Annotated in this window: 44 protein-coding genes and 1 pseudogene (1 of these 45 running past the window's edge); 24 read left to right on the top strand and 21 right to left on the bottom strand. The window is 26.8% G+C overall.

Annotation, left to right across the window (positions count from 1 at the left end; all coding sequences use genetic code 11):
- The 14 genes from KE631_RS00825 to asnS form a co-directional block, all read right to left on the bottom strand.
- On the bottom strand, positions 1-248 hold the 5' portion of the coding sequence (locus tag KE631_RS00825) for a M42 family metallopeptidase (protein ID WP_249291068.1). 811 nt of this gene lie to the left of the window's left edge; 248 of the gene's 1,059 nt are visible here — the first part of the coding sequence; the start codon lies at positions 246-248; its stop codon lies off the left edge, out of view.
- Positions 241-870: a hypothetical protein gene (locus KE631_RS00820; RefSeq protein WP_212508990.1), complete on the bottom strand. Its 630-nt coding sequence runs from the start codon at positions 868-870 to the stop codon at positions 241-243. Before KE631_RS00820 ends, KE631_RS00825 begins: the two co-directional genes overlap by 8 nt.
- Positions 871-1,009: 139 nt before the next feature.
- Positions 1,010-1,939, bottom strand: coding sequence for a 50S ribosomal protein L20 (gene rplT / locus KE631_RS02660; RefSeq protein WP_212508989.1), 930 nt, complete (start codon positions 1,937-1,939; stop codon positions 1,010-1,012).
- A gap of 14 nt (positions 1,940-1,953) precedes the next feature.
- The gene (gene rpmI, locus KE631_RS00810; RefSeq protein ID WP_011412939.1) at positions 1,954-2,160 is read right to left on the bottom strand and encodes a 50S ribosomal protein L35; all 207 of its coding nucleotides are present in this window, start codon (positions 2,158-2,160) and stop codon (positions 1,954-1,956) included.
- 132 nt (positions 2,161-2,292) lie between these two features.
- Complete coding sequence (gene infC / locus KE631_RS00805; RefSeq protein WP_249291066.1) at positions 2,293-2,940, bottom strand: translation initiation factor IF-3; 648 nt, start codon at positions 2,938-2,940, stop codon at positions 2,293-2,295.
- Positions 2,941-3,224: 284 nt separating this feature from the next.
- Entirely contained in the window at positions 3,225-5,150 is a 1,926-nt protein-coding gene (gene thrS / locus KE631_RS00800) for a threonine--tRNA ligase (RefSeq protein WP_212508987.1), read from the bottom strand.
- A gap of 248 nt (positions 5,151-5,398) precedes the next feature.
- On the bottom strand, positions 5,399-6,337 hold the full coding sequence (locus tag KE631_RS00795) for a DHH family phosphoesterase (protein ID WP_212508986.1): 939 nt from the start codon (positions 6,335-6,337) through the stop codon (positions 5,399-5,401).
- 99 nt (positions 6,338-6,436) lie between these two features.
- Entirely contained in the window at positions 6,437-7,819 is a 1,383-nt protein-coding gene (mnmE, locus tag KE631_RS00790) for a tRNA uridine-5-carboxymethylaminomethyl(34) synthesis GTPase MnmE (RefSeq protein WP_212508985.1), read from the bottom strand.
- Between the two features lie 219 nt (positions 7,820-8,038).
- The gene (locus KE631_RS00785; protein ID WP_212508984.1) at positions 8,039-9,007 is read right to left on the bottom strand and encodes a DHH family phosphoesterase; all 969 of its coding nucleotides are present in this window, start codon (positions 9,005-9,007) and stop codon (positions 8,039-8,041) included.
- Positions 9,008-9,041: 34 nt separating this feature from the next.
- A complete protein-coding gene (locus tag KE631_RS00780) occupies positions 9,042-10,664 on the bottom strand; it encodes an extracellular solute-binding protein (protein WP_212508983.1) in 1,623 nt (540 codons plus the stop codon).
- Positions 10,648-11,535, bottom strand: a complete 888-nt coding sequence (locus KE631_RS00775) for a carbohydrate ABC transporter permease (RefSeq protein ID WP_249291064.1) — start codon at positions 11,533-11,535, stop codon at positions 10,648-10,650. The genes KE631_RS00780 and KE631_RS00775 overlap by 17 nt, the downstream gene beginning before the upstream one ends.
- Positions 11,536-11,570: 35 nt before the next feature.
- Positions 11,571-12,512: a carbohydrate ABC transporter permease gene (locus KE631_RS00770; protein WP_212508982.1), complete on the bottom strand. Its 942-nt coding sequence runs from the start codon at positions 12,510-12,512 to the stop codon at positions 11,571-11,573.
- On the bottom strand, positions 12,513-13,619 hold the full coding sequence (locus KE631_RS00765) for an ABC transporter ATP-binding protein (RefSeq protein ID WP_212508981.1): 1,107 nt from the start codon (positions 13,617-13,619) through the stop codon (positions 12,513-12,515).
- A 442-nt stretch (positions 13,620-14,061) separates the two neighbouring features.
- Entirely contained in the window at positions 14,062-15,582 is a 1,521-nt protein-coding gene (asnS, locus tag KE631_RS00760) for an asparagine--tRNA ligase (protein ID WP_212508980.1), read from the bottom strand.
- Positions 15,583-16,645: 1,063 nt separating this feature from the next.
- On the opposite strand from asnS, the gene dnaA reads away from it, so the two are divergent.
- Positions 16,646-18,169, top strand: coding sequence for a chromosomal replication initiator protein DnaA (dnaA, locus tag KE631_RS00755; protein ID WP_212508979.1), 1,524 nt, complete (start codon positions 16,646-16,648; stop codon positions 18,167-18,169).
- A gap of 335 nt (positions 18,170-18,504) precedes the next feature.
- Entirely contained in the window at positions 18,505-19,641 is a 1,137-nt protein-coding gene (gene dnaN / locus KE631_RS00750) for a DNA polymerase III subunit beta (protein ID WP_212508978.1), read from the top strand.
- Between the two features lie 94 nt (positions 19,642-19,735).
- Here dnaN and KE631_RS00745 read toward each other — a convergent pair whose 3' ends face one another.
- A complete protein-coding gene (locus KE631_RS00745; RefSeq protein WP_212508977.1) occupies positions 19,736-19,966 on the bottom strand; it encodes a hypothetical protein in 231 nt (76 codons plus the stop codon).
- 656 nt (positions 19,967-20,622) lie between these two features.
- Here KE631_RS00745 and KE631_RS00740 point away from each other — a divergent pair.
- Together KE631_RS00740 and KE631_RS00735 are read left to right on the top strand one after the other, a co-directional pair.
- Positions 20,623-20,826: a hypothetical protein gene (locus KE631_RS00740; protein ID WP_212508976.1), complete on the top strand. Its 204-nt coding sequence runs from the start codon at positions 20,623-20,625 to the stop codon at positions 20,824-20,826.
- Positions 20,827-21,420: 594 nt separating this feature from the next.
- Complete coding sequence (locus KE631_RS00735; protein WP_212508975.1) at positions 21,421-21,627, top strand: hypothetical protein; 207 nt, start codon at positions 21,421-21,423, stop codon at positions 21,625-21,627.
- A gap of 475 nt (positions 21,628-22,102) precedes the next feature.
- On the opposite strand, the gene KE631_RS00730 is transcribed toward KE631_RS00735, so the two are convergent.
- Complete coding sequence (locus KE631_RS00730; RefSeq protein ID WP_212508974.1) at positions 22,103-22,891, bottom strand: phosphatase PAP2 family protein; 789 nt, start codon at positions 22,889-22,891, stop codon at positions 22,103-22,105.
- A gap of 1,418 nt (positions 22,892-24,309) precedes the next feature.
- On the opposite strand from KE631_RS00730, the gene KE631_RS00725 reads away from it, so the two are divergent.
- The 10 genes from KE631_RS00725 to KE631_RS00680 all read left to right on the top strand — a co-directional run bounded on the left by KE631_RS00725 (position 24,310) and on the right by KE631_RS00680 (position 35,682).
- Entirely contained in the window at positions 24,310-25,626 is a 1,317-nt protein-coding gene (locus KE631_RS00725) for a bifunctional folylpolyglutamate synthase/dihydrofolate synthase (protein ID WP_212508973.1), read from the top strand.
- Between the two features lie 70 nt (positions 25,627-25,696).
- The gene (locus KE631_RS00720) at positions 25,697-26,917 is read left to right on the top strand and encodes a glycosyltransferase (RefSeq protein ID WP_212508972.1); all 1,221 of its coding nucleotides are present in this window, start codon (positions 25,697-25,699) and stop codon (positions 26,915-26,917) included.
- A gap of 170 nt (positions 26,918-27,087) precedes the next feature.
- Positions 27,088-28,335, top strand: a complete 1,248-nt coding sequence (locus KE631_RS00715; RefSeq protein WP_212508971.1) for a glycosyltransferase — start codon at positions 27,088-27,090, stop codon at positions 28,333-28,335.
- A 546-nt stretch (positions 28,336-28,881) separates the two neighbouring features.
- Positions 28,882-29,169 (top strand): 30S ribosomal protein S6, encoded by a 288-nt coding sequence (rpsF, locus tag KE631_RS00710; RefSeq protein ID WP_034172155.1) that lies wholly within the window; start codon positions 28,882-28,884, stop codon positions 29,167-29,169.
- Between the two features lie 14 nt (positions 29,170-29,183).
- Positions 29,184-29,528: a single-stranded DNA-binding protein gene (locus KE631_RS00705; RefSeq protein WP_011160385.1), complete on the top strand. Its 345-nt coding sequence runs from the start codon at positions 29,184-29,186 to the stop codon at positions 29,526-29,528.
- A gap of 136 nt (positions 29,529-29,664) precedes the next feature.
- Positions 29,665-29,904 carry a 30S ribosomal protein S18 gene (gene rpsR / locus KE631_RS00700; protein ID WP_212508970.1) on the top strand — a complete coding sequence of 80 codons (240 nt, stop codon included), beginning with the start codon at positions 29,665-29,667 and terminating at the stop codon, positions 29,902-29,904.
- A 93-nt stretch (positions 29,905-29,997) separates the two neighbouring features.
- Entirely contained in the window at positions 29,998-32,547 is a 2,550-nt protein-coding gene (gene rplI, locus KE631_RS00695; protein WP_212508969.1) for a 50S ribosomal protein L9, read from the top strand.
- Positions 32,544-33,887: a replicative DNA helicase gene (dnaB, locus tag KE631_RS00690; RefSeq protein ID WP_212508968.1), complete on the top strand. Its 1,344-nt coding sequence runs from the start codon at positions 32,544-32,546 to the stop codon at positions 33,885-33,887. Before rplI ends, dnaB begins: the two co-directional genes overlap by 4 nt.
- A 69-nt stretch (positions 33,888-33,956) precedes the next feature.
- The gene (prfA, locus tag KE631_RS00685; RefSeq protein WP_212508967.1) at positions 33,957-35,012 is read left to right on the top strand and encodes a peptide chain release factor 1; all 1,056 of its coding nucleotides are present in this window, start codon (positions 33,957-33,959) and stop codon (positions 35,010-35,012) included.
- Positions 35,013-35,124: 112 nt separating this feature from the next.
- Positions 35,125-35,682, top strand: coding sequence for an L-threonylcarbamoyladenylate synthase (locus KE631_RS00680; protein ID WP_212508966.1), 558 nt, complete (start codon positions 35,125-35,127; stop codon positions 35,680-35,682).
- Positions 35,683-35,720: 38 nt separating this feature from the next.
- On the opposite strand, the gene holA is transcribed toward KE631_RS00680, so the two are convergent.
- A complete protein-coding gene (holA, locus tag KE631_RS00675) occupies positions 35,721-36,692 on the bottom strand; it encodes a DNA polymerase III subunit delta (RefSeq protein WP_212508965.1) in 972 nt (323 codons plus the stop codon).
- A gap of 260 nt (positions 36,693-36,952) precedes the next feature.
- Here holA and yihA point away from each other — a divergent pair, with 260 nt between their 5' ends.
- The 6 genes from yihA to KE631_RS00645 all read left to right on the top strand — a co-directional run bounded on the left by yihA (position 36,953) and on the right by KE631_RS00645 (position 44,517).
- Positions 36,953-37,543 carry a ribosome biogenesis GTP-binding protein YihA/YsxC gene (gene yihA, locus KE631_RS00670; RefSeq protein WP_011160392.1) on the top strand — a complete coding sequence of 197 codons (591 nt, stop codon included), beginning with the start codon at positions 36,953-36,955 and terminating at the stop codon, positions 37,541-37,543.
- 196 nt (positions 37,544-37,739) lie between these two features.
- On the top strand, positions 37,740-40,400 hold the full coding sequence (locus KE631_RS00665) for a valine--tRNA ligase (protein WP_212508964.1): 2,661 nt from the start codon (positions 37,740-37,742) through the stop codon (positions 40,398-40,400).
- 119 nt (positions 40,401-40,519) lie between these two features.
- On the top strand, positions 40,520-41,077 hold the full coding sequence (locus tag KE631_RS00660; RefSeq protein WP_212508963.1) for an ECF-type riboflavin transporter substrate-binding protein: 558 nt from the start codon (positions 40,520-40,522) through the stop codon (positions 41,075-41,077).
- Positions 41,078-41,134: 57 nt separating this feature from the next.
- A complete protein-coding gene (locus KE631_RS00655) occupies positions 41,135-42,907 on the top strand; it encodes an ABC transporter ATP-binding protein (RefSeq protein WP_212508962.1) in 1,773 nt (590 codons plus the stop codon).
- Entirely contained in the window at positions 42,894-43,748 is an 855-nt protein-coding gene (locus KE631_RS00650) for an energy-coupling factor transporter transmembrane component T family protein (protein WP_212508961.1), read from the top strand. The genes KE631_RS00655 and KE631_RS00650 overlap by 14 nt, the downstream gene beginning before the upstream one ends.
- 277 nt (positions 43,749-44,025) lie before the next feature.
- Complete coding sequence (locus tag KE631_RS00645) at positions 44,026-44,517, top strand: CNNM domain-containing protein (protein ID WP_249291062.1); 492 nt, start codon at positions 44,026-44,028, stop codon at positions 44,515-44,517.
- Between the two features lie 516 nt (positions 44,518-45,033).
- Here KE631_RS00645 and KE631_RS02620 read toward each other — a convergent pair.
- Positions 45,034-45,129 (bottom strand): DUF2963 domain-containing protein, encoded by a 96-nt coding sequence (locus KE631_RS02620; protein WP_212509002.1) that lies wholly within the window; start codon positions 45,127-45,129, stop codon positions 45,034-45,036.
- Between the two features lie 106 nt (positions 45,130-45,235).
- On the bottom strand, positions 45,236-45,952 hold the full coding sequence (locus tag KE631_RS00635) for a hypothetical protein (protein WP_212508960.1): 717 nt from the start codon (positions 45,950-45,952) through the stop codon (positions 45,236-45,238).
- Positions 45,953-47,063: 1,111 nt separating this feature from the next.
- Here KE631_RS00635 and KE631_RS00630 point away from each other — a divergent pair.
- From KE631_RS00630 to ftsH, 3 genes are all read left to right on the top strand, one after another.
- Positions 47,064-49,826: a cation-translocating P-type ATPase gene (locus tag KE631_RS00630; protein ID WP_212508959.1), complete on the top strand. Its 2,763-nt coding sequence runs from the start codon at positions 47,064-47,066 to the stop codon at positions 49,824-49,826.
- Between the two features lie 319 nt (positions 49,827-50,145).
- The gene (locus tag KE631_RS00625; protein ID WP_212508958.1) at positions 50,146-51,357 is read left to right on the top strand and encodes a hypothetical protein; all 1,212 of its coding nucleotides are present in this window, start codon (positions 50,146-50,148) and stop codon (positions 51,355-51,357) included.
- Between the two features lie 114 nt (positions 51,358-51,471).
- Entirely contained in the window at positions 51,472-53,064 is a 1,593-nt protein-coding gene (gene ftsH, locus KE631_RS00620) for an ATP-dependent zinc metalloprotease FtsH (RefSeq protein WP_249291060.1), read from the top strand.
- Positions 53,065-53,394: 330 nt separating this feature from the next.
- Here ftsH and KE631_RS00615 read toward each other — a convergent pair whose 3' ends face one another.
- Positions 53,395-53,808: an Hsp20/alpha crystallin family protein gene (locus tag KE631_RS00615; protein WP_212509000.1), complete on the bottom strand. Its 414-nt coding sequence runs from the start codon at positions 53,806-53,808 to the stop codon at positions 53,395-53,397.
- A 477-nt stretch (positions 53,809-54,285) separates the two neighbouring features.
- Here KE631_RS00615 and KE631_RS00610 point away from each other — a divergent pair, with 477 nt between their 5' ends.
- Complete coding sequence (locus tag KE631_RS00610; protein ID WP_249291058.1) at positions 54,286-57,276, top strand: S1 family peptidase; 2,991 nt, start codon at positions 54,286-54,288, stop codon at positions 57,274-57,276.
- A gap of 112 nt (positions 57,277-57,388) precedes the next feature.
- Here the strand turns inward: KE631_RS00610 and KE631_RS02680 are convergent.
- Positions 57,389-57,615: pseudogene (locus tag KE631_RS02680) on the bottom strand (ATP-binding cassette domain-containing protein); the annotation flags it as partial.
- Between the last annotated feature and the right edge of the window lie 56 nt (positions 57,616-57,671).

The following is a 57,671-nucleotide window of genomic DNA, read 5'->3' as shown; positions in this document are numbered from 1 at the left end:
TGGAATTTGATAAAACCTTCTGGAGTAATTTGCTTAACTATTAAGCCTATTTCATCCAAATGTCCTGCAAACATAATGCGAGGTCCTGTTTTTCCTTTACAAGCAATCACAGAGCCTAAATTATCATATTCGATGGAGTCTACTTGGTTTTTGATTTTGTCAACTACATAATTAGCAACTGCTTTTTCTTGACCTGGAATACCATTTAACATTGTTAAATCTTTTAATAAAGAAACTAAATCACTCATTTTCATTCTCCTTTTTGGGTGCGTGTAAACTAGCGGTTTGGAATTGTTTAATTCCTGTAAATGTAAGATAAATACTGTGCATTAAAGATAAAACAGCAAATGATTTTAAAATGATATCTTTTAAGTTTTCAAATAAATTGCTACTTAATCCGAAACAACCAAATCCAAACATTAAAAGATATAAAATGAAAAATGAAAAGTTTTGTTTCTTGAAATAATTAATATTTAAATTGATGAAGCTGTGAAGAACAAACATCAATGATAAACAATAGTTAAAAGTTAAAAGTTTGCCAACTAAAGGGTTTTTGGTTTTGAAATCATCAATATTTAAAAAGCCTAATCCTGGTAACAAAAAAACAGTAACAATGAAAAAAACAAAGACAAAAGCTTCTAGGGCAAAGAAAAAACGAAGCTTGGATAAAGTTTTTTTGTATTTTTTAAAAACTACTAAATAAGTAAATAGCGATAAAAGGACACCTAAGAAAAATAATCCTAGTTGGAATTTCAGACTTCCAAGTTGGAAAGTTTGGTCAAAAAAACAACATCCAGCTACCAAAAGGAAAAAAGTTGCCAATAATAAAGAGTAAAATCCTTGTAAACATTTTTGTTTAATTTGATTCATTATATTATATAACTCCTATTTTATTTTTTCTAATTATTGTAAAATGAAAAATTAAAAAATAATTATTCATGAAAAAACATACAAATCAAGTTTAAAATTAAAAAATGAAAAAATCATGAAAATACGTATTTTGAAATTTTTAAATTGTTTTTTTAGCAAGAGCTTTTTTTAAAGCTGTAACAATTTCGGCTTTTTTAAGTTTATGAAAATTAGGAACTTTGTGTTCTTTAGCTAATTTTTTTAACTCAGGAAGCAACATTTTAGATAAATCTAAAAAGGGTTTTTTTGCTTTAACTTGGGTAGTTTGTGGTTTTGTTTCCAAAGCATCATCGGATTTTTCCTCAGAAAGTTCAGTAGATAAAACTTTTTCAGGTTGTAGAGAAGTTTTTTCTTCGGGTTGTGGTTGTGTTTCTTGTTGCAAAACTTCAACAGCTTTTACAGGTTCAACTGTTTTTTCTTGTTGTAATTCTTGTGTTTGTTCTTGCTCTTTTGTTTGAGTGGGTTCTTTTTGTTCTAATTTAGGAGTATTTTCTTTTAATTCTTTTTTTTCTAATTTTGGCGAATTTGCTTCTTCTAATTTTTCTTGAGTGGTTTGTGTTTTTGGGGTTTTTTCAAGTTGAGATGGTTTTTCTTCTTTTTGTGCAAGTTGGTTTAATTGTTCTTCTTGTAATTTAGTTACTTGCGCTTCTTTTTGTTTTAATGTTTGTTGAAATTGCACTAAGGCTTCTTTTGCTAATTGAACATATTGTGCGAAAGTTTCTGGTTGTAAGTGTGCTAAATCTGCTAATACTTTACGATTAACATCTACTTTTGACAAAGCAAGTCCGTGCATTAAACGAGAATACTGCATGCCGCATAACATAGCACCAGCGTTAATACGGGAGATCCATAATTTACGAAAATCTCTTTTTCTTTGTTTGCGGTCTCTATAAGCGTATTGCAAAGAGCGCATTACTTGCTCGTGAGCTGTTTTGTAAAGAGTGCTTTTGGAACCAAAATATCCTTTTGCCATTTTTAAAACTTTTTTGCGACGACGGTGTCTTGCAGGAGTAAAACTAATTTTTGCCATATTCTTTTTCCTTTCTATAATCCTCTAATAAGAGTTTTGATTCTGTTGTAATCACAAAGTTTAACACAAGTAACTCCTCTTAGTTGGCGGTTTTGTTTAGTAGTTTTGGAAGCTGCAAGGTGATTTTTGTAGGCGTGGCCTCTTAATAATTTTTTCTTTTTAGTAATTTTAATTCGTTTTTTAAGCCCGCTGTGGGATTTTTTCTTAATCACTTTAATCATCCTTTCTTATTTTATTTATTTTTAATTTTTAATTGGGTGCAAAAAAATATTTTTGGTTTGTAAATTGGTTGAGTCGCGTTTTGCTTTGGGTAATTTTTCAGCCATTCAAATACCATTCATAACCTTTAAGGGTTATTTTAAAGGGGACAGAACTGCTGTTAGTTGATTGCCTTGTAATTTTAAAGGAGTCTCAATTTGAGATAGGTTTTTCAAATCTTGCATAACTTGTTTAAAAACTGTTTCTCCTAATTGAAAATTATTAATCATACGACCACGAAAACGCATACTAACTTTTACTTTATCGCCTTGTTTTAAAAATTTTTGAGCTTGTTTAATTTTAGTATTTAGATCATTTTTATCAATGGTAGGATTGAGGCGAATTTCTTTTAAAACAATAATTTGGGTTTTCTTTTTGGCTTCACGAAGTTTTTTTTGTTGGTTATAACGATGTTTTTGATAATTCATTAGTCGCGCTACCATCGGTGAGGCATCTGCGTTTACCACTACAATATCAATTTCTTTTTGTTCTGATAATTTTAAAGCTTCTTTTTGGTCAAAAACACCTAATTGTTCGCCTTTTTCATCAATAATGAGGTATTTTCCTTGTGGGATATTTTCATTATATAAATCGGAATTGGAACTTTTTTTAAATTTGTTGATTTTAATATTTAAAACCTCCTTTAGGTTTGGGGTTATTTTGTAAAAATGAAATGAAATGACATAACATGAAAATGAAACAAGGCAAAAAGAGAAAATAAAATAAAAAAGAGAAACGCCCAATGAACATTTCTCTTCTCTAAAATAACTAACACTAAATGTTTTTTGCATTTTTTTTACAAAAAAATTAAATGTTTATGTGCCATTTGCCTAAAAACTAATTGTTAATCAGGCGAGAGAAAACTCTTCTTTTCACGTTAATATCATAAGATTATTACAAAATCTTTGATAATTTTTATAATTGTATTTTGAATATTATAAAATAAAACAATAACAATACCGTCCTAATTATATAATAAAAAGTGCGGTTTGTCAATAGTTTTTGGGGGATTTTGGCAATTAAGAGGTTATTTTTTTTGCAAAACTTGGTCTTTTAATAAAGAAACGAACTCATCAACTTTAATTGTGGTTTGTTGGTGAGAGCCATATTTTCTAAAAGTAATTAAATTGTTAGTCATTTCGTTGTCGCCAATTACAACTTGATAAGGAATTTTTAATTTTTGTGCTTCTCTAATTTTATAACCCAAAGTAGTATCTTTGGAATTAATTTCTACTCTGAAATTTTGTAATTGTAACATTTCTTTAATTTTTTGGCTAAATTCCAAATGTAGAGGAGCAGACACAGGAATTAAAAGCACTTGTACAGGAGCAAACCATAAAGGAAAAACACCCTTTGTTTCTTCTACTAAATGCGCTAAAAATCTTTCCATAGTAGAAACAACTGCGCGGTGAATGACAACAGGACGATGGTGTTTGTTGTCTTCTCCAATAAAAGTAAGATCAAATTTTTGAGGGAGCAAAAAATCAAGTTGTACTGTTGATAATGTTTCTTCGTTGCCTAGGGCAGTAAACACTTGCACATCTAATTTAGGACCATAAAAGGCAGCTTCTCCGATGGCTTCTTTAAAGGGTAGGCTCAATTCTTGAATAGTTTCTTTGAGGATTTTTTCAGCGTGATGCCACATTTGATCGTCATTAAAATATTTTTCTGTGTCATTAGGGTCACGATAACTTAGGCGCAACTCATAATTTTTAATATTAAAATCACGATAAACTTCTAAAATTAAATTAATAATTTTTTTCATTTCTTCTTTGATTTGGTCAGGACAGGCAAAAATATGAGCGTCATTAAGAGTCATTTCTCTTACTCTTTGTAAACCAGAAACAGCTCCTGATTTTTCAAACCGATGCATCATTCCTAATTCAGCAATACGCAAAGGCAATTCCTTATAACTATGAGGAGTTTTTTTATAAATCATCATGTGATGGGGGCAATTCATTGGTCTTAAAACTAGTTTTTCACCATTTTCCAAAGTCATGATGGGAAACATATTAGAAGCATAATGGTCCAAATGTCCAGAAATACGGTAAAGTTCAGTATTTGCCATAATGGGCGTATAGACATGATGATAATCATAACTTAATTCTTTGTCAACAATATATCTTTCAACGATGCGCCTTACAGTAGCTCCTTTAGGAAGCCAAAAGGGAAGTCCCAAACCAACTTCTTTATTAAACATGAATAAATCTAGTTCTTTGTTAAGTTTTTTGTGGTCGCGCTCTTTTCTTTCTTCCAAAAGTTGCAAGTGGTCCGCAAGCGCTTGTTTTTTGAAAAAAGAAGTACCATAGATGCGAGTCAAAGTTTTGTTTTTGGTATCTCCTTGAAAATAAGCTCCTGATATTTTTAAAAGTTTAAAATGTTTAATAAGGCTTGTTTTGGTTACATGACCGCCACGGCAAAGATCAAAAAATTCTCCTTGACGATAAATACTGATAGTCTGGTCGCGAAATTTTTCCAGCAAAACTTGTTTATAAGGGTTGCAAGCAAATAATTTTTGCACTTGTTCGAAAGAAACTTCTTCTCTTGTAATGGGGTGGTTTTCCAAAGAAATTTGATGCATTACTTTTTCAATGGCAAGAAAACCTTTTTCCGAAATGGTGTGATTTTGAAAATCAATATCATAATAAAATCCTTCTTTAATGGCAGGTCCTACTGTAAAAAGGGCACCTGGATAAAGTCTTGCAACGGCTTGCGCCATAAGGTGAGCGGTGCTGTGATTAAGAACTTCCAAAGATTTAGGATCAGATTCGGTTAAAATTTCTAAATTGCCGTTTTCTTTCAAAGGAAAATCAAGTTCGATTGGTTGGTCGTTGAAAAGGGCTGCAACTGGTTTTTTGAAATGTGTAGATAAGTGTTTTTTCCAAATTGCCAAAGGAGTTATACCTGAAATAAATTCTTGTATTTGGTTGTCAAAAAAGCTGATTTTAATCATAAAAACCCTTTCTTTTGTAGTTTTTAGTTTTTTGATCTTTTAAAAAATTGGGGAAAAACAAAGATAATGGAGGAGAAAAAATAATAAAGGGCAAAAAATTTTATCTAAATAATAATGTGTGATATAATGTGTGTTTTATACTAAAAAATTAAATAACATATATCATCACTATAACACAAATCACAAGAAAAAAGGAGTCTTTTTTTAGTAATTAGTTGATTGGTGTTTATTATTTAGAATCTAAATTTTTAAGTGGTTTTGAAAAAGGGTGCAATTTCTTTTTTTATTGTAGCAACAAAAGGCAAAATTTCTTTTTCGGATGGCAAAAACATACTGCAAGCTCTTAGGTGACCTTTACAACCATATTTTTGAACAATATGATATATTTGCGGTCCGTTAGAACAAATACGCACTTGAATTTTAGAATCAGGACATTCAAAAAAAAGAGCATAAAAGGGAAAATTTTTAATATTAGATAAAATATTAATCGACAAAAAAACCTCTTCTAAAGTAATGTTGAATTGTTCAATGATTTGTTGATTCACATAAACATAGGCAAACCCGTCACAAGCAATAATATTTTGACATATATATCCTTGATATTTTAAAAAATTAAGTGTTACTTTATTGATATTTTGTTCCACCAAAGCAACATCAATACCATAATTAAGTAATTCTGAGGCAATTCTTAAAGTTTGGGCACTTACTCTATGATACCTAAAATTACCAGTATCTGTAATTAAACCAACATAAATAGCCAAAGCACCTTTAAAAGTTAGGTTTAAATTGAGTTTTTCTTTTAACAAGTAAATCATCTCAGAGCACGAACCAAAAGAATCATCAACCCATTGATAATTACCATAATTTTCGATTAAAATATGATGATCAATTCGAATAACGACTTTTCCCAATTTAAATCTTTGGTCACTGATGGCTTGAGTAGTACCGCAGTCAACTACAATTACTAAAGCATTTTGGTAAGTTTCATCTGGTATTTCATCCATTTGACCCAAAAAAGTTAAATGGTTTTTGGTTTGTCCCACCACATAAACATTTTTATGAGGAAAGGTATTTTGAATCATATTTTTTAAACCTAGTTGAGAACCATAACAATCACCATCAGGATTTTTATGTCCGTGAATAATGATAGTGTCAAAGGTTTTAATTTGGGTTTCAATAAATTTCATATTTGTTCCTTTCTTTGTATTTGTTAAAATATTAGTTTAGTTAAAATGATGTTGGTTGGGGGTTTTTTTCTTGATATTTTCTTATTTTTTGGTTTTCTTTTATTTTCCTAAACAAAATTTAGAAAACAATTCTTTAATTAAACTATTTTCTTGATTATCACCTATAATTTGTCCTAACGCTTGATAAGCTTTAGTAAGATCAATAGAATAAATATCGATTGGCATTGATTGCAAAAGGGCTTGTTGCAAATCTTGGAAAGATCGAAGAGCAATTTGGATTTGATTAATGTGTCTTGCATTAGAAAAATAATTAAAATCTTTGGGTTGGATATCATTTAATTGGAATTTTTTTAAAATTGTTTGTTGTAACTCTAAAAACCCTGTTTTATCCAAACTCGAAACTGAAATAATTTCTTGTGGGGCTAATTGGGAAGAGTTGTTGGAAAGAGAAGAAATTAATTTATCACTTTTCAAATCCGCTTTGTTTCCTATAATAATGCGCGGATGGTTTTTGGTTAATTGCAAAAGTTGGATATCTTCTTCTTGCAAATGATTGCTTTGATCTAAAACTAATAAAATTAATTCTGCTTGTAAAAGCATTTTTTCTGTTCTTAAAATTCCTATTTTTTCAATGGGATCATCAGTTTTACGAATGCCTGCAGTATCAATTAAATGAAGGGTGATACCTTGACAATTAAAATAAGCTTCAACAAAATCTCTGGTAGTGCCTGAAATATCAGAAACAATAGCTTTGGTTTCGTTTAAAAAAGCATTAAGAAGGCTTGATTTACCAACATTGGGACGTCCAACAATTAAAGTTTTTATTCCTTCTTTAAGATATCTATTTTTATGGGAGTGGTTCAAAATATTTTCTAATTGCTTGATTAAACTTTTAACTTCCAAAGCAATTTTTTGTTGAGTGATTTGAGGAATGTCATCATATTCAGGATAATCAATATTAACTTCAATTTGAGCAATTAAATTAAGGATTTGGTTGCGCAAAGAAGTCACTAATTGAGAAGTGTATTTTTGCAAACCAGAATGAGCAATTTTAATGGCATTTTCATTAGTGGCATGAATTAGGTCCATAATGGATTCAGCTTGAATGAGGTCCATTTTTCCATTAAGATAGGCTCTTTGGCTAAATTCGCCTGGAAAAGCCAATCTAATATCTAATGACAAAACTCTTTCTAAAACCATTTGCGTAATTAAAATACCGCCATGAGCATTAATTTCTACAACATTTTCGCCAGTAAAAGAATTAGGAGTTTTAAAAACAGAAATCAAAACTTCATCCAAAATAGTTTGGTTTTTGTTGAGGATAAAACCGTGAGTAATGGTGTGTGTTTTGGTTTTGGTAAGGTCTTTGCCTTTAAAAATTTTATTTATTTCTGCAATAGAATTGTTGCCAGAAACCCTAATTACACTAACTCCTCCTGTTCCTAAAGGAGTTGAAATAGCAGCAATAGTATCAAAAAACATTTATTGGGGGATCCTTTCTTTATGATTTTTTTAATCTTTTCATTTATTGAATGTTGTTTTAAATTGATATTTATCATTTATAATATGAAAATAATTTACAACCGAAAGGAAAGGGAAAAAGAATTATCAAAATAAAAGTTTTATTTGGTTAATTTTATTATTGGTTATTGGAGATTTTTTTATATGTGTATTTATTGAATTTATTAATTTTATTGTTAATTAATTTTTAATTAGTTTTGGATTTTTGTCTTGGGATTTGGTTTCAAAAGCTTTAATTGAGTCTTTTATTTGAGCTATGAAAAAAGTCATTTCTTGATTGTTATTTAAAGTAGCACCACAAGCTCTAAGGTGACCTCCGCCTTTAAATTGTCTAGCAATAGAGTTAATTTCAGGACCACGAGAACGAATGCGAGCTCTAATTGTTAAATCTGGTTGTTCTAAGAAAAAAGCCCAAACTGGATGATTTTCTAAATGACCCAAAATATTAACAAAACTTGCAGCAACGTCAATATGTAAGTTAAATTTTTTCAATGTTTCTTGAGAAATAAAAACGTAAGCAAATCCTTGGGAAGTAACTACATTTTGATAAATATAGGCTTTATATTGAAACAAGGTAAGAGTTTCTTTGTTAAGATGAAAAAAAATTTGTGATACATCAAGGTCAAAAACAAGTAAGGAAGCAGCAGCTTTAAGAGTGTTTTGGTCAACTCTATCAAAACAAAAATTACCAGTATCAGTTACCATACCTACATACATAGCCAAAGCACCTTTATGAGTTAATTTCATATTGCATTTTTCTTTAAATTCAAAAATCATTTGAGAACAAGAAGAATAATTAGCATCTACCCATTGATAATTGCAGTAATTATCCATTAATAAATGATGATCAATTCTAATTGTATCTTTAGCTAATTTAAATCTTTGGTCACTAATTTTGTTTTCTTGACCGCAATCAACAACAATAGCAAGAGCACTTTGGTACAAAGAATCACAAACTTCATCCATCACACCTACAAAAGATAAAGAATGATTTTGTTGTCCTACTGCATAGACTTTTTTTTGGGGAAAAGTTTCTGTAATTGCATCTTTTAAACCTAGTTGAGCGCCATAACAATCACCATCTGGATTGATGTGTCCATGAATAATAATTGTTTCAAAAGCTTTAATTTTATTGTAAATAATTTTCATAATGTTCCTTTAATTTGTTAATTTTAATAAGTTTTTAGGAGTTTGCTTTTTGTTGGGCTTCATTAAATAATGTATCGATGTTTTTGTCTAAGTCTTTATCTAAAAAACAATCTATTACTAATTTTTCTACAACTATACGCGACATCTGGGATTTTCTAAAAGTGGGAGAAAAGAAATAAATGGGGTTACCTGTTTGAGATGATTTTTCATCTTCTTTTCTTTCATCTTTCATAAAGTCAAAAATATCTTTATTTATTTTTGGATTTTTAGAATTTTTAGAAGGATTTTCAGAATTTGTTTGTTCTGGTTGGACGCTTTTATCACCATAACAAGGACGAGTAGGAAATTGACTAAGTTTTTGGATTAATTTTTCGTTTGTTTCTTTAGAAGTTAAATGTTTTAAAAACAACCAAGAAGCAAGCACTTCATCTTTATCTTTTTTATAAAATAAATTAATATTAGAGCCTTGTTGTAAAACTTTTCTTTTGCCTGACTCAGGACCTTGTTTTCCTTTTTTCCAATAAGGAACCGAAGTTATCCCTACTTTAAATGGAGCTTTGGAAACATATTCAAATCCATTAGAAGAAGAAATGTCCATTAAAATTTTTTGATCCATAAATAAATGAGTAGTATAACTTTCACCAGATAATTTACGAGTAATTAAATATTTTTTATCATAAAATTTTTTAAAATCTTTAATCATTTTTTTAGCATCTGGATTATTAAAAAGTACTCCTACTTCACGACTTGATGGATCTTTTTTAGTTGGTGAAGTTGTATATTCAATTCCTCTTTGTTCGGAAGATATAATAAATAAATTAGATTCAGAATCGTAAGAAATAGGGATTTTTTCAGAGTCAACTTGTTTAATTACTTCGCATAACTTTTCCATTTGTTCCCATGTAATACCATCTTTAAGTTTGCCTTCAAAATTAGGTTTATCATAATTGTCAAAACAAGATTGAAAATCGGAATCGGTTTCTATTTTTTGTTTTTGAATTTTGTCTTTTAATTGTTTAAAATAATCTTGATTATAATACATCAATTCAATAGATTTAGAAAATGGCAAGGAGTACCATTTCCCTGGTTCTTCTTCATCACCCAAAGGCAATTGAGCCTCATTTTCAAAACTAGAATAAAAATATGTTTTTGTTTGGGGATCTGTTGTACAAGGGTCTAATTTGATTTTTTCATTAGTGTGATCTTTAAATCCATCAAGGGGAACTAATTTACCTGATTCATAATAATTTACTAAATGATCAGCATAAGAAACAATTAAATGAGGTTCGTTGTTGGCTGGAAGAGCTACATTAATGTTTTTTACAATCCCACTCCAACTAGGTTTATATTCTGTTTTTACTTTGATTTTGGGATATTTTTCTCTAAATTCTTCAATAATTTCTTCTAAAGCAGTTTTTGGTTTTCCTTTTTCTTTTTCAGGATCTAAACGATGCCAAAAAACAATTTCGATGGGTTTTTCTAGAAATTTTTCCCATGCTTCGCTATCTTTATATTTGGTAAGCATTTCATTTAATTCTTGTTCATGGTTATTTCTTAAAGCATTAGAATCAATTTTAGGAAATAATACAATAAATGCTAAAATAACAAATAAGCAAGTAAAAAAATAAATGATTTTTAATTTATCCTTTGATACCACTGTTTAATTTTCCTTCTAAAACATATCTTTTACAAAAAATGAACAACAAAACTAAAGGTAATGTCATCAAAACAGTAGCTGCCATTTGTTGATTGACTAAATGTTGGTTTTTTTCAGAGTCAAAAATATTTCTAATCACATTAGTAAGCAATTTTCCGCCTACAAGTTCAGGCCACAAATAAGCATTCCAAGCAGCAACTGCTCTAAAAATAATGATATTAATGATGTTATCTCTTAAAAGCGGAGTTAAAATTTTGTATAAAAACTTCCAATCACTACTACCATCAACTTTGGCAGATAAATAGAGTTCTTTGGGAATTTTTTTGATATTTTGTATTAATAAAAAAATATGAAATACATTGATTAGAAAGGGAAGAATCATTGCTAAATAAATGCCACTAAAAACACGCGTACCTTGACCAGAATCAACAAAACCTAGGCGTGCAACTGTTTGATAGTTAGTTAAAAACATACTTTCAGTAGTTATCATAATGGTGATTAGAAAGACTCCTAATATAATTTTTTTAGTTCTAAATTCTAAAACACTAAGAGCAAAAGCAGTTATAACAGAGACAAAAATACCTAAAACAGTAGAGATAAAAACAACAGCAAGGGTTTTAAAAAAAGTCAAAAACAAGCTATAACGGGTAAATAGAAAAGAGAAGTTGTTCCACGTCAAATCTTTAGGAAAAAAACTAGGACAAGCAGGATTGTCTTGTAGAGCTAAATTTAGCATCCAATAAAAAGGGATAGCCAAAAAAAGAGCAAAAACAGACAAAAAAAAGTATTTGGTAAAAGTGGCACAAACTTTGGGTAAATGTTTTTTAAGTTTGGCAAAAATGAGTTTTGTTTTATTATTTGAATTTGACATAATTATCAAGGTTAGATCCTTATTTATTATTTATTTTATTCATTTAATTTCTTTTCAAAAAAGAAAAAATTAATGGCAGTAAAAAGAATAGAAATTAAAAGCAAAATAACAGTGGCTGCAGCGCCTCTGGAATAAGAATCCATTAAAGTTCCTTCTAATTGTTGATAAATATAGCCTACCACAGTATTTACCTTAGTAATATCGGAATTACCAAAAACTCCAATAACAGATTCATATTCTTTAAAAACTTGAATTATTGCAATAATAAGTTGATAAAAAATAGTAGGAGCAAGTAAAGGAAGAGTAATTTTTCTAAAAATAGTTATTTTAGAAGCGCCGTCAATTCTGGCAGCATCGTAATAATCTTTACTAATGTTTTTTAATCCCACAATAAAAATTAAAATTTGGAAGGGAAGGGATTTCCACACTACATAAAAAATTAAAACAAACATTTTATACGAATAAGGAGCTGAAATGTTAATCCAATCTTGTTGGAACCCAAAAAAAGAATTAAAAAAACCTTCGGGGCGCGTTTGGATGCCAAAACTATTGTGATAAAAAAGGACTGCAAAAACCATTCCCATAATAACAGGATTTGTTAAATAAGGGAGGAAAAAAATGGTTTGAAAGATATTTTTTAAAAAACGATTATAAACACTGTTAAGTGCTAAGGCAATCATTAAAGACAAAAAAATAGAAATAGGAACAGCAGCAAACGCCAGTAAAAAAGTGTTAAAAAGAGCAGTTCTAAAATCAGGATCACAAAAAGTAGTAGTGTAATTAGAAAAATTAAATGAATAAGAAAATGTGTCTGCAAATTTATTATATCTACTATCCAAAGAAATAAAAAATGTTTTTACCAAAGGATAAAAATTAAATAAAACCATAAGAATTAAGGCAGGCGCCAAATAATACCAATGATTATGTTTGGAATATTTAGTGGAATTGTGATGGAAAAGTTTTTTTAGCAATGACATTTAAAAAATCCTATTTTCGGTTTTTTTATCAAAAAGAAAACACTTATTTTCTTTAATTTGGAATCTAATTTTTTTCTTGGCAACAAATCCTTGGGGAAAAATAATATCTTTACTTTTTTCATCAAAGACAAGGTGGAAAGTGTTTTTAACAGCTTGCGGATGTCTTGCTAACATCATTAGGTTTCTTCCCATATTTTCTAAAAAGAGAGGTTCGATTTCAAAATTACCGTTTGTGTCAAACCAATAACCTTCAGGACGAATGGCTACATAGATTTCTTGATTTAGGTTTTTTAAAGTTTTGTTAGAAGAAAAATCAAAAAGAAGTGAATCTCCAATAGTTACTTTTCCAAAAGTAATTTTTCCTTCAAAAATAGAGATAAGCGGATTGCCTAAAAATTTGGCAACAAACAAGTTGTTAGGATTGGCATAAACTTCTTGAGGAGCGCCTTTTTGTTGGATTTGTCCTTTATTCATTAAGCAAATTTCATCACTAATAGACATTGCTTCTTCTTGGTCGTGTGTAACAAAAATAGCAGTGATTCTAGTTTTTCGTTGGATTCTTCTAATTTCTTCTCTAGTTTTGAGGCGTAACCCTGCATCTAAGTTGGATAAGGGCTCATCTAAAAGCAAAACTTGAGGTTCTTTTACTAAGGCTCTTGCAATTGCTACGCGTTGTTGTTGTCCGCCTGAAAGTTGCTGAGGTTTTTTGTCTAAATGATCGGCAATTCCCACTAACTTGGCAATTTCTTCTACTTTTTGCACAATAATGTCGCGCGCAAATTTTAGATTTTCCAGTGGAAAGGAAATATTTTGTCTAACTGTCATATGAGGATATAGAGCGTAATTTTGGAAAACTAAACCAATACCTCTTTTTTCAATAGGCAGGTTAGTGACATCTTTGTCGCCAAAAAATATTTTTCCAGCCGAAATAGGATGAAGCCCTGCAATCATGTAAAGAGTAGTCGATTTGCCACAACCCGAAGGACCTAAAAGACTTACCAATTTTCCTTTAGGAATGTTGATGTCAATTTTTTTTACAGCATAAGTTTCTTTTTTAGTTTGTTTATCGATAAAAATTTTAGAAACTTGTTCTAATTTTATACCCATTTTTTTGTATTCCTTATTTTTAGCTTTTTGGCTTTTAATTTTGTGTTTGTGATTTTGGTTTGGTTTGATTTGGTTTTGGTTTTATTATTTTGATTTTATTATTTTTAACTTTTTTTATTGTTTTTGGTTTTTATCTTTTAGATGAATTTAATCATTTTTTAATTACTGGTGATTTTTTTATTTTTGGACTTTTGGTTGCTTTTTTGAATTTTATAAAATTTTATAAATGTTTAAAAAATATTGACAATTAATAGTTAAAAAATATTAAATATGATTTTGCAATTTTTTTGTTTTTTAAAAATAAGTAAAAGCGAAATTCCCAACAAAAAATAAAAAAATGTTTTAGAAAAACATTTTAGAGTTAAAAAATATTTAAGAAAAGGTTAAAAAGTTTTAAAGTTCTTGTAAATTGATAAATAAAAAACGATACTATTAATTAAACTTAAAAAACTAAATTATGATAAGTTCTTGGAAAAGCAATTACATCACGAATATTATTTAATCCTGTTAAAAAAATTAGTAGTCTTTCAAATCCTAAGCCAAAACCTGAATGAATGCATCCTCCAAAACGGCGTAAATCTAAATACCATTCCAAATCTTTTTGAGGAATTTTCATTTGGTTCATTTTTTCAATTAAAACTGATAAGTTTTCTTCTCTTTGCGATCCGCCAATTAATTCTCCGACACGAGGAACTAAAAGATCCATCGCAGCTACTGTTTTTTGATCGGGATTATTTTTCATATAAAAAGCTTTAATTTCTTTAGGCCAATCAACAATAAAAACTGGTTTTTTAAAATGTGTTTCGGTTAAATATTTTTCGTGTTCGGTTGCCAAATCAGCGCCATAAAAAAGGGGGTTTTCAAATTTGGTGTTGCTTTTTTGCAAAATTTCTAAAGCTTGTTCGTATTTTACTGTCAAAAATTCTTTTTCCTCAGCGATGTTTTTTAATTCTTCAATTAAACCGTTTTTTTCTGTCTTATCCAAAAATTCTATATCTTGATAATTTTGTTCTAAACATTTAGCAATAACAAATTGTAACATTTCTTGGGCGACTTTTAAATTTTGAGATAAATTGCAAAAAGCCATTTCAGGTTCTAACATCCAAAATTCAGCAGCATGTCTTGGAGTGTTTGATTTTTCAGCTCTAAAAGTAGGACCAAAAGTATAGACTTTATTCAAACCCAAAGCCATCGCTTCTGCTTCTAGTTGACCTGTTACTGTTAAAAAAACTTTTTTGCCAAAAAAATCTTTTTGATAATCAATTTCATTTTTGCTGGTAGTCTCATCGGCAAGTTTGAAAGCGTTTGGAATGTTTTTTGTTTGTGGCAAAGCTTCTAAATTAAGGGTTGTAAGTTGAAATAATTCACCCGCGCCTTCGCCATCATTAGCAGTGATAATGGGGGTGTTGATGTGAAAAAAACCTTTTTTTTGAAAAAAACTGTGCAGGGCAAAAAAAGCGGTATTTCTAATGCGAAAAACTGCTCCAAAAAGTTTGGTGCGCACTCTTAGATGAGATATTTGTCTCAAAAAAGCCTTAGAATGTTTTTTGGGTTGAAGCGGATAAGAAAAATCACTTGCGCCTAAAAGAGAAACATTTTGGGCACTAATTTCAAAAGGTGTTTGGGGATTGTTGGTTGCTTTTAGAATACCTTCCACTTGCAAAGAAGCCCCAATTTGTAACATTTCTTTTAATTTTTCTAAATTAATGTTATTTGTAGATTCGTTGTTGGTGTTGACTTTTTGGTTTTCATGAAATTCGGTAATTTCGGCGGCGATTTCGATGTTTTTGGTTTTGGTTTCTTTACAAATAATTTGTAAATTTTCCAGAAAAGTACCATCATTTAAATCGATAAAAGTTAATTTTTTTTGATAACGACAATTTCTAACCCAACCATTTAATACTATTTTTTTTTGATAAAATAGCTCTGGTTTTTGGAAAATATCTTTGATAGAAATTTTCATTGTAATTTACTAATCCTTTGTTTTTATGTAATGTTGTAATATTTTGTTGTAAATAAAAAAGTGAAATGAAACGAATATGAATTAAAAAAATGTAAATGGAAATAGAAAAAAGGGGGGGATTAAAATAAGAAGAAAAAGAAATTTAAAGAAAAAGAATCGGAGGAAAAAATAATAGCGAAGCAAAATAGCGAAGCAAAAAAGAAAAAAAGAGAGGCAAAAATTATTAGAATTAGTAATATGAAAAATAATTTTTTTGTTTATTTTTTTAATTAAAATAGCGATATATAATAAAAACTTGAAAATTTTAAAAATTTTAGGAAATTAATAGATCTTAATTTAAAAAGTAAAAAAAGATTATAAAAATTGTCCAAAAAATAATAAAAATGTTTTAAAAAAGACACTCAAAATAAAAATAACCCAAAAAGAATTGAAAGAATTAAAAACAATTACAAATTTATTTTATCATTTTTAAGTTATATTTTGATATTTTTTTGAAAAAAACGCAATAAATTAGAATAAAAAAACAATAACAAAGTAAAAATAAAATAAAAATAAAAGTTAGGAAAAAATAGGTTTAAATGTTCCTAAGTTTTAAAAAATATTCCTAAGTTTTAAAAAAAATTAATTTTTAGTTGTAAAAAACTAACTTAGAAAAAGATTAAAATAAAAGTTAATTTTTTCTAAAATTGTTCCTTCTTTTTTAAAAAGAAAGGTTTTTCAAAGTTAGGAAAAAGTTATTTTTTTTGTTCCTAAAAACTGTGGCTTTTTATGTTATTATTTTATTGAATAATTTTATTTTTTCTAGAAAAAACGTGAAAGCAAAAAAGTTTTAAAAATAGTTGTTAAAAATAAATTGTTTCCAAACTGTTAAAAATAGTTCCTAAAATGTTAATAAATTTTTCCTTAATTTGAGGAAAAAATAAAGTTAAAAGCTATTTTTTTTAGAATTAGGAACAAAAAAATGTGCTTCATAATAATAATAATTTAATAAAAAAATAATATAAAAAATAAAAAACAATAATTAAAATAAAATATTAAAGGTAATATTAAAGGTAATATTGAAATGAATAATTATAATAAAATTTGGGAAATAATTTTAAATGAACTATCAAAAATTTACAGTGATGAAGTTTTTAAAGAAACATTTTCCAATATTAAAAAAATAAACCAAATTGAAGAAAAAATTATAATTTCAGTAGAAACTGAATTTATTAAGAATAAAATATATAAAATGTATTTTGAAAAAATCAAAAAAATAACTAAATTAAAATTTGAAGAAAAAATTATAATTGAATTTGTTTCAGAAAAAAATAAAAAAAATAGTAATTTTGATGATGAAAAAAAACATTTTGAAAATCTTAAAGAAAAATTAGAAAATGAGAATCAAAATTATTTTTCCAAAATTGAAAATAATGAAAATAATGATGAATTCCAAAATAATAAATATTTTGAAACAATTGAAAAAGAACAAATCAAAACTAAAACTGATAATGACACAAATGTTGAAATTGAAAATAGAAAAATAAGTTTTAATAAATACAATTATGGAAATACCAATCCAAAGTATAGTTTTGATAATTTTGTTGTGGGAAAAAGTAATAATTTTGCCTTTAAAATTGCCAAAAAAATTGCTGAAGAAAAAAAAGTAACTACCAATCCGCTATATATTTTTGGAAAAGCAGGAATCGGAAAAACTCATCTAATTCAGGCAATCGGAAATCATATTTTGAAAAAAACACATTCAGCCAAAAAAGTTCTATATGTAAAAGCTGACGGATTTATTGAAGAATTTACCAACCAATTAAGAAAATCCAAAATGGAGGATTTCAACGAAAAATACCGTGATATTGATCTTTTATTAGTTGATGATATCCAAATTATGGCAGGTGCTACAAGAACTCAAATGGAGTTTTTTAAATTATTTGATTATCTTTATTTAAACCAAAAACAAATTGTAATTACAAGTGATAAACAAGCCTCAGAACTAAAAAATATTATGAGTAGATTAACTTCACGTTTTGAAGCTGGTCTTATGGTTGATATTCAAAGTCCTGATTTTAATCATCGTCTCAATATTTTGAAAAAGAAAATATTAGAATTTGAACCACAAAATCATTTGAAAATAAAAAAAGATGTCCTTGATTTGATTGCTTCTTCTTTTGTTAATAATGTTCGTGAAATGGAAGGAGCTTTATTAAGATTATTGAATTATGCCCAAACTTTTGGATATGATATTGATATTAATATTGCCAATGAAGCTTTAGAACTTTTGATTAAAAGCAAAAAAAGTGTTTCTTATGATGAGGATGTTTTGGAAAAAATCAAATCAGTTGTTAGCAATTTTTTCAATATTTCAGTTCGTGATTTAATGAGTAAAAAAAGACAACAAAAATATACTTTACCGCGTCATATTGCTATGTATTTAATCAAAGAATTAAAAGATATTCCTTATAATATTATTGGTAGTTTTTTCAAAAGAAACCATTCTGCAGTTTTTAAAGCTTATCAAAAAATTAAAAAAAATTCTCAAAGTGATTATGAATTAAAAAAATCCTTAGAACTTATTTTGAAAAAAATTAATTCTTAATAAGTGAATTAAATAATAAATGAATTGAATAAAATTGAATAATAATTAAATTAAAAATGAATTAATAAATTATCTATATTTTAAAAAAGTATCTTTTAATTATTCGATGATTTTTAACTTATTTTAGTCTGTTTTTGAAATTGTAATATAAATTATTAAAAGTAAGTTAAACATCAATTAAAATAACTTTAAACGTGTTTAAATGCCATTATATGAAATAAATAATAAAGATATAAAATAAATAATAAAGATATAAAATAAATAATAAAGATATAAAATAAATAATAAAGATATAAAATAATTACTACAACAAAAAGATAAATGAGGTTTAATAAATGTATTTAGAAATTAATAAAGATATTTTTTTGGAACAACTTTTAAAAATACAAAAAATTTTCCCCCAAAAAACTTTTTTCCCTATTTTTAATGCTCTCAAAATCCAAACACAAGAAAATAACTTAATTTTAGAAGCTAATAATGGCAATATTGCAATTAAAATAGAAATTAAAGATGAAAGTTTAAAAATTAAAAAACAAGGTAAAATTGCTTGTTTAGGGAGATATTTTATTGAAATAATTAAAAAAATTAGTGATTCTTTAATTAAAATTACTGTAATGGAAAATAATTTTTTAGTAATTAAAACTAGTTTTTGTAAATATAAATTAAAATTAATGGATGTTTGTGATTTTTTAGAACTTGATTTTTCTTTCCAAAAATTAGATTCTTTTCAAATTGAAACTCATTTTTTCAAAAATATGATTAAAGAAATAAATATTTCTACTTCTAAAAATGAAAAAAGACCTATTTTAATGGGACTTAACTTGATTTATCAAAACAATTTTTTAAAAGCTTGTGCTACTGATTCTTTTCGAATGAGTCAAAAAAAAATCAATCTAGATATTAAATATCACAATTTTAATATTGTTATTCCTAATAAAAGTTTAGAAGAATTAAGTAAAATATTAGAACATTGTCAAAGTAAATATTTAAAAATTTATTCTGATACTCAAAAAATCTTTTTAGAAATTGATAATTTATGGTTTCAAACTTCACTTTTAGAAGGAAATTATCCCCAAATTCAAGAAATTAAACTTACAAATTTTCCTTTTTCTATTCATTTAAATAAAGATGATTTAATGAAAGCCTTAGAAAGAGTTTCATTGTTGTTTTCCAAAGAACAAATAAATACTAATGTTATTAAATTTATTTTAACTAAACAAAATTCAATTGAAATTTCTTCTTCTAGTGAAAGTTTGGGAACTGCTTTGGAAAAAATTATTCCTTTAAAAGTTAGTGCAAATAGTTTCCAAATTGCTTTTAATGCTAAATATTTAGAAGATGTTTTAAAAGTTTTATCAGTTAAAGAAGTAGTTTTTTATTTTGATAATCCCTTAAAACCATTTATTATTACTACTTTGGAAAAAGATAGTTCTATTCATTTGATTCTGCCTATTCCTTTCGAAAATGATTGATATTGTTATATAATGGCAAGATAATAAAAAGAACAGTGTTAATCTTAATTGTCTAAATAAATGAAACAGTTAGTTATTAATTACTACAAATGATTTAATATTTAAACCAATATATTTCTTTTAGTTCTTTTTCAATTTCTTTTTTAAGGTTTTTAATGCATTGTTGTAATATATTTTGTTTATTTTGTTGGTTATAATTTTCGTTATCTTCTGTTACTTTTTCTTTGCTCCAAGTTAAAAATGAACTATACTCTTTTTCAATGTTTGGAAATATGTTTTTTTCATTTCTTGTTTCATATTTACCTACACAATTATCCCATGACATGCTTTTTAAATCATTTAATATTTCTTCAACAATTCTATCAAATTGAATTTGGGTAATCTCTTTGAGATTGCTTTCAAATGTATTTAATGTATTTAATGTATTTAATGTATTTAATGTATTTAATGTATTTAATGTATTTAATGTATTTAATGTATTTAATGTATTTGTATTTTGTTTTGTTTCTGGTTTTGGATCTTGCCAAAAAGTTGTTATCTCTAAACTAGAAGATGACGATTTATTTTTTTGATGGTTTATTTTTTGATGGTTTTTGTTCAGATGGTTTGTTTGGTGTTGTTTTTATTTGGGATGGCACTTTGTTTGGTTTTTTAAAATATTGATATAAAAGAAAACTGCAAACACTCAAAAAGCAGCAATAAATAAAAATAGTTAATATTTTTTTACATTTTGATTCATATTATTTTATTCCTTGCTTTCTTTTGAAAATTGTTTTCTTTTTTAAAAAATATTTTATCCCTTACTTTTATTTTACTTGTTTTTTTTGCAAGAAAAATACTAAGTAATTATAATTTTATTAAGTAAATTTATTTATATAAATATTAATAGTAATAAAAAATGGTATAATTATCATAAAGATTATAAATTATCTTTTTATTTTTATTATAATTATATTTATAAAAAACAAAATAGGAGCAAATATGAAGTTTAAATTAAATTTTAAAGTAAAAGATATTAAATCCAAAATAACTCCTTTTAATATTTTAATATTGTGTTTATTTGTAGTGATTATTTTTTTAGGAGTTTCATATTTTAAATTTACACAACAAAATAAAAGAGATACAGAACAAGCATCAGATCAAAAAGTAAATTTATTATTAGATGAAAAAAAATTAGCGATTTAGAAAAATATTTAGAAAAAGAACAATTAAAAAATTTTTAAAAAGTAAAAAGTTGTCCAAAGTTTTGGAACACCTCAAACTAAATATATAATATATTCTTTTATCGTTTTAAATATTATTTTATTTTTAGGTGGGTTTTGTTAATTGTAAAAAAATATAAAATTAAACAATTTAAAGATAAAGAAGTAGAAATAAAAGTAAAATAAAAAATAATAAAAAAGTAGGATATAACTTTAAAACATTTAATTGAAAAAGGTCTTTCTTATAAACAAATTTTAGAACAATTAAAACCATTTTTTGGTGCTTTTGATCTTAAATATATTAAAAATAATGAAGGAAAACAAATATATACTATAAGTTATTTAAGACAAAAAAGGGATTATGAAGACAAAGAATTGGTAAAAGAAGGTTTTAATGTAAAAGATTTTAAAGAAATTGGTTACCAACTTCCTCAATTAATAGAAATTTTTAGTTTAAAAAATTAAATAAATCAGGTTATAGTTTGGAAGAAATAAAAAATTTAGATCCTCAAACAGAAAGTTTTTTTATTTAAAACAATTTAGTGCAAGAGATTTAAAAGATAAAGTTGGTTTTACTTTGCAAGAAATGCAATTATATAATTATAATCTGAAAGATTTTGCCAAAGGTGGCATTATCATACAAGAAATAAAAGAAACATCAATATATATAAATCCTCCTAAATTAAAAGAAACAGGTTTTACTTTTCAACAAATTAAAGAAGCGGGATATACACTTGATGATTTAGGATACAAATATGAAACACCAAATCCATTGCAAAATTAAACATTTATTCCTTTTCAAGAATTAAAAGATGCAGGTTATGATGCAAAAGATTTTAAAAATGCTAAATATCCAGCACAATATTTGAAAAATAATGGTTTTTCTTTGAAAGAATTAATGAATGCTAAATATAGATCATTTGATTTGAAAATAGCTGGATATATATTAGAAGAAATTAAAGAGTGTTTGACAAACCATCCAAATTCTTATTATAATATACAAAATATAGAACAAAATTATTATACTGAAAATGTTCATAATTAGATTTTAATTATATAATCCGTACTATCTTGTTTTTTATCATGTTATAATGGTGGTAATAAATAATTTTGGTTTTTCCAAAACCAAAACTTTAATTCTTTTACCTGTGTATTTTATTAGAAACTAATCATTATAACTTTTTTTGTAAAAAAGTGCTCAGCAATTCTAAATTTATTTCTATTTTGGTTATTATAGGTAATTTATTGACAAAAAAAGATTATCTTAATTGATAGTCTTTTTTAATATTATTCATTTTTTTACCAACTAAAAAGAAAGTAGTTTCTACTAAAATAATTGAAATTATTCCATCCATTATATAATGTTGTTTTAAAACAAAAGTAGAAATAAAAACTAAAATAGCACAAAATAATTGTCCATAATTTAATATTTTAGGGATTTTCTTTTTATTTTTTTGGCGAAAACCAATATAACATAAGAAACTTAAACTAACATGAAAACTTGGTAAATAATTAAAATGCAAACAATCATATTTATATAAATTTTGAATTAAAAAATCTACAAAACTTTTGTTTTCCTTAAATAAAAACTTATCCAACATTTGAACTGGGAAAACAAAAAATAAAATTAAACTAATAGCTAAAATTATAAAATAAGAAATGAATAATTGAAATATTATTTTTTTATCTAAATATTTATATATCAAATAAGGAGCAATTAAAAACCACCACCAGCAGCTTATGATATAAATATAAATAAAATATTTAGAAAATTCCCAACTAGGGAATCCACTGCTTCCATTAATATTTAAATTTAATATTTTTACCCAATAATTATTAGTTTCTTCATTACCATCTTCTTTAATTCGAATAATTGTTTTAAAAAAACCATTTTTATTCTTTTCAATTATATATAAAGAACCAAACCAAGTTATGTGTTGAATTAAAACAATAAATAAAAACCATAATATATATTTTTTAAGATATTTATTTTTACTATTTGTTTCTTTTTTTTCTAAATTGTTTCTTTGTAAAGTTTGTTTTTCCATTTTTAATAATTTAAACTCCTGTTATTTTTGTTATTTATAATATTGGATTTTATAATGATAATTTATTAAGAATTAAAAAAACGATATAAAAAAATAATAAAAATAAATTATTTTATAAAATTAAAGAAAACAAAAAAATAAAGAACCAAAATACTTAAAAAATAAAACCACCTTTTATATTTTTTGATAACTACAATATCATTATTTTTGATGATTTTATTTTTTAAAATAATTGTATAGAAACTAATTATTAATATCATTATAGAAGTTAGAAAAGCATAAAACAATAACATAAACTCGTTAATTTCATATTTTGTTATTTCTCTCGAATAAGGATTTAACTTTTCATTATCAATTTTTATAAGTATAAACATTATTAAAAAATAAATCAAAGGATATATTATTCCTACATATTTTTTTTTTAATTTTATTATGCTTTTGTTTTGGAAAAAATAATAAAATATAAACATCAAAGATAAAATTTTGTGTTCAAAAAAATAATTAATTTGCAAAGTACCTGTTTTGGTTTCAATTAAACAAAAAAACATCACTATTAAACAATTAATCAAACAAACAAAACTTAAATAAGGATAATATTTTGATTTTTTAAATTTATTATTTAAAGATAAGAGTAAAAAGATATTCACTGATAATGTGTTTTGTCTTGTAAATAAACCTAAAGTAAAAAAATTTCTTTTATTTTTATTATATGAAATTGTATCAATAGCCAAAAGAGAAGTGATAAAAGAAATAATTAAAGGAACATAAACTAAAAACTTTTTTGAAAAAACATTTTTTGCTTTTCCGTTTGTATTTGTATCTAAATTATTTTTATACATAAACATAAAAAATCCTTTATAATATTGTTTTTTAATTTTTAGATAAATAATATTTGATTAATTTAGAAAAACTTTTACTTATTTTTTTAATCCTTTTTTATTTTTAATAATTTTTTTAAGAACTTGTTAGTATAATGTTGTTTTTAAAAAATTATTTAAAAGTATAACAGTAATATTATAACATTTTTATATTTTTGAAAGTTTCTTTTTTTAAAATATGATTTTTATTGACTCTAACTATTTTATTTATTTAGTCAAATTAATATTTATTTTTTTTGCTTACTTTATTTTACTAAGTAATAATTTATCCTTATTTTGCCTTTGAACCTTATTTTTGCAATATTTTTTGTGGTATAATAAACTTGTATTTACAATTTTAATTTATTATGTAGTTCAAAATAAGTTAATAAAAAACTAATAAAAACAAATTTACAATAGATATTAAAAATTCAAAAAAACAAAACAATTTAAAAAACACCTTAAACAAATATATTCTATCAAACATTTAGTAATTTAAAAAATTTAATAATATCAAAGAAATCCTAAATATAAATAAATCCAAACAAAAGGAAAATAAAAATGATTACTGAAATAACTAACATAAAAGAAGCTATTTTGTGGATTGAAAAAAGAGAAATTTTAGGCATGCGTTTAGGACTTTTGCGTGTTTTGGCTTTGTTAAAATTATTACATCATCCTGAAAAAAAATTAGCTATGATTCATATTGCAGGTACTAATGGCAAAGGTTCAACTGTTAATTATTTAAGTTCTTTATTGCAACAAAATTGTTCCAAAGTAGGAACTTTTATTTCTCCTCATATTCAAAATTACAATGAAAGAATTAAAATTAATGGCGAGACTATTTCTTGTAATGATTTAATAATTTGGGTTCGTAAAATTAAAAAGTTAGTAGACCAAGCAAGTCCCAATTCTGCTTTATTTAGCATTACTCCGTTTGAAATTATCACCGCTATTGCTTTTGATTATTTTTATCATAAAAAAGTTGATGTTTGTGTAATTGAAGTAGGTTTGGGAGGTCTTTTAGACAGTACCAATGTTATTTATCCCATCCTAACTGGAATTACTACCATTGGCAAAGATCACGAACATATTTTAGGAAAAACTCTTAAAGAAATTGCTTTTCAAAAAGCAGGAATTATTAAACCCAAAGCTCCCTTAGTTACAGGAAATATTTCTCCAAAAGCTTTGTTAGTTATTGAACAACAAGCCATCAAAAACAAAACTCCCATTTATAAATTCAAAAAAGATTACAACATAACTTATTTAGGAATGCAAACTTGGCAAGAATGTTTTAATTTTAAAACAAAACAAATCACAATAAAAGCCATCAAAACTCCTTTAATAGGAAAATATCAACCTGAAAATGCTGCAATGGCAATCCAACTTTATTATTTATTTTGTCAGCTGAAAAAATTTCCTTTCTTAGAACAAAATGTTTTTATAGGCATTAGCAAAACTCAAATTCCAGCCAGAATGCAAAAACTAAATTCAAATCCTTTAATTATTTTAGATGGTGCTCACAATGTGCATGCCATAAGAAAATTAGTCCAAACAACAATCAAACAATTTAGTAACTACCGCATTTCTATTTTATTTTCTGCTTTGGAAAACAAAAATGTAGTTTCTATGTTGTACCAATTATTAAAAATTCCCAAAGCCCACATTTATTTAACAACTTTTAATCATCCAAATAGTATTGAATTAGTACAAAAATATTTGTTTATTGCTCCACAAAGAATTACAAAAGTTTTTGATTGGCAAGACAAATTGAAGGATTTTTTACAACAAAACCAAACTCAAAATTGTAAAGATTTATTGTTAATTACAGGCTCTCTATATTTTGCCTCAGAAGTAATTCATTTTTTTGATATTTAAATATTTTTAATATTTTAAAAACATCAAATTTAATTTACACAACTTTAAAAAACTTAAATAGGAGTCAAAAATGAAAATAGGTTTTTTTACTGATACATACTTACCAATTATTGGAGGTATTCCTATCTCTGTTAAATCTCATAAAGATAGTTTAGAAAAATTAGGACATAAAGTTTATATAATTACTTCTCAAGGACCTAAGAATTATGAAGAAAAAGATGCTTCAATAATAAGAATTAAAGGAATACCAATACCTTTTAAAGGTTTTGAAGGTCATCGTTTCGTATTGAGGTTCAAAAAATATTTATCTCTTGTAAAAGATCTTAATTTAGATACTATCCATATTCATACTGAATTTCCTATTGGTAAATTAGGTATTTATGCTTCTCAAAAATTAAATATACCATCCGTTTATACTATGCACACCATGCACGAATATTTTTTTAATAAAAGCAAAAATATTGGAATAAAAATATTTAAATTATTTTTTATATTAGCTAATAGAAAAGCTTTAAAAAAATTTATTTCCAAAACGCATTCTACAATTGTTCCTACTCATAAAATTTTAACTTTATTAGAAAAAGATTACAATATCAAAGGAAAATATAATGTTGTTCCAACAGGTTTTAATTTAGAAAAATTTTATTCCCAAAATCACTCTTTAGAAGAAATTCAAGCTTTAAAAGTTAAATTTAATTTAGTAAATGATTTTGTTTGTATTTATGTAGGTAGGTTGTCGCCTGAAAAAGACATTTCTTATTTGATTAGTGCTTTTGCTTCTTTTTGTCAAAATCATCCTCAAAGTAAATTTGTGATTGTTGGCGATGGTCCTGAAAAAAAAGCTCTCCAAAAACAAGTAAAACAATTACAAATCGAAAATAATGTTTGTTTTTTGGGATTTGTTCCTTATGATAATTTAGGAATTTATTATCAATTGGGAAATTGTTTTTTGAGTGCTTCTTTATTTGAGACTCAAGGTTTAACTTTTGTAGAAGCGATGGCATCTTCTTTGGTTTTGTTAGCTAGATACGATCAAGCATTAGATGGTTTAATTGATAATGGAAATAATGCTTTTTTTTATCATCAAAAAGAAGAATTAATCCATTATTTAAGTCTTTTATACAATGATAATAAAAAAACTAAAACAATGTCTATGAATGCCAAAAACTCAATACTTAATTATGATCAAACAAGTTTTGCTTCTAAAATGATCTCAATTTATAAAGAAGCGATAAAAAATAATAAAGAAAACAATAACCAAAACAATAACCAAAACAATAACCATAATTAATTATTTTTACCCTTTTTATTATTTTTCCTTATTCCCTAATTATTTCAACTTTTTAGTTATTAAAAAATATAAATTTATTTTTTATTTTTGTTGCTATTACTATTACAATTTGCTATGTTTTCATTAAGATAAAAAAGTATGACAATGACAATAATAAGGAGGTTTTTTGCTTGAAAATAGGAATTTTTACCGATTCATATAAACCTTTAATTAGTGGTGTTGTTGTTTCTTGTGATTCTCTAAGAGAAGGTTTGGAAGCTTTGGGACATGAAGTCTATATTATTACAACTAACTGTCCAAAAGTCAAACAAGAAAAAGATTCTCGCGTAATAAGAATTAAAGGAATGCCATTGCCTTTTAAAATTTTTAAAAATCATCGTTGGGTTTTAAGTTATAAAAAACATCTTTTTAAAATCAAAGCCCTTAATTTAGATGTAATTCATGTTCATACTGAATTTGGGGTAGGTTCTTTAGGGCTTTTAGCTAAACAAAAATTAAATTTGCCTTTAGTTTATACAGCACACACAATGTATGTTGCCTTTTTTGATACTCAAAAATCTTTTATTGTTAAATGTTTTAAAAAACCCATTTTAAAATATGTAGACTATCTTTTTACTAAATTTATTTTTAATAGTGATGTCAATATTTTACCTACTAAAAAAGTGTTGTATTTTTTAGAAAATCGCTATTCTAATAAAGTTAATGATACTTCTAAAATCAATTATCAAATTGTTCCAACAGGTTTTAATTTAGAAAAATTTTATTATCACAATCATTCATCAGAAAAAGTTTTTTCATTAAAACAACAATTAGGACTTAAAGATTCATTTGTATGTCTTTATGTAGGAAGAATATCTGCTGAAAAAGAAATTGATTATTTGATGGACGCTTTTACTTCTTTTCACCTTCAAAATCCCAAAAGTAAATTTTTAATTATTGGTGATGGACCTGAAAGAAAAAATTTAGAAAAAAAAGCCCAAAAACTTAATTTAGATGATAAAATCATTTTTTTAGGATTTGTTTCTTATGATAAGTTAGGAATTTATTATCAATTGGGAAATTGTTTTTTGAGTGCTTCTTTATTTGAGACTCAAGGACTTACATATATTGAAGCACTAGCTGCTTCTTTGCCTTGTGTAGTGCGTTTTGATCAAGCATTAGAAGGAGTAATTAAACATGAACAAAATGGATTTTTTTATCATAACCAAGAACAATTAATTACAATTCTTACTTCCTTATATCAAAATCCAGATAATTTTAAACAATTATCATATCAAGCTCAAAAATCAGTTAATTTATATACTCAAAAGACTTTTGTAACTAATGTTTTAGAAGTTTATAATCAAGCTATTGATAATCATAAATTAAAAAAACAAAAATTAATTCAACATCAAAAAGAAACTTCAGATAAGATTTAATTATAAAGAACAAAAAAAGATCAAATTATTTATTTTTAATAAGTAATTTGATCTTTTAATATTTTATTTATTATGATGTTATTTTGAAAGTTTTCAAAAAATTATTTTACTATTTTGAGAATCTAAATATATTTCTACTAATTGAGATACAATAAAAACACTTATCCAAAACCATTTTTTATTTGATAAAGGTATTTTATCATACCAATTTTCTTTATAAGTTCCTTTTGTTTTTATTTTTGAATACACTTTTATTTTAACTAAAAAAAACACTTAATAAAACAACAAATTATTTATTTTTCATCAATTTTATTCACATCTTATTTCATTTTTACAAAAATTCCCAACTTTAAAATTACTTTTTTTATTTTTTTATTACCTTATCCAACTAAAAAACCTATAAATATTACAGTTTTGTCATCTAATTAACTCAAAAAAATATTTTTTTGTTATAATATTAATGTCTTATAAATTATAAAATAAAATGCTTATTCCTTGTCTTTACAATTTAGAGATAAAGACCGCGTAGGCCATAAGGAGAAAAAAATGAAAAAATACGAAATAATGTATATTTTACGCCCCAATTTAGACAGCAAAGACGTTAAAAAAATTAATGACACTTTGCAAAATGTTTTTTTACAAGCCCCAAATCAAATTTTGGAACAAAACGAAATAGGATTAAAAGACCTAGCTTATCTTATTGATAATCATAAAAAAGGATATTACAATTGGTTAATGGTAAAAGCAGATAATGATGCTGTTTTAGAATTTAATCGTATTGTTAAAATTACTGAAGAAATTATTAGATTTATCTTTATCAAAGATAAAGAATAAGGAGTTTAATTCATATGATTAATAAAGTTATTTTAGTAGGTCGCATTACCAAAGACCCAGAACTAAAAAATACTAATAGTGGTACTTATGTTGTTAAATTTACTTTGGCAGTTAATAGAATTGTAAGTGCTTCTAGCGAAAAAAAAACTGATTTTATCAATTGTACTGTTTTTGGTAAACAAGCTGAAAATTTAGAAAAATATATTTCTAAAGGTGCTTTAATAGGTGTTGAAGGAAACATTAGAGTAGAAACTTGGGAAAAAGACGGTGTAACTAATTGGCAAACTAGTGTTGTTTGTAACAATGTCCAATTCTTAGAATCTAAAAAAAATCCTGATAATGCTTATGACAATTTCTAAAATTAAAAACAATTCTTAAATTAACTGATATAAATAATAAACAAATATAACAATCAAATCTTAAAACAAAAACATTAAATACAAGCGAACCAAACCAAACAACAATAAATATTTTCAATTTCAAAAGGAGCTACAAATGAAATTCAACAATAAAAAAAATACTTTTAAAAAACGTCGCAAAGTTTGTTTTTTTACTGAAAACAAAGTAACTAAAATTGATTTTAAAGACATAGAGCTTTTACAAAGATTTATTACTGACCGTGGAAGAATTCTTTCTAAAAGAGTAACAAATACTTCTGCTAAATGGCAACGTCAATTGGCAATTGCCATTAAAAGAGCTCGCCATATGGCTTTAATTCCTTTTATCCAACAATAAAAACAGGTGTTGCATCCTGTTTTTTTATTAATTGCAAATATCAAAAACCAAATTTATCTAATTATTTAAATGCAAATGAGGGCAAAAAAAATTATGTTTTCTAAAAATAAACATAACACAAAATTTATTGTAATTGCTTGTGTAATTGTTGTTTTGATTTTAATTCTTTTTTGTTTGGATTTCCAAAATATCCAAGAAATTATCGAAACAATTAATCAATTAACCAACAATCAAAACCCAAGCCAAAATACTTCCAGCGAAATGAGTGGTATGCGTCGTAAAATCATTTTTTTCATTTTTAACTTTTTTGGAAAAATCATTTTAGCATCCTTTGTTATCAGTTTTTTGCTTCACATTAAAAAAAACGCCCAAATTAAAAGATTAAAAAACAAACTTTCTTTATGGTCTAAATTATCTTTTCACGTAAGTCAAATTGGGGAAGAAGTACTTAACGAACTTCCTATTGGTATTGTTTTAATTGATATTTCTAGTCAAGAAATTCAGTGGCTCAATCCTTACGCCAGTTTTATTTTGAAAAATCCTGAAATCAATTCGCCCTTAGCTCAAATTAATGAAAATATGGCACAACTAATAAGTACTTCTGATGCAATCCCCAAAACTATTATCACTTTGGAAAACCAAAAATTTGAATGTTTTTATAAAAAAGATTTAAGTGTTTTTTACTTGTTTGATGCTACCGAAAAAGAACAAATCAAACATTTATTTTTACAAAAAACCTTATCTCTTGCCATGATTGCTTTTGATAATTTAGCAGAATCCTTAATTCGTTATGATCTTTCAGAACAATCACAAATACAAGGTGAATATTTAAGTGCTTTATCTGATTACATTGAACCTTATGAAGGTTATTTAAAACAATTGATAGACGACCGTTTTTTACTTCTTCTTAACCGCCAAAACTTAGATAAAATGTTAGAAAATAAATTTAGTATTTTGGATACCATCCGCAACATTTCTTACAAATATCAATTAAAAGTCACTCTTTCTATGGGAATTGCTTGTTGGAATTTGTCATATGAAAAACTGGCTACCTACAGTCAAAATGCAATTGAATTAGCTCAAAAAAGGGGTGGCGATCAAGTAGTTGTTAATATTGAAAATGAAAAAATTAAATATTTTGGTGCCAAAATTGCTTCTTTAAGTAAACAATCCAAAGTTCATGCTCGTATTAATGCCCAAAATTTGGTCGATATTTTGAAAAAACACCCCCATTGTTTTATCATGGGACACACTCACACCGACCTTGATGCTTTGGGTTCTGTCATTGCTTTTTACAAAATTGCAACCACTATCCATCCTGAAAGCAACAATTATATTATCCTTGATGAAGAAAAATTAGACAAAAGCCTCATTCCTGTTTATCATCAATTAATTAAAACTGAGGCAAAAATATCTCTAAATATTATTACAACCCAACAAGCCTCCAAAATGATTAAAGACAATTCCTTAATTGCAGTTTTGGATACTCAAACTAAAGATATGGTAAATAGTCCCGAACTTTTGTCACTAACGTCCAATATTGTAGTTGTTGATCACCACCGCGCTACCGAAGAAATTATTCCTTCTATTTTTTCTTACGTCGAATCATCTGCTTCTTCAACTGTTGAATTGCTTGTTGAAATTATGGGATTTTTGGAAAAAGAAGTCCACATTACTGTTTTTGAAGCAAGCATTATGTATGCAGGTATTTTAATTGATACTAACGCTTTTATTTATCGTACAAGTTCTAGAACTTTTGAAGTAACTTCCAAATTAAAAGATTTAGGCGCTGATGCAATTGAGGTTAAAAGTTGGTTACGTAAAGACTTTGATAAAGTTTTAGAAATTAATAAACTGATTTCTGAAATGGAAATTTTTATGGATAGATTCGCTATTATTCAAAGTTCTGAAATTTATGAAAATCGTTCTTTTTTAGCTCAAGTGGCAGAAAGTGTTCTAAACATTCGCAACGTTGATGCTGCCTTTATGATAGCTCAAATAGCAGATAATAAAATAGCAATTAGTGCTCGTTCTTACAATGAAATTAACGTTCAAACTATCATGGAACAAATGGAAGGTGGAGGACATCTCAATAGCGCTGCTACTCAATTAGAAGGAACTAATATCAAAACAGTTACAGACACTTTAAAACATTTTTTAAAATTAGAATATGAAAAAGGTGAAAAGAATATGGAAATTATTTTGTTAACTGACATTCCTAATAAAGGAAAAAAACACGAAATTATTAAAGTTAATAATGGTTATGGCAATTTTTTAATTCAAAATAAAAAAGCTCTTTTAGCAGACAAAACCAATTTAGCTGCAATTAAACAATCCCAAATGTTAGAACAAGAACAAAAACGTAATCACGAACTTTTAATGCATAAATTAAAACAAGAAATTGATGACAAAAAAATTACTCTAGATATTCAATTAGGACCTAAAGGAAAAATTTATGGAAAAATTACTCTCAAACAAATTGCTGAAGAATTTTTAAAAGTTCATAATATTACTCTTGACCGCAAAAAAATATCTTTAGAAGGTGAAATCATTGCTATTGGTATTTATCCTGTTGATGTTTTTCTAACTGATCAAATTAAGGCTACTTTTTTCCTTAATGTGACTGAAAGAAAAAGCAAATGACCAATTATTCTAAAAATACTCCTTCAAGTCCTGAAGCAGAACGTGCTTTGTTAGGAGCTTTACTTTTAAACCCTGAAAAAATAGCTTTTACCTTAGATATGATTGCAGAAACTGACTTTTACAACTCTCATCACCAACATATTTTTAGAGCAATGAAAACTTTGCATGAAACTAACAAACAAATTGATTATTCTTCAGTAAGTGCTATTTTAGACAATGAAAAATTATTACAACAAATAGGAAATATCGATTATTTAAATGAATTATCTGATTTGATGCCTTCTACTCAACATATAGAAACCTATATTGATTTAATTAAGGAAACTGCTTTAAAAAGAGAAATTATCGAAACTGTCACTTCATTAGCACAAAAAGGATACGAAAACATTGATGTCCAAGAATATTTGGATTTTTCAGAAGAAAAAATCTTTAATTTAACTAAAAACAAAAAAACCAGTGAATTATTAAAATTAAAAATTTTGTTAAAAGACACTAAAGAAAAAAATATTCTTGCCAAACGCCATAAAGATTTAGTAGGTCTTTCCACTGGATATGATAATCTCAACAATATTACTTTAGGATTTAAGCCCGAAGAATTTATTATTTTAGCTGCTCGTCCTTCCATGGGAAAAAGTACTTTTATGCTTAATTTAGCTCTCAGAATTGCAAATCCCAAACACAATTATCAATCCCCTCATATTGCTATTTTTAGTTTAGAAATGTCAAACGAACAATTAGCTATGCGCATGTTAAGCACTCAATCAAAAATACAGCACAAAAAAATTCAATTGGGTAACACAAACAGAGAAGAAAAATTTTTGTTAGAAATATCAATAGAAAAAATGGATGATCTAAATATTTATTTTGATGATTCAGCTACAGTAAATATTTTAGATATTAAAGCTAAATGTCGCAAACTTAAAAGTCAAAACAAACTTGATATTGTAATGATAGATTATTTGCAACTTATCCGCAAAACTAATAAACACAACCGTCAAGAAGAAGTAGCAGAAATTTCTCAAAGTTTAAAACAAATGGCACGTGAATTAAAAATTCCTGTTATTGCCCTTTCACAATTATCAAGGGATGTAGAAAAAAGAGAAGACAAACGTCCCATTTTGGCTGATCTCAGAGATTCAGGTTCAATTGAACAAGACGCCGATATTGTAATGTTTTTGTACCGAGAAGGTTATTATGAAAAGGACAAAAAACCCGATTCTTCTGGACACACCCAAGTTATTATTGCCAAAAATCGTCAAGGATCAATTGGTATTAGAGAATTTATACTTGATTTTGATCATATGTTTTTTTCAGAAATCGAACCTAATATAAATGAATAAAAAAGCATTTTGATTGATTAAAATATTTTTTTAACCCCCCATTCTTTTTTAAAAAACAAAGAGGTAAATATGCTTGACAGATTAAAAATAATAAAACAAAAATATCAAGATTTACAAAAACTTTTGTTAAACGAACAAAACACAAACCAAAAAATTGACATTTTAAAAAATTTATCAAAATTAGAACCCACAGTAGAACTTTTTAACCGATACTTAAATTTAGAAACCGAATTTACTCAAATACAGACCATTTTAGAAACCCAACAAGATCAAGAATTATTGCTTTTAGCACACCAAGAAAAAGATACTATTTTGTCAGAAAAAAAAACTACCTTAGATCAATTAAAAATTTTGCTCTTACCCCAAGATTCTTTTGATAAAAAAAATGTTGTCTTAGAAATTAAAGGTGCAGCTGGTGGCAACGAAGCGAATCTTTTTGCAGCTGATTTATTACGAACCTATGTTAAATACGCCGAAAGCAAAAAATGGAAAGTCGAAATCCTCAATCTAAATCCCAGCATTAAAGGCGGTCTTTCTTCCGTAGAACTTTTAATTTCTGGACAAAATATTTATTCTTTTTTAAAGTATGAATCAGGTGTGCATCGCGTTCAACGTGTTCCCGCTACCGAAGCCCAAGGGCGAATTCACACTTCTACTGCTGTTGTTTTGGTAGTTCCCGAAGCAGAAGAATTAGAATTAAAAATTGATTGGCATGACATTCGCACCGACACTTTTAATTCTAGCGGACCTGGTGGACAATCAGTAAACACTACTAAATCAGCTGTTAGACTTACTCATATACCTTCGGGAATTAGTGTTGCTTGTCAAGAAGGAAAAAGCCAGCACGAAAACAAAGATAAAGCATTTACCCTTTTAAAAACACGCATTTATAATCAAATGTTAACCGCTAAACAAGAAGAAGAAAACAAACACAGAAAAAATTTAGTAGGAACTGGTGAAAGAAGCGAAAAAATAAGAACATACAATTACCCCCAAAATCGTATAACAGATCACAGAATTGGACTTACTTTACAAAAATTAGATATTATTATGGAAGGCAAACTCGATTTAGTTATTGAACCTTTGATTCATGAAGCCCAAAAAGAACAACTTGCCCAAAGTTAGTTTTGATGCAATTTCTTTTAAAAAACCAAAATCAAAACAATTCAATTAAAAAAACCAGTTTAAGATAAATAAAGATAAATAAAGATAAATAAAGATAAATAAAGGAATTATTGTGAAACCAAAAGATATTATTATTTTTCCAACCGATACAGTTTATGGTATGGGCGCTAAATTATATGATAAAAAAGGACTCAATTGCATTTATCAAATTAAAAAAAGACCTTTAAATAAAAGTATTGTTGTTTTGTGTGCATCTTTACAACAAGCAAAAAAATTGATCCAATTTAGTCCCCAAAGCCTTAAATTAGCTCTGCATTTTTGGCCAGGCCCTTTAACTTTAATTCTGCCTACCACTTTGAAATATTTTTCTAAAACAAAGGCAAAAACTTTAGGAGTAAGAATCCCCAATCATCCTTTAGCTTTGGAAATTTTAAAAAAAAATGGTCCTTTAAAGACCACTTCTGTTAATCAAAGCAATCATCCTCCACTAAATGATTACCAAACTATTTTTAATATTTATAACAATAAAATCGCCTTAATTTATCAAAACTATCACCCGATTTTAAAAATATCTTCAACTATTGTTGATCTAACCACTTTTCAACCAGTTATTTTAAGGCAAGGAACAATTACTCAAGAAGAAATTTTACAAATCTTAAAACCTTTGTGACCGTCAAAAAATTGTAAGTTATGTGCTTAGTTTTCAAATTACAAAAAAACCTTTTGCTTACCCAATAAAAACATTTCCAAACCGATATCTTTATTTACAGCACCCATTTTAATTTGATATTCTAATTCTATTAAATCTAAAAACAGTGTATTTAATTTTTGCGTTTCAATCAATTTTGCTTCTTTCATTAAAAAAAATACTTTGCCTTGTGAAACTGGCAAAACTTTTTGCACTTCTTCTGGGCTTTTTTTTTGTTGCAACATTTCTTTTACCAATAACAATTCTTTAATTTTATGAGTTAATTGATTTATAACGTGAAAAGCATTGATTTTTTGCGTTTTTAAGGTTTGATACATTTGATAAGCATCAATATAATTTTGTTTTAAAAAAAGATTAATTAATCCAAAAATATTGTCATTTTCTTTAAAAGCATTGATTTTTTGCACCAATTGCCAAGTTATATTTTTATCATTTGATTGAAATAATTTGATTTTTGTTATTTCTTGATGCAATAAATAAAGATTATAGTTAGTTTTGCTCACTAATTCTTGGATAGCTTTGGTATCAATTTGAAAACCATCTTTTTGAAAAACTTCCATGATATATTTAAAAAAATCTTTTTTCTCCAAAGTGTTTGTTGTTTTGCAAAGACAATATTTTTCCCAAATTTTTTGAACTTCAGATGCTTTAGTTGTTTTTTCTGCAAAAAAATATAAATCTAAATTGTTGTAAGGATTTTGTAAATAAGAAATTAAAAAAGCCATTTCTTGAGGTTTTTTTTGAAATAAAATTTCACTGTGATCCACCAAAACTACTTTTTTCCATGCGCTTTCAATCAAAGAAGTGGTTTGTAGTTCTTTTTGCAGCTCTGTTACAAGATCTTTTTGCATACAATAATAAACTACATCTAATTGTTTTTGTTTGCAAATATTAATTATTTTTTTTATTTTTTTTTCTAGAAAAAACCTTTGTTTTCCCCAAATTAAATGTATGTTATTTGTTTGTTCCAAATTAAAAACCTCATTTTGCCCTTTTATTATTAATTAATTGTTTGTTTTTTAAATGTTTTTCAAAGATCAATTCAACATTATTATCATTATCACTATTGTTATTTTATCAAAAAAATATTATTATAAAACGATATCACAAAATATAAAGCAACAAAAATAATAATTTGCTATAATAATATTTGTAAACCACCTTCAAAAATTTCCCAAAATCACCAATCGCAAACAATTATAGACAAAAACAAAGAAAAGGAAAAACCAAAATGATTAAAAAAGCCACTTTTGTGCGTAGTATTGTCCATTTTAAAGATATTCCTTTGAAAAAACAACCCGAAATTGTTTTAATGGGCAGAAGCAACGTTGGCAAAAGCACTTTCATCAATGCTTTAACTCAAAGAAAAAAATTAGCTAAAATTTCTCAAACTCCTGGCAAAACCATCACCCTAAACTACTATGACATTAACGAATCTTTTTATTTGATCGATACTCCTGGATACGGTTATGCTAAAAAAAGTAAAGAAATTCAAAAGCAGTTATTGCCGATGATTATTTCTTTTTTGGAACAAACTTCTCATCTCAAAGCAGTCTTTCAGCTAATTGATTTTAAAGTGGGTGCTACCCAAGAAGACGATAGAATCCATCAAGCTCTTTTGCAAGCGGGTTTTGAGGTCGTCTTGTTATTTGTTAAAAAGGATAAAGTTAAAAAAAATCTTGTGCCCAAACAATTAAAAATGCTTGTTAATCACTTTCCCCAGATTAAATATTTTTTTTTGATTTCTTCAAAACAACAAGAAGGGCTGGAAGAATTAAAACTGTTTTTAAGTCAATTAATGGATCCAAATGCCAATGATTAAAAAAGGAGTCCCTTATTTTTTGGCTCTTTTATTTTTAGTTTTTCCAACTTTTTCACTTTGCAAAAAAATTTGTAATTTTTTTTATTTCCTCCAATCCATTTAAACATTTTCAAAACCCCAAACATAACCCCCAAAAAACTTTTAAAACCCAAAAACTTCAACCCTAAAAAAAGAAAATAGAAAGAAGCTAGCTTTTATGCAAACTAAATATGATTTTAAAAAAGTAGAACATCAAAGATACCAACAATGGTTAGAAAAAAAATATTTTTGTGCCAATCCAAACGCCAATAAAAAAACTTTTACTGTTGTAATTCCGCCTCCCAATGTAACAGGAAAACTGCATTTGGGACACGCTTGGAATAACACCATTCAAGATATTATTATAAGATTTAAAAAAATGCAAGGCTTTGATGTGCTCTTTTTGCCTGGGATGGATCATGCAGGAATTGCCACTCAAAATAAAGTTAAAGAACAATTAAAACAAGAAGGGCTTTTGACCAAAACTTTAAGTAAAGAAACTTTTTTAAAATATGCGTGGCAGTGGAAAGAAAAACATGCCCAAAATATTAGGCAACAATGGCAAGTTTTAGGGCTGCATCTAGATTATAATTTTGAAAAATTTACCCTTGATCCTGATTTGAGCCAAACAGTTCAAGAAGTTTTTGTCAAATTATACCAAAAAAAATTAATTTACAGAGATTATAAAATTATTAATTGGGACCCCGAAACTAAAACAGCCCTTTCTAATGTAGAAGTAAATTACCATGAAACTGAAGGAAAATTATATTATATTAAATATTTTTTGGTTGATTTTCCAACTAATTCCAATTTGTCTGACGCTTCTTTGGTTCCTTCTTTTTTAGAAATTGCAACCACTCGCCCCGAAACCATGTTTGCCGATCAAGCTTTAATGGTAAACCCTAACGATCCTAGATATCAATCTTTTATTGGCAAAAAAGTTTTTATTCCTGATACTAACATCCAAATTCCTGTTATTAGTGATAATTACGTAGATATTAATTTTGGTACAGGAGTTGTAAAAGTGACACCTGGACATGATATTAATGATTTTGAAGTAGCTAAAAGACATCATAAAAGACATCAATTAAAAGCTTTATTATGCATGAACGAAGATGGCACTATGAACGACTTAGCCTTGCAATATCAAGGATTAGACCGCTTTGTTTGTCGTCAAAAGTTAGTGCAAACTCTTAAACAAAAAGGATTTTTTACAAAAACCGAAAATCACCTTCATAAAGTAGGATATTCAAGTATTTCGGATGCCATCATCGAACCGCGTCTTTCTTTACAATGGTTTTTAAAAACCAAAGCCATCGCCCAAATTGCTTTAAAAACTAACAAAATCAATTTTTTTCCGCTTCGTTTTGAAAATATTTTTAATAATTGGCTCCAAAATATCGAAGACTGGTGTATTTCGCGTCAATTATGGTGGGGTCATCAAATTCCTGCTTGGCATAAAGGACAAGAAATTAAAGTTCAAATAGAAAGTCCTGGTCCAGAATGGAGCCTTGATTGTGATGTTTTGGATACTTGGTTTTCTTCTGCTTTGTGGCCTTTTAGCACTTTGGGATGGCCTAATTGCAATGCCCCTTTATTTCAAAATCGTTTTCCTATTGATGTTTTAGTAACAGGCTATGACATTTTAACTTTTTGGGTATCAAAAATGGTTTTTCAAAGTATTTTATTAACCCACAAAGACCCTTTTAAAGATGTTTTATTACATGGTTTAGTAAGAGATAACAAAGGACAAAAAATGTCTAAATCAAAAGGTAATGGTGTTGATCCTTTGGAAGTTGTTGCCAAATATGGTACCGATGCTCTTAGATGGTTTTTAACTACTAACGCTGCTCCTGGGTTTGATTTATTCTATGATGAGACTAAAGTTGCTTCATCTTGGAATTTTATTAATAAATTGTGGAATATTAGTCGTTTTGTAAAATTAAATACCAGCACCTTAGACACTGATTTTGATATTAATCTTTTGACTTTGACCCAAAAAGCCCTTTTAACACAATTGCATTTAACAACTCAAAAAGTAACAACTTTATATCAAAAATATGAATTAAAAGAAATTGGAAAAATTTTATATCACTTTGTTTGGGAAGATTTTGCTAATTGGCATTTAGAATTTGCCAAACATGATTTAGATCAGAATAACTCCAATTTAACAAACTTGCACAACAGTCAAAAATTTTTAGTTTATATGATGAAACATATTTTGCAACTCTTACATCCTTTTATTCCTTTTGTAACTGATACTCTTTATGAAAATTTTGACAATAAAACGAACATTACTCAAACCACTTTGCAAAAAACTTCTTATTGTAATTTAGATGCCTTAGCTGATTTTGAAAATCTTAAAAACTTAATTATTAAAACACGTCATTTAAGACAAGAATCCAATATCAATTGTAAATTAAATTTAGAATTAGAAGTTGCATCTCAATTTTCAACTATCCTCCAAGATTTCGTAAATTTGCAACAAGCTTTAGAAAAATTTTTCAAAACTTTACAAATTAAAATTACTAACAAAGTTACCAATTCAAAAAAAACTATTTGGTTAATTGAAAAAAATTTAAGTCTTTATATTGACCGCAAAACCCTAAACGAACTTAATGAAACCAAATTTAAAAGTAATTTTTTACAACAAAAAAATACCCTTCTTAAAGAAATTAAAAGAAGTGAAACCATTTTAAATAATCCATCTTTCTTGCAAAAAGCCGCAAGTGCCAAAATTGAAATTGAAAAAAAGAAATATGAAAGTTATTGTAAGCAATATCAAAAATTGTTAGAAAGTAAAAACAATTCTAATCCGCTAAATCCCAACAAAAAATAAAAAATTTAAATAAAACTATAAATGAATAATTTAAGCTTTGAAATTAAAAAACATTACAAGCAAAACCCCAACCCACCAATATTTTCCCAACCCAAACCATTTATTAAAGGAACTAACCAATGTCAAAAGATGATTCTATTAAAAAAACTGTTACTATAGGACTGAGTGCTGCGATATTTTTTGTTTTAAGTTGTTTTGCCTCTATTCCTGTGGGATTTAATGTAAGTATTGAAACTTCAGTCGCTTTTTTAGCTTTCATTGCTGTTGCTTTTGGTCCTGCGGTTGGTTTTTATGTAGGACTTATAGGGCACACCATTAAAGATTTTATTTTGTTTGGAAATGTTTCTTGGAATTGGGTTTTATGCTCTGCTCTTATTGGATTTATTTACGGATTGCCGCATAAAATAATTGATCTTAAATATCAAGTGTTTACCAAGAAAAAAATTGTTTACTTTTGGCTTTATCAGGTTGCTTGTAATTTTATAATTTGGGGTTTTTTTGCTCCTCAAAGTGATTTATTGATTTACGGACAACCACCTAAACTAGTTTATTTACAAAGTTTTTTGATAGTAATTTCTAATATTTTAGCTTATAGTGTAGTAGGAATTAAATTAATGTCTATGTATTCTTGTCATTACACTAAACAAGCTACTTTAATTAAAATTAATAATTCTTAAATATTTTTAAACATCCTTAATCAATTTTTTTATTTTATAACTTCAAAGAGGAACTTTATGCCAAAACCATTAATCATTTTTAAAGATTTTAGTTTTCAATATTATAGCCAACAAACACCAACTCTAAATCAAATTAATTTAACTATTTATGAAGGACAAAAAGTTTTGATTGTGGGCAAAAATGGTAGCGGTAAATCTACTTTTTTAAAATGTATTAATGGTTTGATTCCTCATAGTTATCAAGGAAAAATTACAGGTACTGTTATTATTAAGGATAAAGTCTTGACACAAACCAATATCTTTGATCTATCTTTGGATGTGGGTACCATTATGCAAGATACAGATAATCAATTTGTAGGTTTAACAGTAGCAGAAGATATAGCTTTTGCCTTGGAAAATGATGATTTGCCTCAAAGTGAAATATATCAAAAAGTAAATATGTGGGCACAAGATTTAGGATTGCAATCCTTTTTAGATTACAAACCACAAGAACTTTCTGAAGGTCACAAGCAATTAGCATCGATGGCAGGAGTTTTAATTTATAATCCTTCTATTTTGTTATTTGATGAATCTCTATCCAATCTTGATCCTGTTTCAAGAGCCAAAATGACTGCTTTAATAAAAACTATTCATCAAAAATACCATTCGACTATTTTAGTTATCGAACATTATTTAGAAGATATTTTAGATGATTCTTTTGATAGGGTAATAGTATTTGAAGATGAAAAAATTATTTATGACAATTCTCCCCAAAAATTAATTTTAGAAAATATTTTAACTAAACAAGGTATCCAAGAACCAACTTATATTAGTGCTTTGAAAAAGGTTGGTATCAATTTGGGAACTCTTCCTTATTTATTAAATTTGCCTACCTTACAATCCTTAGATTTTGTTCAATATTTTTCCAATCAATTAACAAATTTAAAAAAATGTGCTATTTCTCAAAACGACCCAACTCAATTATTGCCTTTTTTCCCCAAACAATTTGCCCCATTTTGCCCCATTTTGCAATTACAAAATATTTCTTATCACTATGAATCCAAACAACCCAATATTTTAAATGACATTTCTTTGGATTTATTTCCAGGAAAAATGATTAGTATTGTTGGTAAAAATGGTAGTGGTAAATCTACTTTAGCCAAAGTTATTTGTGGTTTTTGTAATCCTCAAACAGGAACTATTTTATTAAATAATCAAGATTTAACACATTTGTCTTTACAACAAAGATCAGAAAAAATTGGTTTTGTCATGCAAAATCCCCACCATATGATTTCTCAAAAAACTGTTTTTGAAGAAGTAGCATTGGGGCTTTTAGGAAAACAACTTTCATTAACTGAAATAAAAACCAAAGTGCATGCCATTTTGAAAACTTGTAATTTGGATTGTTTTGTTAACTTGCCTATTTCTGCTCTTAGTTTTGGACAAAAAAAAAGACTTACCATTGCTTCTATTTTAGTGATGCAACCCCAAATTCTTATTTTGGATGAACCTACCATAGGACAAGATTTAAAACATCACACACAAATTATGACTTTTTTACAAAAATTAAATAATACAGGCATTACAATTGTAATTATTACTCATGATATGTCTTTGATGTTTAATTATACTCAAAGAACTTTGGTTTTGCACCAAGGAAAAATTATTGCAAATACAACTCCTTTAAAAGTTTTTGAAGATGCGTCTTTAATGCAAAAAACTTCTCTAAATCCCATTAGTTTGGTTGTTTTTATCAATAAATTGGCACTTACATTAGAGCAAAAAAATATTTTGTTAACTCAAATGTTAGTTTTTTTAAAAGATAGGAATTGTTTTGATGAGTCAAAATAGTATGTTAGAATATTTTCCAGGTAAAAATTTCATTTACAAAATTCAAGGAGCAACCAAGTTATTGTTTTTAATTTTGGTATCAATTGCTTGCATGATGGTTTATCATGTGTGGTTTTTGTTAGGGCTTGCCTTTTTGTCTTTGTTTTTGCTTTGGTGTTCTCAAATTAAATGGCAACAAGTTTCTTTTGTTGTTAAAGGAACTTTATTTTTCTTGTTTGTTAACAATATTATTATTTTTTTTCTTTTTAGGGATTATGGTGCTCAAATATACAAATCCAAAACTCCTATTCCTTTATTTTATAATTTTTTAACCCAAGAACAATTGTTTTATCAATTTAATGTCTTGTTAAAATATTGTTGTATCATTCCTTTATTTTTAATTTTTATTGTAACTACTAATCCAAGTCAATTAGCTGCTAGTTTAAATAAATTAGGTGTTAGTTATAAAATTAGTTATGCTTTTGCCCTTACTATTCGCTATATTCCTGAAATTCAAAAAGATTTTAAAAATATTTCTCTTACTCAGCAAGCACGAGGTATTAAAGTTGTTAAAAAAATTAATTTTGTAGCCCGTATTATTGCAGATATTAAAAGAATTACCCTTATTATTTCTCCTTTGATTTTTTTTAATTTAGATAAAATAGATGTTATCACTAATGCTATGCAATTGAGACGTTTTGGTAAACACAAAACAAGGACTTGGTATTATGAAAAACCTTTTATTATTCTTGATTTGTTTACTTTTTTATTAGGGTTGATACTCCTTTTTCTTGGTGTGTGGCTTTTGTGTCGTTATGATAGATTTTATTATCCTTTTGTTAAAAATCCTTTTTGTACATAATGTCTGTGGTGTTCCCTTATTTTAATGCAACTTTTATTTTAAAAAACAACAAGATTAATTAATTTTAGTCTTTTTTTTAATATCAACAAGAAAGATAAAAAAATTAAAAATCCAATATTTAAGAGGTTTTTTAAAATAAACATAAAAATAAATAATGATTGAAAAAATATATTAAATATAGCTTTAAAACTAAAATATAAGCTATTTTCTTAAAAGCACAAATAAAATCCAAAAAGAGTTAAAAATTAAAAACAGACAATAAATATATTTATGGGATATGTATTTTAAAACGAATCAAGGAATAAATCTTTTAGCAATGCCACGAAGTCTAAAAACAAAAAATTGTCTAAACTTTTGGAACACTGCAATTGAATTAGATATCAAAAAGGGCAACAAAAATGCTCTAAGAGTGAAAAGAATTAAAGCCAAACCAACCACTTTTTTATCAGTAATCCAAATTGTGATTCACGTTATTACTTTTTTTCAAGGAAATATTGTGACATCTTATTGGCTAAAAGAAAGAGAAACTCATTTTTCATTACATAACATCGGAATTGAGGCTTTAATTATTACTCTTTCTATTATTTTTGGAGAATTAATTCCTAAACGTATAGCAATGTATGCCCCTTCCAAAATTGCTTATCTTTTTTCTGGTTCCATTTCCTTGATTGCTTGGTTAATTGGTCCTTTTGTTTGGGTTTTGACTCAAGTAAGCAATCTTTTTCTTATTGTTTTTGGATTAAATCCTAACAAAAATAGTATACAATGAATTGTTCCATTTTTTAGACACTTTTATTTCAAAATTACTCTTTAAGACTTAAAATTAAATAGATAATTTCTTATCTTTTCAAACTAACAAAGTAATTTCATTACACTTAAAAAGTGTCTAATGTTTTTCATAATTTGCTAGTTTCAAAAGATATTTTTAAATATTTTATCCCTACACTATATATAGGCCGAAAAAATAAAAAAATGACCCCTCATTTGAGGGCAAAATCAAAGGTTAAAAAATGATCCGTTTAATGTGGTAAGAAAATCCTCAAAAATTAGAGTGTGTGTTTATGCGGGTTTTTGAGGACTGCTTTTTCAAGAAATTGAATTTAGGGGGTCTAAATCAAGACAAGGTAAAATAACCCTAATTGGATTTAAATCAATGCGAGAGGGCATTTCTGAATCAAGGGTCCGCTTGATTTCCTTCCCTGTTTGGCGATCGTACTCTACTTTGGAATTGATTGTACTGTCAGAATCATTATACAGTATCTTTGATTCTATTACAGCGCAGGGGTCACTCGTTGATTTCCTTGATTGTACCGTCAGAATTGTATAAGGTATCCCTGATGTTCTTACCCGTTTGGGGGTCGTACTCGTAGATGCCCTTGATTGTTCCGTTTTTTTAGACACTTTTTTATTTTAAAATTACTCTTTAAGACTTAAAATTAAATAGATAATTTCTTATCTTTTCAAACTAACAAATAATTTCATTAAACTTAAAAAGTGTCTAAAAAAACGGAACAGTTCACTAACAACTGTTTGTCCAAAAAAAACATCGAATCAGCGGTCAAATCAGTAGTTGTTTCTTGAATATAAATTTTGGCAACCGAACATAATGCAAAAGGAAATTGCAAAACTATTAAGGCATGTCCTGCTTCATGATAAGCTGTTAGTTGACTAGTAGTAAGGGGTGTTGGTGTTTGCATCATAGAAAAATGAAAAATATGAGAAAAATCAGGTTTTAGGATTTGTCCATTAGCACACCAAATTTCTTTAATAGTTTGTATATTGTCTTGTGTTGGCATATAATATTTAAAAATAGATCCACTTGGTAAAATCGCTTGTGTAAGCAAACAAGAGTCTAAAAAACCTTCAATAATTATGCCATTTGGTTGGATTTCTCTTAAAAATTTTTCTTCTTCTTGTAAAATAGAACAATTAAACTTTTTATTTTGGTGCTCTTTGGCTTGTATGGAAATTTGCATCACTTTATTATCGCGGTGTTCTTTGCCTTCTTTCATTAACTGAGTTTCCAAAAGTTCAGGCATTAAAGGAATATATTTTTCATCCGTATAAATATTATAATGAGGTTTTGCAGAAGATAAATGGTGTTTTTTTAATGACATATTGATAGAAGGTTTTGCAAAACAAGCCCCTACAGGAACAACATCACAAATAATATGGGTTGGGTTAGTACTTAAATCAATTGACAATTTTTTTGGCGAATCTATAAATTCTTTTATCCCAATTATTACAAAAATAATAATAGCAATGTTTGTCCAAAATAATTTTGGGATTTTAGAAATCGTATTTAGTTTTTTATCTCCTTAAAATTAAAAAAGTTAAATTAAAATTTAACATGAAAAAATAACATAATAAAGTGATTAATGTTATTTGAAATAATAAAGTTTTTTGGATGATATAAAATAAAATCATATAGCAAATAATAAATAATGTGCTTTATTAATGGATGATAAATTTTATACTTGATAATTAGTTATCAAAATGATATACTACAAATAAACAAATATTAAAATTCTACATCATATATTATTATATTTTATAATATGGATTTAAGAATTATAAATTTGAATGCATTTGGGTGATTTATATATTTAATAAAACCACTTTAAAAAAATTTTATAACTAATTCCATCCTTAAAAATTTATTATTTTGTTTCATCCAATCCCAAATCACAACAACTGCCAAAAATTAACTAAAACGGATACAAAAAAATAACAATTTTTTTCAAAATTCACCCAATTCCACCCAAATAATTCCCAAAATAACGGTTTTTGGTTCCAAATTCCCAAAATAATGTATTTTTTTAACATTTATTATTAGCTTTTATTTTTTGTTTTGTTATAATTTAATCAGGCTTATAAAAAATAATTGATCATCAAAAAAAAGATGACTAGAATAAACGAACTAAAAAATAATTTAATTTTTCAAAATTGACCCAAGATAATACTTTATAACTTTGGTTGTGGTATTTTTCTGATTTATTTTTAGTAGTTATAAAAACAATATAACTAATTTATTAAACTTGCAAATGCAAAACAAAAAGGCAAGAGCAAGAAGGCAAAAAAACATACAAATGACTTTGCACACAAACAAGACTAACAAACCACATAAACCACATAACTCAAAACCCCAACCAAACTCCCCCACCAAAAAATTATCTTACTCAATTATCATCCTTATTATTTTGAATTCCTTTATTCCATTTAATTTTATCCACCATTATAGCCTTGCAAATATTTTTTATATATCAGTTAACAAAATACTAAAATATAAAATTTAGTCAAAGGAAACAACTTTATATGAATAAAAAAGAAGAAATTTTGCAAATCAGTCGTCTTGATAAAGATGCTGTTGTCAAACATCTAAACACCGACGCTTGCGGACTTACTGACAAACAAGCCCAAGAAAGACAAACTCTCTACGGTAAAAATATTATCAAACAAGGCGAATCTTTTCCGTTTTGGCAACAATTCATCAAACAATTTACCTCGGTAATGGCTATTTTATTATGGATAGCAGCATTAATGATTTTTGTAATTAATCCCAAAGAAGCAGCCATCGGTATTTCTATTATTTTAGTTATCATTGTAAATGGTTTATTTTCTTTTTCCCAAGAATACAAAGCTGATAAAATGTTGTCTTCCTTAGGTAAAATGATTCCTAAAAAAGTTCAAGTTTACCGCAACAAAAAAATAGAATTAATGGATGTTATTGAACTTACCATTGGAGATGTCATCTTTTTAGAAACAGGAACCCAAGTTCCAGTAGATGCACGTATTATTCAATCTAATAGCTTTTTTGTTGACAACTCAATGTTATCAGGCGAAACCATTCCTTTAAACCGTACTGAAATGCCAAACCTCGAAGATAATCATTCAATTGCTGAAATACCTAATTTAGTTTATGCAGGTACTACAGTTACTCAAGGTAGTTGTTTTGCAGTTGTTTATGCTATTGGAAATAACACCCAAATTGGAGAAGTTTCAAGCATTGCTCAAAGCATTGAAAAAGGCAAAAGTCTTCTAGACCAAGAAATGCACCACATTGTTAAAAAAGTAAGTATTATTGCTTCTTGTGCAGCTTTATTTGTCTTTATGATTTGTTTTTTCAAAGCAGAAAAATATAATATAGATTCTTTTAGAGCAGCAATTGTTTGTGCAGTTGGTATGTTAGTTGCAAACATTCCTGAAGGCTTACTTCCTACCGTTAATCTAAGTTTAGCAGTTGGTTCTCAAAGAATGGCTAAACAAAACGCTTTAGTTAAAAAAATCTCTTCCCTAGAAACCCTCAGTTCTACTACTGTTATTTGTACTGATAAAACAGGAACTCTAACTCAAAACCAACTTACAGTAAGAAAAATTGTAACTCCTGATGGTACTATCAAATTAAAAGGTTCTGGCTATAACGACGAACAAACATTTAGTGTTTGCCCAAACAATACTGCCTCCAAAAAGGGAATTGAAAAATTCTTAATTGCATCAGTTCTATGCTCTGAGGCTAAATTAGTTCCTACGCCAACTAAACCCCACCAATTTGAATTAATCGGTAATCCTACTGAAGGAGCTTTATTAATTGCTGCTAAAAAATACGGTTACAACATTGAAGAAGTAAAAAACAACTTAGAAATCATCCAATTAAACCCATTTACTTCCGAACGTAAAAAAATGAGTGTCTTAGTTAAAAACAACCAAGAACCTGCATATGACACCAATTCACAATATCTCTTTATTAAAGGAGCTCCTAATATTGTCCTTGAACAATGTCAAATGCAATACAAAGGTTCTCAAGTAAGTCCTTTTAGCCCTCATGAAAAAGAATCTTTCCTTAAAAAAAACGACCAATTTGCAAGCCAAGGATACCGCGTTCTTGCTCTTGCTTACAAAAAAATTGAACAAAATCCTTCCCTAGAAGAAGATATGGTTTTCTTAGGTTTTGCAGTTAATTACGACCCACCAAGAGAAGAAGTTAAAGAAGCAGTTAAAAACTTAACTCAAGCAGGACTAAAAATTACTATTATTACAGGAGATTACAGTCTTACTGCTGCTGCCATTGGTAAACAAGTAGGAATCATCCAAGACAAGTTCGTTGGTTTAGACGGCTATGACCTTGACAAAATGTCTTTAGAACAATTACAAGAAGTCCTCAAAAGTCCTCATCCAGTTGTCTTTTCACGCACTACTTCCAAACATAAATTAAAAATTGTTCAAGCATACCGCAACAATGGAGAAGTAGTAGGAGTTACTGGCGACGGAGTTAATGACATTTTAGCCCTTAAAGCAGCTCACATAGGAATTGCTATGGGAAAAGCAGGCACTGATGTTGCTCGTAATGCTGCTGATATGATTTTATTAGATGATAATTTTGCAACTATTTCCAAAGCTGTTTTAGAAGGACGTTGTATTTATGAAAACATCAAAAAATTCATGACTTATGTCTTTGCTTCTAATATCCCTCAAATCTTTCCTTTCATCGCTATTGCTTTTTTAGGAGTTACAGAACCTTACTTATATGTTTTACAAATTTTAGCAATTGATCTTTTAACTGACTTAATTCCTGCTATTGCTCTAGGAGCTGAAGAAACTGACCCAAGTTTATTAGTCCAAAAACCACGTACTAAAAACGACCATCTAATGGACACTAAAGTATTAAAACGTAGTTATGGCTTTTTAGGAATAGTTGAAGGTTTAATGTCTTTAGCATTTTTTTGTGTAGTTTACAATTTTAATACAAAAGACAACTTCTTCCTAGCTTCTACTATGGCATTTGGAGCTGTTATCTTTGCTCAAGTAGGAAACGCATTTGCTTGTCGTTCTAACAAACTTTACTTTTGGCAAACTATCAAAAAACCTAATAAAATATTGTACTATGGTATTATAATTGAAGTATTATTCTTTGTATTAATTACTAAATTTAGTTCTTTAAGTGATATATTCCATACTAAGGATATTAATATATCTCATTATTTATGTTTATTATTATGTCCTTTAGTTATGTTATTATTTGATACTATCTGGAAAAAATTATTTGCATTTAAGAATCAAAAACAATCAAAAATAAACTAATACTTACAATTAAATAATTTATAAAAGACCTCTTTTTTAGAGGTCTTTTTTTGTTTATTTCTCATATCTTAAATTATTATTTATTTTCTCAAATAACCTCCTTTAATATGATAAAAAACATTTTTTTACACTATTTTAACTGTTTATGAATTATTTTTACGCAAAAAAAAAAAAAAAGAGTAAAATAGAAGTTAAGGGAGATTGTTTGTTCTCTAATAAGCTCAAAGGAGATTAATTTAAAAATATGTTAGTAAATAATGTAAATTGTTTTTTACAAAAAAATAAAAAAATTATTATCTTTGTTCTATTGATGATTATATTGGTTATAACGGCAACGGTTTTTTTATGGATTGATAAAAGTAATACTCAAAAAGAAGCACAAACAAAACAGCAAATGAAAAAAGATATTATTGATCAACTGGATCAAACGATTAAAAATAATGTCCCTGATAAAGGTGCCTTGACGGTATTAAGTTTTTTTCCAAAAAATATAGATCAAAGCCCGCTATTTAAATCAGAAGAATTTAGAAAAGCTTTATTTTTTTGTTTAGACAGATCTAAAATAGCCAATAGTGATGCGGGGTTTAGACCAACTGCTCTTCCATATACAAAAGAATTTTGGCTCGAAAATCCTAAATATTTACCTGAACCTTATTTTCCCCAAAACCAAGATACTAAAGAACTTTTGGAAGAAATACAACTTCCTAACCAAGGTTATAATTTAGATAAAGCTTTGCTTTCTTTAGAAGCAGCTTGGAATAAATTAAATCCTCAAGAAAAAACAGAACAATATGAATTCAAAATTAATTTTGATTTGACGGAATATGAAAATTATCTTGATAAAACTATATTAAACAATATTAAACAAGAAACTCTTTCACAAATTGAAAATTTTTTCAATAAATTTTTATCCAAAAATAATTTAGAATCGAGTAAATTAAAAATAAAAGAAGAATCAGAAGTAGTTAAGAGTTGTTCAAGAGTGGAAGCTTTTGTTTTGAAAAAAAGCATTGAAGATTGGGGTATTGAAGAAATCGATTATCATTTTCATTGTTTCCAACAACATTTTTTATATAACGTTCCAGAGGAAGAACAATTGAAATTTTGTTTTGCAGAAATAAAAGAATATCTCGATAATATTCAAAAATCAGGAGGCACAACAGAAAATGTTCCTTCTCTTAAAGGTAAAGAAAATCTTATGTCTGATGAAGAAATAAAAAAAATAACAAGCCCTGAAAAAAAACGAGAAGCAGAAATTATGCAAAAATATTATTCTTCTTTTAAAGGAATAAACCAACAAGGATTTTGGGAAGGAAAAATTGAAGAATTTGCAAATTTTTATGATACTGCTCTTGCTGGGGAAGAATCTCTTTTTAAAACATATTTTGGAAGTAATAAATATTGTGAAGCAATTAAAGACCCTCAATTAAAAAAAGTTAAACAAAAAACATATCAAGAAATATTTAAAAAAATTTGTAATTTAATTATCAAAAAATATCTAATTATTCCTATTGGAATTTATGATAAATAAATAAAAAACAAAAAAATAGAAAGGGGTTGGTTGGGGCGCGGTGCGGTTTTCTGTTTTTTTGGGGCAGATCGGTTTGTCTTTTTTTAGTCCCAACAAACCAAAGAATATACAAATATGAAATTTAATAAATACTGGAATAAAATTAATTTTAAAAATATTATTTTTGCTTTATTAATTTTTTATTGTTTTACATTTGTTTTAGAAATGTTAAATAAATATATTTTTAATCCCGAATATGATCAAAAAATTTTCCGATTTAAAATTACTTACGAAATTTATAATAAATTGACAACTATTAAATATGACATAGACACGTTTTTAAAACCTATTTCTAGTTTATTATTATTAGGTTATTGGGGAGAAAGGTTTTTAAAAAAAGATTCTAATAAAAATAAAGTTATTTCTTCTAAACAAAAATCTCAATTCAGTTTTAAAGATGTTGCTGGCAACGAAGAAGAGAAAGCAGAAATGAAAGAATTAATTGATTTCTTAAAAAGTCCTCAAAAATATAAAGCAATGGGAGCCGTTATTCCCAAAGGAGTCTTATTAGAAGGTCCACCTGGAACCGGAAAAACTTTATTAGCAAAAGCGCTTGCGGGTGAAGCCGGTGTTCCTTTTTATGCAGTAAGTGGTTCAGAATTTGTGGAAAAATATGTGGGGGTAGGAGCTTCCCGAGTAAGAACATTATTCAAAGAAGCAAAAAACAATTCTCCTTGTGTGTTATTCATTGACGAAATTGATGTTTTAGGAGGGAAAAGGGGTTATTCTTCGGGAGGCAGTCAAGAAAAAGATCAAACCTTAAACCAACTCTTAACCGAAATGGACGGCTTTACTCAATCACAAGGTATTATCATTATCGGAGCTACCAACCGCGTTGATGTGTTAGACCCTGCTTTATTAAGACCTGGAAGATTCGACCGCATCTTTAAAGTGAGCTTACCAGATTTAAAGGCAAGAGAAGCTATTTTAAAAGTTCATGCCCGCAATAAACAAATTGCTCCCGAAGTGGATTTCCACCAATTAGCGAAACAAACTCCAGGAATGAGTGGCGCGCAATTAGGAGCAGTTTTAAATGAAGCTTCTATTTTGACAGTTCGTAATCAAAAAGATATCATAACAATGACTGAATTAGAAGAAGCAATTGATCGTGTCTTAATGGGGCCAGCGAAAAAATCTATTAAATATACCGAAGAAGAACGCAAAATGGTGGCTTACCACGAAGCCGGACATGCGGTAATCGGCTTGAAGCATCCACACGCTTTGCAAGTTCAAAAAATCACTATCATTCCTCGTGGTTCTGCCGGAGGTTATAACTTGATGTTCCCCGAAAAAGAAACCTTCTTTAATTCGGACAAAAGAATGTTAGCTCAAATTACTTCTTATTTAGGGGGCAGAGTTGCCGAAGAGTTAGTTTTTGACGAAGTATCTTCCGGATCTTATGATGACTTTAAGCAAGCCACCAAACTAGCTAAATTAATGGTTACCAAATACGGTATGAGTTCTCTAGGGCCAATTCAAGATTCGGAGTTTTCTGATAAAACCGCGATTGACCTTGAAATCAAAAAAATAATCGACCAATGTTACCAAGTAGCGAAACAAATTATGGCCAAAAATAAACCTTTATTAGACCAAATAGTTGCTTTATTATTAAAACAAGAAACTATTACTAAAGAAGAAATAGATAAATTAGCAACTAAAACCAATTAACTAAACCCCTCCCCTCTTCCTCAGCAAACCAGAATCAACCCTGATTTAATCTGAACTGTTCCGTTTTTTTAGACACTTTTTTATTTCAAAATTACTCTTTAAGACTTAAAATTAAATAGATAATTTCTTATCTTTTCAAACTAACAAAGTAATTTCATTACACTTAAAAAGTGTCTAAAAAAACGGAACAGTTCACAACTACCAATGATTATTTTCATAATTGAAGCATTTCACAATAACCTCTTATAAATAAGAGGTTATTTCTTTTAATAATATTAATCATATATATAATAAAAACAAGTTAATTACTTAACTTGTTTTTATTATATCTTAATTTAATTTTATATAATGTTTTTCTTTGGGTTTAACTTCTTTTTTAGGAACACTTAATTTTAATAAACCTTGTTCCAAAGAACCTTTAATATCTTCTAAAAGAAAATCATCACCTAAATAAAAACTACGTCTTAAAAATCCTTGAAATCTTTCTTTACGTATAAAATTAGCTTCTTTAATTTGATTTTTTTCAGAATTTTTAGCCTCAACTACTAAATAGCCTTCTTCCAAAGCAACTTTAACATCTTCTTTTTTAAAACCTGGTAATTCAATAGTAATAAGGTATTGATTATCTTGTTCTTGAATATCAGTTTTCATAATATTGTTGTTGTTAGTTAAAGAATTTGTTTTAAAATCTTCAAATAAATTTTCTAATAAATCTTGATTTTGATTAATTAAACTAAATAGCATTTTTATCACTCCTTTTTTCTTCTTTCTAACTTAAAAAATAAAAAAACGATTTTCTATAATTTGTTCATTTGAACTTAAAGCGATTTTAGATGAAAATATAAATCTTTACTGTCTTTTTTGATAATCTCTTATGTTTATTTTATTTTTTATAATATGTATAAAACATTTAATCCTTTAAGCTCAATTTTATTTTAACAAAAATTTTTGGCACTGTCAATACATTATTGCTATTTTTTTTACAAACTAATAAATAAATTTTAGGGTAAAATAATAATGAAGGGTGTTTTACATTTTAAATAAATCCCAAAAGAAAAAAAATACTTTTATTTATATTTTATTTAACATAGCTCATAATTAGAAAAAAGTTTTATGAAAAGAATTAATTTTTATCGTAAATTTATCTTATTTTTTAACATATCTATTCTCTTTTGGCTAAGTTTTATTCAATTACAAAATTACTCTTATACTAGTCAATTTATGAATAATTCCTTATATTTTGATAAACTACATGAAAATAACCAAACTAAAACTATTAAACAAACTATTAAAGCTTTGGAACAAGAAAAAGACATTTTAAAAGAAAACATTAAAAAAGATATTAAGGAAGAACAAATTAAAAATACTAATCAAATACAAACCAACAAAGACCAAATTTGGCAAATACATACAAATGATAAAACTGCTTTGGGAATTATTTTTTATAGTTTCAAAATAACAAACAATAATGACAATGAAAATGAAAAAACACCATCAATTAACAATTCAGAACAAAAAATATATTTTGCTCTTACTCCTAAAAATATCATACAACCAAACAACATTATAAAATTATCAAATCCCCAAGGAGAAGAAAGGGGTACTATTCAAAATCAAGTATTAATTCAATATAATATTTTTACTCCCTTATTAAAAGATTTTGATATTATCACTTTTAAATCTCATAAACAATATATAATTACTCCTTTACAAAGACAAAACAAATATCACCAAGGACAACCAATTCATTCTTTTTCTACAACTATACCACAAGCAATTGCCTTTCAACAAAGTCATATAAGTGAAGATATTGAAGTTAACAATGAATTAGATGAAATATTTATTGCTATTTCTAGTCGTTGTAATTCCAACAATAAACAAACTATGTTTTGGACTGAAAAAGGCAATTTAATTGGTTTTTTAATAACTCCTGAAATAAAAAAAGAAAAAGGAATTAAATATATTAAAGCGATTCCTTCCATAAATTTTAATAAACTTATAATAAATGACGAACCTCCAATAATAAAACTTATCAATGCGATTATCAACCCCAATAATATAAATAATATAGTAGATAAAGATACAGAAACAAAGACAAAGACAAAGGAAAAAGAACCGCCCAACAACCAAATACTAAAAGACATCAATTTAATTACTTTATTTATCAATACTGGTTATAGTCTAAGAACAGGAATAATTGTTTACAAAGAACAAATAAATAAACACACCATATATTATGCACTAACTAATCGTCATGTAATTGAAAGTTTTTATCATACATCAAATCACCAAAAACAAATAACAATCAAAAACAATCAAGGATTAAACAAGCAAGCAAAACTATATGCTTTTATTAATAACAATCGTGAATACGACGATATAGCTATCATAACTTTTACTATTCCTAACTCCGATACTACTAAAAAATTAGATGAAGTTCTTGCCAAATACATTAATTTTGATAAAGATATACAAATACCTATCCATCAAGGAGAACAAGTTTGGGTATTAGGTTGCCAAAAAGGCTTACAAACTAACCAATTCCAAAAACCAACAAAACTAAAATGGGAACAATGGTATTTTAACCTAATGCCTCACCAAAGACCTCAATTTAGACAAAATTTATTTAAAACAGGAGTTATTTCTTTTCTCAATGAAAAAGAAATTAACTCTGATATGACCCTAGATTCAGGCAATAGCGGAGGACCTCTTTTTAATGCTGAAGGAAAATTAATAGGCATAAATAGGAGTTATCATAAAATTTTGCGCATTTCTCAATCAATTAACATTAACTACATCAAACAACAATTCTATACTTTACTCAAATCCAAAAAAGAAAACATAGCAAATAACAAACCAAATAATATTGCATTCCAAACGACTAACATTAATACAAATCATATTGCAAACGAACTTAACATCTTACAAAATGAAAAACTAAACGAACAAAAGCCCCACATCCAAACCAACATCTTTTTAGAAGACCTCCATACTTATATAAAAGAACAGCCCGAACAAAAAATAATTTTTCAAAATAAAGACAACCAAGAAACTCTACTTACAATAAATTGTCATGGTTTAGAAACAATACAATTATTTAATTTTGATACTCACAAATACAAGCAATTAGAAATTAGTTTAGCAAATACTAATCAATTTAGTATCTCTTTACAAATTCAAATTTTTGATTATAACAATAAAAAAAGTTATGAAGAAACAATTCAAATCCCTAAAATTGACATAGATAAAATGTTTTTATCATTTACTAAACAAACTTTTTCTTATAACAACATTTTAGAAACCCAAAAAAAGATTTTAGAAACTAATATCAAATTGGCAAAAACCACCTTCCAAAGCCCCACAAAACCAAATACTTTTTATAATCTTTTTGATAACAAAGAACAAATAATTAAAGAAGATATGTTAAAAACTATAGTTTTATGCCAAGATTATTACAATTCCCAAAATATCAACTTAGGAGTTATTATTGACAAAAAAACTGTAAATAATTCCGATAATACTTTTATATATACTGTCATTTTACAAAAAAATAGAACAAACCTAGACACTTCTTATCTCTTAGATGCTTTCCAAAATATTTGTAATGAAAACGTTAAAATAACTATCCAAACACCTTTTGGCTTACAAGATGAAAAAGGAAAATACAAAACCATAGCCACCCATAATAATCCTTTTAGCTACATAACTTTTGAATCTAGAACAAATTATCCTGTTTGTACCTTTGTTCCTGATAAAAAACTTTTATTAGGAGAAAAAATATATTTAATTAGTAATCATAATAACATCTCTGATAAATCCTTAGCGCCTCATATTTTTCAAAGCCATTTAGCATTACTAGATAACCCAAACAGCCAAGTAATTACAATAGATAGTACTTTTTTAGAAAATTATTTTAACTTAGAAGAAAGCCTTTATTATAATAATTGGTTTGCCTTTGATTCTCAAGGAAATCTAATTAATATTTGCTCTCAACAAGATATTTATCATCTACACAAAAGTCAATTTCCTTTTATTACATTTCCCAAAAATAATATTTTTCCAAATAAAATACTAAACATTACTAATGCCAAAATAGCAATATTTTTAATATGGACTTTTATTTGCATTATAGTTTTTGTAATAATAGATATCAAAAGTTTTAAAGATAAATACAGTATTGTATATAAATTACAATATTTTTTGTCTTTTTAGAACTAAATAAACAAAAAAAGAGACTTAAAAAGTCTCTTTTTATCTTAATATCTTGTTTTTAGTATATTGATTTATTTTCCCACACTTCAACTTAACTTAAATTAGCATCTTTCAATAAAGTTTTAGTATATTGATGTTGAGGAAAGACAAAAATATCTTTAACATTTGCTATTTCTACTACATTACCATGATACATTACAGCACATCTACCACAAAAATACTTAACTATGGATAAATCATGAGAAATAAAGACAATAGTAAGTTTAATTTTTCTTTCAATTCATTTAAAAGATTAAGAATTTGTGCCTGGATGGAAACATCCAAAGCAGAAACAGGTTGAACTGTTCCGTTTTTTTAGACACTTTTTTATTTCAAAATTACTCTTTAAGACTTAA

Source organism: 'Santalum album' aster yellows phytoplasma (assembly GCF_018283495.1).
GTDB lineage: Bacteria > Bacillota_I > Bacilli_A > Acholeplasmatales > Acholeplasmataceae > Phytoplasma > Phytoplasma asteris.
Note: the sequence above shows the minus strand (reverse complement) of the source record. Positions and strands in the feature narration are given on the sequence as shown.

Bases quoted from the DNA above. Each gene is read 5' to 3' on its own strand.
- KE631_RS00820 (WP_212508990.1), bottom strand. From the start codon at position 870: ATGAATCAAATTAAACAAAAATGTTTACAAGGATTTTACTCTTTATTA.
- rplT (WP_212508989.1), bottom strand. From the start codon at position 1,939: ATGGCAAAAATTAGTTTTACTCCTGCAAGACACCGTCGTCGCAAAAAA.
- rpmI (WP_011412939.1), bottom strand. From the start codon at position 2,160: ATGATTAAAGTGATTAAGAAAAAATCCCACAGCGGGCTTAAAAAACGA.
- thrS (WP_212508987.1), bottom strand. From the start codon at position 5,150: ATGATTAAAATCAGCTTTTTTGACAACCAAATACAAGAATTTATTTCA.
- KE631_RS00795 (WP_212508986.1), bottom strand. From the start codon at position 6,337: ATGAAATTTATTGAAACCCAAATTAAAACCTTTGACACTATCATTATT.
- mnmE (WP_212508985.1), bottom strand. From the start codon at position 7,819: ATGTTTTTTGATACTATTGCTGCTATTTCAACTCCTTTAGGAACAGGA.
- KE631_RS00785 (WP_212508984.1), bottom strand. From the start codon at position 9,007: ATGAAAATTATTTACAATAAAATTAAAGCTTTTGAAACAATTATTATT.
- KE631_RS00775 (WP_249291064.1), bottom strand. From the start codon at position 11,535: ATGTCAAATTCAAATAATAAAACAAAACTCATTTTTGCCAAACTTAAA.
- KE631_RS00770 (WP_212508982.1), bottom strand. From the start codon at position 12,512: ATGTCATTGCTAAAAAAACTTTTCCATCACAATTCCACTAAATATTCC.
- KE631_RS00765 (WP_212508981.1), bottom strand. From the start codon at position 13,619: ATGGGTATAAAATTAGAACAAGTTTCTAAAATTTTTATCGATAAACAA.
- asnS (WP_212508980.1), bottom strand. From the start codon at position 15,582: ATGAAAATTTCTATCAAAGATATTTTCCAAAAACCAGAGCTATTTTAT.
- dnaA (WP_212508979.1), top strand. From the start codon at position 16,646: ATGAATAATTATAATAAAATTTGGGAAATAATTTTAAATGAACTATCA.
- dnaN (WP_212508978.1), top strand. From the start codon at position 18,505: ATGTATTTAGAAATTAATAAAGATATTTTTTTGGAACAACTTTTAAAA.
- KE631_RS00745 (WP_212508977.1), bottom strand. From the start codon at position 19,966: ATGTCATGGGATAATTGTGTAGGTAAATATGAAACAAGAAATGAAAAA.
- KE631_RS00740 (WP_212508976.1), top strand. From the start codon at position 20,623: ATGAAGTTTAAATTAAATTTTAAAGTAAAAGATATTAAATCCAAAATA.
- KE631_RS00730 (WP_212508974.1), bottom strand. From the start codon at position 22,891: ATGGAAAAACAAACTTTACAAAGAAACAATTTAGAAAAAAAAGAAACA.
- KE631_RS00725 (WP_212508973.1), top strand. From the start codon at position 24,310: ATGATTACTGAAATAACTAACATAAAAGAAGCTATTTTGTGGATTGAA.
- KE631_RS00720 (WP_212508972.1), top strand. From the start codon at position 25,697: ATGAAAATAGGTTTTTTTACTGATACATACTTACCAATTATTGGAGGT.
- rpsF (WP_034172155.1), top strand. From the start codon at position 28,882: ATGAAAAAATACGAAATAATGTATATTTTACGCCCCAATTTAGACAGC.
- KE631_RS00705 (WP_011160385.1), top strand. From the start codon at position 29,184: ATGATTAATAAAGTTATTTTAGTAGGTCGCATTACCAAAGACCCAGAA.
- rpsR (WP_212508970.1), top strand. From the start codon at position 29,665: ATGAAATTCAACAATAAAAAAAATACTTTTAAAAAACGTCGCAAAGTT.
- rplI (WP_212508969.1), top strand. From the start codon at position 29,998: ATGTTTTCTAAAAATAAACATAACACAAAATTTATTGTAATTGCTTGT.
- dnaB (WP_212508968.1), top strand. From the start codon at position 32,544: ATGACCAATTATTCTAAAAATACTCCTTCAAGTCCTGAAGCAGAACGT.
- prfA (WP_212508967.1), top strand. From the start codon at position 33,957: ATGCTTGACAGATTAAAAATAATAAAACAAAAATATCAAGATTTACAA.
- yihA (WP_011160392.1), top strand. From the start codon at position 36,953: ATGATTAAAAAAGCCACTTTTGTGCGTAGTATTGTCCATTTTAAAGAT.
- KE631_RS00665 (WP_212508964.1), top strand. From the start codon at position 37,740: ATGCAAACTAAATATGATTTTAAAAAAGTAGAACATCAAAGATACCAA.
- KE631_RS00660 (WP_212508963.1), top strand. From the start codon at position 40,520: ATGTCAAAAGATGATTCTATTAAAAAAACTGTTACTATAGGACTGAGT.
- KE631_RS00655 (WP_212508962.1), top strand. From the start codon at position 41,135: ATGCCAAAACCATTAATCATTTTTAAAGATTTTAGTTTTCAATATTAT.
- KE631_RS00650 (WP_212508961.1), top strand. From the start codon at position 42,894: ATGAGTCAAAATAGTATGTTAGAATATTTTCCAGGTAAAAATTTCATT.
- KE631_RS00645 (WP_249291062.1), top strand. From the start codon at position 44,026: ATGTATTTTAAAACGAATCAAGGAATAAATCTTTTAGCAATGCCACGA.
- KE631_RS00630 (WP_212508959.1), top strand. From the start codon at position 47,064: ATGAATAAAAAAGAAGAAATTTTGCAAATCAGTCGTCTTGATAAAGAT.
- ftsH (WP_249291060.1), top strand. From the start codon at position 51,472: ATGAAATTTAATAAATACTGGAATAAAATTAATTTTAAAAATATTATT.
- KE631_RS00615 (WP_212509000.1), bottom strand. From the start codon at position 53,808: ATGCTATTTAGTTTAATTAATCAAAATCAAGATTTATTAGAAAATTTA.
- KE631_RS00610 (WP_249291058.1), top strand. From the start codon at position 54,286: ATGAATAATTCCTTATATTTTGATAAACTACATGAAAATAACCAAACT.